Annotated in this window: 39 protein-coding genes; 26 read left to right on the top strand and 13 right to left on the bottom strand. The window is 71.6% G+C overall.

Annotation, left to right across the window (positions count from 1 at the left end; genetic code table 11):
• Positions 1–98: 98 nt before the first annotated feature.
• Complete coding sequence (locus tag ACTIF1_RS23955) at positions 99–302, top strand: cold-shock protein (RefSeq protein WP_168050971.1); 204 nt, start codon at positions 99–101, stop codon at positions 300–302.
• Positions 303–416: 114 nt separating this feature from the next.
• On the opposite strand, the gene ACTIF1_RS23950 is transcribed toward ACTIF1_RS23955, so the two are convergent.
• Positions 417–938, bottom strand: coding sequence for a hypothetical protein (locus tag ACTIF1_RS23950; RefSeq protein ID WP_439598973.1), 522 nt, complete (start codon positions 936–938; stop codon positions 417–419).
• 98 nt (positions 939–1,036) lie between these two features.
• On the opposite strand from ACTIF1_RS23950, the gene ACTIF1_RS23945 reads away from it, so the two are divergent.
• Together ACTIF1_RS23945 and ACTIF1_RS23940 are read left to right on the top strand one after the other, a co-directional pair.
• Entirely contained in the window at positions 1,037–1,990 is a 954-nt protein-coding gene (locus tag ACTIF1_RS23945) for a threonine dehydratase (RefSeq protein ID WP_439598972.1), read from the top strand.
• The gene (locus ACTIF1_RS23940) at positions 1,987–3,162 is read left to right on the top strand and encodes an amidohydrolase family protein (RefSeq protein WP_439598971.1); all 1,176 of its coding nucleotides are present in this window, start codon (positions 1,987–1,989) and stop codon (positions 3,160–3,162) included. Before ACTIF1_RS23945 ends, ACTIF1_RS23940 begins: the two co-directional genes overlap by 4 nt.
• A 7-nt stretch (positions 3,163–3,169) precedes the next feature.
• Here ACTIF1_RS23940 and ACTIF1_RS23935 read toward each other — a convergent pair whose 3' ends face one another.
• The 5 genes from ACTIF1_RS23935 to ACTIF1_RS23915 form a co-directional block, all read right to left on the bottom strand.
• Entirely contained in the window at positions 3,170–3,607 is a 438-nt protein-coding gene (locus tag ACTIF1_RS23935) for a tellurite resistance TerB family protein (RefSeq protein WP_439598970.1), read from the bottom strand.
• A gap of 63 nt (positions 3,608–3,670) precedes the next feature.
• Positions 3,671–5,725 carry a prolyl oligopeptidase family serine peptidase gene (locus ACTIF1_RS23930; protein WP_439598969.1) on the bottom strand — a complete coding sequence of 685 codons (2,055 nt, stop codon included), beginning with the start codon at positions 5,723–5,725 and terminating at the stop codon, positions 3,671–3,673.
• The gene (locus tag ACTIF1_RS23925; RefSeq protein WP_439598968.1) at positions 5,725–8,520 is read right to left on the bottom strand and encodes an ATP-dependent DNA helicase; all 2,796 of its coding nucleotides are present in this window, start codon (positions 8,518–8,520) and stop codon (positions 5,725–5,727) included. Before ACTIF1_RS23925 ends, ACTIF1_RS23930 begins: the two co-directional genes overlap by 1 nt.
• 269 nt (positions 8,521–8,789) lie before the next feature.
• Positions 8,790–9,800, bottom strand: a complete 1,011-nt coding sequence (locus tag ACTIF1_RS23920) for an aspartate-semialdehyde dehydrogenase (protein WP_439598967.1) — start codon at positions 9,798–9,800, stop codon at positions 8,790–8,792.
• Between the two features lie 60 nt (positions 9,801–9,860).
• A complete protein-coding gene (locus tag ACTIF1_RS23915) occupies positions 9,861–10,601 on the bottom strand; it encodes a carbonic anhydrase (protein ID WP_439598966.1) in 741 nt (246 codons plus the stop codon).
• Between the two features lie 186 nt (positions 10,602–10,787).
• Between ACTIF1_RS23915 and ACTIF1_RS23910 the strand changes: the two genes are divergently transcribed.
• A complete protein-coding gene (locus ACTIF1_RS23910; protein WP_439598965.1) occupies positions 10,788–12,446 on the top strand; it encodes a lysine--tRNA ligase in 1,659 nt (552 codons plus the stop codon).
• Entirely contained in the window at positions 12,443–14,380 is a 1,938-nt protein-coding gene (locus ACTIF1_RS23905) for a phosphatidylglycerol lysyltransferase domain-containing protein (RefSeq protein WP_439598964.1), read from the top strand. Before ACTIF1_RS23910 ends, ACTIF1_RS23905 begins: the two co-directional genes overlap by 4 nt.
• 15 nt (positions 14,381–14,395) lie before the next feature.
• Here ACTIF1_RS23905 and ACTIF1_RS23900 read toward each other — a convergent pair whose 3' ends face one another.
• Positions 14,396–15,043, bottom strand: a complete 648-nt coding sequence (locus tag ACTIF1_RS23900) for a S24 family peptidase (RefSeq protein WP_439598963.1) — start codon at positions 15,041–15,043, stop codon at positions 14,396–14,398.
• 180 nt (positions 15,044–15,223) lie between these two features.
• Between ACTIF1_RS23900 and ACTIF1_RS23895 the strand changes: the two genes are divergently transcribed.
• The 12 genes from ACTIF1_RS23895 (at position 15,224) to terL (ending at position 26,768) form a co-directional block, all read left to right on the top strand.
• Entirely contained in the window at positions 15,224–15,649 is a 426-nt protein-coding gene (locus ACTIF1_RS23895; RefSeq protein ID WP_439598962.1) for a hypothetical protein, read from the top strand.
• Positions 15,646–16,077, top strand: a complete 432-nt coding sequence (locus ACTIF1_RS23890; protein ID WP_439598961.1) for a hypothetical protein — start codon at positions 15,646–15,648, stop codon at positions 16,075–16,077. The genes ACTIF1_RS23895 and ACTIF1_RS23890 overlap by 4 nt, the downstream gene beginning before the upstream one ends.
• Positions 16,078–16,251: 174 nt before the next feature.
• A complete protein-coding gene (locus ACTIF1_RS23885) occupies positions 16,252–16,497 on the top strand; it encodes a hypothetical protein (RefSeq protein ID WP_439598960.1) in 246 nt (81 codons plus the stop codon).
• Between the two features lie 7 nt (positions 16,498–16,504).
• Complete coding sequence (locus ACTIF1_RS23880) at positions 16,505–17,923, top strand: portal protein (RefSeq protein WP_439598959.1); 1,419 nt, start codon at positions 16,505–16,507, stop codon at positions 17,921–17,923.
• Positions 17,924–17,931: 8 nt separating this feature from the next.
• Positions 17,932–18,660, top strand: a complete 729-nt coding sequence (locus ACTIF1_RS23875; protein WP_439598958.1) for a capsid assembly protein — start codon at positions 17,932–17,934, stop codon at positions 18,658–18,660.
• Positions 18,661–18,866: 206 nt separating this feature from the next.
• On the top strand, positions 18,867–19,706 hold the full coding sequence (locus ACTIF1_RS23870) for a phage capsid protein (RefSeq protein WP_439598957.1): 840 nt from the start codon (positions 18,867–18,869) through the stop codon (positions 19,704–19,706).
• Positions 19,707–19,813: 107 nt separating this feature from the next.
• Complete coding sequence (locus ACTIF1_RS23865) at positions 19,814–20,383, top strand: hypothetical protein (RefSeq protein ID WP_439598956.1); 570 nt, start codon at positions 19,814–19,816, stop codon at positions 20,381–20,383.
• A 4-nt stretch (positions 20,384–20,387) separates the two neighbouring features.
• Positions 20,388–22,268 carry a hypothetical protein gene (locus ACTIF1_RS23860; protein WP_439598955.1) on the top strand — a complete coding sequence of 627 codons (1,881 nt, stop codon included), beginning with the start codon at positions 20,388–20,390 and terminating at the stop codon, positions 22,266–22,268.
• Positions 22,268–22,708 carry a hypothetical protein gene (locus ACTIF1_RS23855; protein WP_439598954.1) on the top strand — a complete coding sequence of 147 codons (441 nt, stop codon included), beginning with the start codon at positions 22,268–22,270 and terminating at the stop codon, positions 22,706–22,708. The genes ACTIF1_RS23860 and ACTIF1_RS23855 overlap by 1 nt, the downstream gene beginning before the upstream one ends.
• Before the next feature lie 27 nt (positions 22,709–22,735).
• Positions 22,736–25,021, top strand: coding sequence for a glycosyl hydrolase family 28-related protein (locus ACTIF1_RS23850; RefSeq protein WP_439598953.1), 2,286 nt, complete (start codon positions 22,736–22,738; stop codon positions 25,019–25,021).
• Positions 25,018–25,335 carry a hypothetical protein gene (locus ACTIF1_RS23845; protein ID WP_439598952.1) on the top strand — a complete coding sequence of 106 codons (318 nt, stop codon included), beginning with the start codon at positions 25,018–25,020 and terminating at the stop codon, positions 25,333–25,335. Before ACTIF1_RS23850 ends, ACTIF1_RS23845 begins: the two co-directional genes overlap by 4 nt.
• A complete protein-coding gene (gene terL / locus ACTIF1_RS23840) occupies positions 25,332–26,768 on the top strand; it encodes a phage terminase large subunit (RefSeq protein ID WP_439598951.1) in 1,437 nt (478 codons plus the stop codon). Before ACTIF1_RS23845 ends, terL begins: the two co-directional genes overlap by 4 nt.
• Position 26,769: 1 nt before the next feature.
• Here the strand turns inward: terL and ACTIF1_RS23835 are convergent, their stop codons facing one another.
• Positions 26,770–26,991, bottom strand: a complete 222-nt coding sequence (locus ACTIF1_RS23835) for a hypothetical protein (RefSeq protein WP_439598950.1) — start codon at positions 26,989–26,991, stop codon at positions 26,770–26,772.
• Positions 26,992–27,088: 97 nt separating this feature from the next.
• Between ACTIF1_RS23835 and ACTIF1_RS23830 the strand changes: the two genes are divergently transcribed.
• From ACTIF1_RS23830 to ACTIF1_RS23820, 3 genes are read left to right on the top strand one after another with little or no spacing between them, the layout of a single operon-like run.
• Positions 27,089–27,463, top strand: coding sequence for a hypothetical protein (locus tag ACTIF1_RS23830; protein WP_439598949.1), 375 nt, complete (start codon positions 27,089–27,091; stop codon positions 27,461–27,463).
• On the top strand, positions 27,460–27,903 hold the full coding sequence (locus tag ACTIF1_RS23825; RefSeq protein WP_439598948.1) for a cell wall hydrolase: 444 nt from the start codon (positions 27,460–27,462) through the stop codon (positions 27,901–27,903). Before ACTIF1_RS23830 ends, ACTIF1_RS23825 begins: the two co-directional genes overlap by 4 nt.
• A gap of 31 nt (positions 27,904–27,934) precedes the next feature.
• Entirely contained in the window at positions 27,935–28,291 is a 357-nt protein-coding gene (locus ACTIF1_RS23820) for a DUF952 domain-containing protein (protein ID WP_439598947.1), read from the top strand.
• A gap of 33 nt (positions 28,292–28,324) precedes the next feature.
• Here ACTIF1_RS23820 and ACTIF1_RS23815 read toward each other — a convergent pair whose 3' ends face one another.
• Positions 28,325–28,972, bottom strand: coding sequence for a DUF4189 domain-containing protein (locus tag ACTIF1_RS23815; RefSeq protein WP_439598946.1), 648 nt, complete (start codon positions 28,970–28,972; stop codon positions 28,325–28,327).
• 147 nt (positions 28,973–29,119) lie between these two features.
• Between ACTIF1_RS23815 and ACTIF1_RS23810 the strand changes: the two genes are divergently transcribed.
• Entirely contained in the window at positions 29,120–30,157 is a 1,038-nt protein-coding gene (locus tag ACTIF1_RS23810) for a phosphotriesterase family protein (protein WP_439598945.1), read from the top strand.
• Positions 30,158–30,414: 257 nt separating this feature from the next.
• Here the strand turns inward: ACTIF1_RS23810 and ACTIF1_RS23805 are convergent, their stop codons facing one another.
• A complete protein-coding gene (locus tag ACTIF1_RS23805) occupies positions 30,415–31,962 on the bottom strand; it encodes a UxaA family hydrolase (protein WP_439598944.1) in 1,548 nt (515 codons plus the stop codon).
• 64 nt (positions 31,963–32,026) lie between these two features.
• Positions 32,027–32,773 (bottom strand): SDR family NAD(P)-dependent oxidoreductase, encoded by a 747-nt coding sequence (locus ACTIF1_RS23800; protein ID WP_439598943.1) that lies wholly within the window; start codon positions 32,771–32,773, stop codon positions 32,027–32,029.
• Positions 32,774–32,882: 109 nt separating this feature from the next.
• Between ACTIF1_RS23800 and ACTIF1_RS23795 the strand changes: the two genes are divergently transcribed.
• Genes ACTIF1_RS23795 through ACTIF1_RS23785 form a run of 3 tightly spaced genes read left to right on the top strand, consistent with a single transcriptional unit; the run spans position 32,883 to position 38,136 of the window.
• Complete coding sequence (locus tag ACTIF1_RS23795; protein WP_439598942.1) at positions 32,883–34,496, top strand: thiamine pyrophosphate-binding protein; 1,614 nt, start codon at positions 32,883–32,885, stop codon at positions 34,494–34,496.
• On the top strand, positions 34,493–36,088 hold the full coding sequence (locus ACTIF1_RS23790; RefSeq protein ID WP_439598941.1) for a hydantoinase B/oxoprolinase family protein: 1,596 nt from the start codon (positions 34,493–34,495) through the stop codon (positions 36,086–36,088). The genes ACTIF1_RS23795 and ACTIF1_RS23790 overlap by 4 nt, the downstream gene beginning before the upstream one ends.
• A complete protein-coding gene (locus ACTIF1_RS23785) occupies positions 36,088–38,136 on the top strand; it encodes a hydantoinase/oxoprolinase family protein (protein WP_439598940.1) in 2,049 nt (682 codons plus the stop codon). Before ACTIF1_RS23790 ends, ACTIF1_RS23785 begins: the two co-directional genes overlap by 1 nt.
• On the opposite strand, the gene ACTIF1_RS23780 is transcribed toward ACTIF1_RS23785, so the two are convergent.
• The gene (locus ACTIF1_RS23780; protein WP_439598939.1) at positions 38,133–39,041 is read right to left on the bottom strand and encodes an aminotransferase class IV; all 909 of its coding nucleotides are present in this window, start codon (positions 39,039–39,041) and stop codon (positions 38,133–38,135) included. The two genes, ACTIF1_RS23785 and ACTIF1_RS23780, sit on opposite strands and share 4 nt — an antisense overlap.
• A gap of 74 nt (positions 39,042–39,115) precedes the next feature.
• On the opposite strand from ACTIF1_RS23780, the gene ACTIF1_RS23775 reads away from it, so the two are divergent.
• Entirely contained in the window at positions 39,116–40,210 is a 1,095-nt protein-coding gene (locus tag ACTIF1_RS23775) for an alpha/beta fold hydrolase (RefSeq protein ID WP_439598938.1), read from the top strand.
• Here the strand turns inward: ACTIF1_RS23775 and ACTIF1_RS23770 are convergent, their stop codons facing one another.
• Positions 40,211–40,942, bottom strand: a complete 732-nt coding sequence (locus ACTIF1_RS23770; RefSeq protein WP_439598937.1) for a GntR family transcriptional regulator — start codon at positions 40,940–40,942, stop codon at positions 40,211–40,213. It abuts the gene before it with no gap.
• A 208-nt stretch (positions 40,943–41,150) separates the two neighbouring features.
• Here ACTIF1_RS23770 and ACTIF1_RS23765 point away from each other — a divergent pair.
• Positions 41,151–41,976, top strand: an 826-nt coding sequence (locus ACTIF1_RS23765; RefSeq protein WP_439598936.1) for an outer membrane protein, incomplete at its 3' end; no start/stop codon positions are given.

Genomic DNA, 41,976 nt, shown 5'->3' with positions numbered 1-41,976 from the left:
GGCCGCTTCCCCGCAGCCGAGTGCGCCAACTACCTCGCCAACTCAGGATATCCACGCCTGATGTGAAAACGCTCTAGTCTGGAAGGAGCCCGGTTCGCATGGCGACTGGTACCGTGAAGTGGTTCAACGCGACGAAGGGCTTCGGCTTCATCGTCCCGCAGGATGGCGGCAAGGATGTGTTCGTGCACATCACCGCGGTCCAGAAGGCGGGCCTCCAGGGTCTCAACGAAGGCCAGAAGGTCTCCTACGAAGTGGCGATGGAGCGCGGCAAGGCGGCCGCCATCAACCTCCGTCCCCTGTGAAACGGGCGGCCTGAGCCGCCCGCTGCGCCAATATCAGCTGATGCAACTATGGCGGGGATACCCCGCCATTTTTTCGACCCGGTCTTTTCGACGGGGCGTCAGCGCCCGCTCGCTTCAATCCGCGTCGACGGTGATGCGGATGGCGCCGAGTTCACGCAGCGCCGCCTCCGCCGCCTGTCGCGCTGCCTCATCCGGCGCGCGCAGGCCGATCAGCGGGCCGTTGCTCGGCGGCAGGCGGCTCGGCTCGCTCGGCTCATCCGTCACCGCAGCCGAGACCGCCTCGCCGGCCACGCCGGCACCGGCGCCGGCCGCCGCTGCGGCGACCACGGCCGGCAGCAGTGCGCCGCCGCTGGCGATCACCAGGCCCGCCGCGCCCATGGCGCTCGCCGCCATGCCCATGCCGACGCCAAGCTGGCGGCGGTTGCGCAGGTCGGCGCCTTCCGGATCCTCGTCCGGCTGGTCGAGCGGCGCGTCGCGATCCGTCGTCGGGCTGCTGCGCTGCGCGCCTTCGCTTTTCAGCCGGGCGATCGCCGCATCGCGCGTCGCCTCATCGGCGAACTCGCCCCACACCACCGGCGGGGCCTTGGCCTCGTCGCTCTCGCCGGTCCACTGGCTGCTATCCACCGTGATGGCCATCGCGGCATCCTCCGTTATGCTTCGTCCAGGCGACTGAACGCGGGCATCCGGCCGATGTTCCGGGACGGCTCCGCTTCGGTTGCAAAAGGAGGATGCGCTTGTTCGACCTGCCTGCGCTGGAGGCGGCCGCGAGGCTGGTCCACTCGGTCTTCCCGCCGACGCCGCAATACGCCTGGCCGCTGCTGGCCGCCCGCACGGGTGCCGAGCTCTGGGTGAAGCACGAGAACCACACGCCCACCGGCGCCTTCAAGGTGCGCGGCGGCGTGGTCTTCATGGAGCGGCTGAAGCGGGAAAGACCTGACGTGCCGGGCCTCATCTCGGCGACGCGCGGCAATCATGGGCAGTCGCTGGCCTATGCCGGCCAGCGGATCGGCGTGCCGGTCACCATCGTAGTGCCCGAGGGCAATTCGCGGGAGAAGAACGCGGCGATGCGGGCGCAGGGGGCGCGGCTGGTGGAGCATGGCGCGGATTTCGACGCGGCGCGTGAACACGCCATGGTGCTGGCGGCGGCGGAGGGGCTGGAATTCGCGCCCTCCTTCGCGCCGGACCTGGTCCGCGGGGTTGCCACCTACGCGCTGGAACTGTTCCGGGCGGCCCCGCCGCTGGATGCGCTCTATGTGCCGATCGGGCTGGGATCGGGCATCTGCGGCTGCATCATGGCGCGTGACCTGCTGGGGCTTTCCACGGAGATCATCGGCGTGCAGAGCACCGGTGCCGATTCCTACGCCCGCAGCTTCGCCGCCGGCCGGGTGGTGACGACGGAGCGCGCCGAGACGCGGGCAGATGGCATGGCGACGCGCGTGCCGGACCCGGCGGCGCTGGCCATCATCGCCAAGGGGGCCGCGCGCATCGTGACGGTGACGGATGCCGAAGTGGCCGCCGCCATCCGCGCCTATTGGCAGGATACGCACAACCTGGCGGAGGGTGCCGGTGCGGCGCCGCTGGCGGCCCTGCTGCAGGAGCGCGACCGCATGGCCGGCAAGCGCGTCGCCACCATTTTGTGCGGTGGCAATATCGACCTCGACCTCTTTCGCGACTGGGTGCTGGCATGAGCCTGCTGCTGCGCAACTGCCGCCCCCTGGGCGGTGCGGCCACGGACCTGCTGATCGAGGGCGCGCGGATCGCGGCCATCGGGCCGGACCTGGCCGCGCCCCCCGGCGCCACGCTGCTGGACGGGCAGGGCATGCTCGCGCTTCCGGCCTTCGTCGAGGGGCATACCCATCTCGACAAGTCGCGCTGGGGCATGGGCTGGTGGGTGAACGAGGTCGGGCCCCGGCTGATCGACCGCATCGACACGGAGCGCGCGACCCGCCGCGGCGGCTTCGACCCGGCGACGCAATCCGCCCGCCTGGCCCGGGAATTCCTGGCCCGCGGCACCACCCGCATCCGCAGTTTCGCGGATGTGGATACCGAGATCGGCACGGCGCACAGCGATGCGCTGGTCGCGCTGCGCGAGGATCTGCGCGGCACCATGGACATCCAGGTGGTGGCCTTTCCGCAGTCGGGCCTGCTGGTGCGGCCGGGCACGCTCGAATTGCTGGACCAGGCGCTGCGCAATGGCGCGGATATCGTGGGCGGGCTCGATCCCTCCGGCATCGACCGCGACCCGAAGGGGCATCTGGACGCGGTCTTCGGGCTTTCGGAAAAACACGGCAAGCCGCTGGATATCCACCTGCACGAGCCGGGGGAGCTCGGCGCCTTCGCGCTGGAGCTGACCATCGAGCGCACGCTGGCGCTGGGGATGCAGGGCAAGGTCGTGCTGAGCCATGCCTTCTGCCTCGGCGAGGTTTCGCGCGCGCCGGCGCTCTACGCGGCGCTGGCGGAGGCGGGGATCGCGGTCGCGACCACCGCGCCACCCTCCCGCGCCGTGCCCTCCGTGCGCGCCATGCGGGCGGCGGGCGGAAAAATCTTCGCGGGCAATGACGGCATCCGCGACACCTGGACCCCCTACAACATGCCGGACATGCTGCAGCGGGCCATGCTGGTGGGGCTGAAGAACGAGTTCCGCCGCGACGACGAGATCGCCTGGGCGCTGGCCACCGTCACCGACTGGGCGGCCGAGGGCTGCGGCTTCGGCGATTACGGCCTGGCGGTCGGCGCGCGCGCCGACCTGGTGCTGGTGGAGGCGGAGACGGTGGCGGAAGCCGTGGTCGCCACCCCGCCCCGGCGGCTCGTGCTGAGCCACGGGCGGGTGGTGGCGCGGGACGGGGCGCTCGTCCCGTAACCCCTGATCAGATGACCTGGAAGCGCGCCTTGGCGGCGCGCTCGATGGCGCCGGCGATCAGGCGGTCCATATCGAGGCCGATGCGCAGGTCCTGCAGGAAGCGCAGCTCCTCCTGCGTCGCATCGCCATCCGCCGCGCAGACCTCGCAGGCCAGCAGATAGGCGGTCTCCCGCAGCCGCATCGGCAGGGTGTCGCGCAGCATGGTCATGGCGCGGTCCAGCCCATCGGTGCGGCCGAGCAGGCTGGCCACCGTATCCGTCACCGTCTCGATATCCGAGGAGTGGAAATCGGCGAAGACGGGCAGTTCCTGCACCATGCGGGACATCATGGCGAGTTCGGAATCGGACATCGGCCCATCGGCGATGGACATCAGCACCATGGCGCAGACCAGGGCTTCCTGGGCGGTGAAGGTCGCGACATGGGTCTCGGCGGCGCGCTGGGGCATGGATCGGGTCTCCGGAGTCAGCGTTTGGTCGCGCGCAAGGCGGGGCGGGTCAAGGGAAGGTTGCTACACATCCCAGCCGATGGCCCGCCGCAGGAAGGCAGCGCCGAGCGAGGCGAAGGCGGCGACCTCCCCATTGTCCTTGCCATAGCCATGGCCGCCGGCCTCCGGCTCCAGCAGCCAGGCATCATAGCCCAGCGCCTGCAGCTTGGCCGCCATCTTGCGGGCGTGTCCCGGATGCACCCGGTCATCCCGCCGCGTAGTGGCCAGCAGGATGGGCGGGTAGGGGCGGCCGGGCTCGGCGGCGTGATAGGCGGAGAAGTGGCGGATGAAGGCCCAGTCCTCCGGCTTCTCGGGGTCGCCGTATTCCGCCATCCAGCTCGCGCCGGCCAGCAGCCTGGTGTAGCGGCGCATGTCGATCAGCGGGATGGTGCAGAACAGGGCGCCGAAGCGCTCCGGGTAGCGGGTCAGCATATTGGCGATCAGCAGCCCGCCATTGGAGCCACCCTCCGCCGCGATGCGGCCGGGCACCGTCACGCCGCGGGCCACCAGGTCGGCGGCGATCGCCGCGAAATCGTCGTGGCTCTTCACCTTGTTGGCCAGCCGCCCGGCCTCGTGCCAGGCCACGCCGAATTCCCCGCCGCCGCGGATCTGGCCGAGCACCGTGGTGCCACCCTTCTGCAGCCAGAGCAGGCCGGAGGTGGCGGCGTAGTTGGGCAGGCGGGAGATCTGGAAGCCGCCATAGGCCGAGAGATGCACGGGCGCGCGGCCGGAATTCTCGTCCTTCGGCCCCACCTGGACATAGGGGATTCGCTCCCCGTCCGAGGACACCGCCTCATGCCGCGTCACCACCAGGCCGGTGGCGTCGAAGCTGGGGGAGGAGGCCTTTAGCAGGGCCGGCGCCGCGGGGGTGGTGCGGGTCAGCAGCAGCTGCGGCGGCGTCACCGGGTCCTGCGCCATGACCAGCAGGGTGCCGTCGGATTCGGTGGCCTCCGCATCCAGCGCCCAGAGGTCCACCACGCCGATGCGCGGCAGGCCCGGCACCTCCCGCCGCTGCCAGCCGGCGGCGCCGGGGGTCAGCAGGGCGAAGTGGGGTTCGAGATTGTCGAGCACATGCAGCACCAGCGTGCCGTCGCACCAGGAGAAGCCCTGGAGGGCGCGGCGCGGGGCGGGCGTGAACAGCACCTCCGGCACCGCGCGCCCGGCCAGGGCGGCGTCGAAGGACAGGCCGAGCAGCGTATCGGGCGGGTAGGTGGTGCCGGCGATGGTCCAGGGGGTGCGGGGCTTGGCGGCGAGCCAGCCGCGCTGCCAGCTGTATTCGGCATCGGTCGGCAGCGGGATCTCGCGCTGCGGGCCGCTGCGGTCGCCGAGGTGGATCCGGGCGTCGTAGAAGCTCAGCTGTTCGTAGAAGACCACGACCTCCCGCCCGCCTTCGCGGTCCACCCCGGCGCCGAGGGCCATGCTGGTGGCCGGCACCTCCAGGATCGGCGGCGTCGTCGCGGGGTCCGTGCCGCGGCGCCACACCCGCACCGTGCTGGCATAGCCGGAGTTGGTGGCGCCGAGCAGGGCGGAGGAGAGCAGCAGGGTGTCGCGGTCGAGCCAGGCGGCGGCGGACTTGGCTTCCGCCAGGTGGAAGCCCTCGGCCGGGAAGGCGCGGGTGGCGAGGTCGAATTCGCGCAGCACCACCGCATCCCCGCCGCCACGCGACAGGCGCAGGATGGCGCGGTCGTGGCTGCCGGGCAGGGTGGTGGCGCCCTTCCAGATCCAGTCGGCGCCCTCCGCCGTGGCGAGAGCGTCGAGGTCCAGCAGCACGTCCCATTCCGGGGCTTCGGTCCGGAAACTGTCCAGGGTGGTGCGGCGCCAGATGCCGCGCGGGTTCGCCGCATCGGTCCAGTAGTTGTAGAGGAAGGCGCCGCGGCGGGTGACATGGGGCAGGCGGCCGGGGCGGTCGAGGGCGGCCTTCAGCGCCTCCCGGTCCGCCGTCACGCGGTCATCGGCGAAGCGGGCGCGGGTGCGGGCGTTCTGGTCGGCGACCCAGGCCAGCGCCGCCTCGCCCTCCACCTCCTCCAGCCACAGGTAGGGGTCGTCATCGGGCGCATCGAGGGTCGGGCGCAGGTCCATCAGTCTTCCCCCAAAAATTCGCGGATTTCCGCCACCGCATCGCGCAGCCCCAGCCGCCGCGGCACCACGCCGGGCGGCAGGCCGGCCAACAACCGGGAGGGGCAGGACTTGTCCAGCAGGACAAACACGCCCTTGTCGTCGCCGCGCCGGATCAGCCGGCCGAAGGCCTGGCGCAGGCGGTGGCGGGCGATGGCGTCGTCATAGGATTTCGGCTGGCCTTCCGAGAGATGGGTGCGGCGTTCCCGGTGCAGGATGGAGGGCCTTGGCCAGGGCACCCGGTCGAAGACCAGCAGCCGCAGCGACCGGCCCGGCACGTCCACGCCATCCCGCATCGCATCGGTGCCGAGCAGGCAGGCATGTTCCTCGGCGCGGAACACATCGACCAGGGTCGCATTGTCCATGGCATCGACATGCTGGGCGTAGAGCGGGATGCCGCGCTCGGCCAAGGGCTGGGCGATGCGGGACTGCACGTCTCGCAGCCGCCGCACCGCCGTGAACAGGCCGAGCGCGCCGCCGCCGGAGGCCGTGAACAGGGCGCGATAGGCGGAAGCGACCTGGGCCGGATCGCCCTTGCTGACATCCTCCACCACCAAAGCGCGGGTGCGGGTGGCATAGTCGAAGGGGGAGGCGACGGCGGCGCGGATCGCGCGGTTGGGCAGATGGGCGGCGCCGGTGCGGGCCTCCGCGGCGCGCCAGGCGGATTCGCGGTCGTCCTCGCCCTCCGAGGGGCCGGCATGGTCGCGCAGCGTGGCGGAGGTGATGAGCACGCCATGCGCGGGGGCGGCGACGGCCATGGCGAAGGGCTGCGTCGGGTCGAGGTGGTGGCGATGCATGCCGCAATCCACCTCGCGGCCCTCGCGGCGATCCAGCGCGAACCAGTCCACATAATCGGGGCGCAGGCCGGGGGCGCGGGGCGGGCTGGCCAGGGTGCCGAGCATGGCGCCCCAGGCGGTCAGCGGCATCAGGGCGCGGCGTTCCAACCCGCGGCAGGCGGCCTCGATGCGGATGCGGTCGCCGAGCTCCAGCTCCTCCGCCTCATCCTCCAGCCGTGCCGCCAGCCGGTCGTGCAGCGCCTGGAGGGGGGTCTTGAGGCGGGTCAGGCTTTCCGCCAGCGCGGCGCCGGCCTCGGCCACGGCCTCCGGCAGCGGATGCAGGTCGCATTCGACGCCGTAGCCGGCTTCCTCGTCCTTGGCGCGGGCCAGCACCTGGCGGCGGACGGATTGCAGGAAGGCTTCGGCGGTGCCGCGCGGCTCGTCATTCTCGGAGAGGCGGCTGGGCCAGCCGGGGGCGGGCAGGGCGCGGGCGGCCTGCAGGGCTTCCTCCAGCGGCAGCAGCAGGTCGGGGCGGTCGCCGATCAGATCCTCCAGCCGGCGGGCCAGGCCGCGGGCACGGGACCGGCCCCCCTCCGCGCCCAGCAGCCAGCGGCGCAACTCCGCGGCCTCGGCACCGGTGAGGTCGGCGGAGAAGGCGGCGTCCGCCGCGTCGAACAGGTGGTGGCCCTCGTCGAAGACCAGGCGCTGCGGGCGGCCATCCTCGCCGCCGCCCAGCGCCGCCTGCACCATCACCAGCGCATGGTTCGCCACCACCAGCGTCGCCGACTTGGCGCGGCGGATGGAGTGTTCGACGAAGCACTGCTTGTAGTGGCCGCAGGCGGAGTGGATGCATTCGCCGCGCCGGTCCGCCAAGGGCCAGACATGATGCGGGCCGAAGAGCTCCGTCAGCCAGCCCGGGAAGTCGCCGCCCTGCAGGTCGCCATCCCGCGTCGCCAGCGCCCAGCGGGCCACCAGCGACAGCGGCAACAGCACCCCGGCCATGGAGGCGGCGCCCACCGCCTCCTCCATGTTCAACAGGCAGAGATAATTCTCGCGGCCCTTGCGGACGACGATGCGGCGGCGGCGCTCGGCGGGTTCGGGGTAGAGGCGCGCGGCCTCCTGGTCGATCTGGCGCTGCAGGTTGCGGGTGAAGGTGGAGATCCAGACCGGCGCGCCGTTGCGCTCCGCCCAGAGGCTGGCCGGCGCCACATAGCCCAGCGTCTTGCCGGTGCCGGTGCCGGCCTCCGCCAGCACCAGGTTGGGGGCGCCGCGCACCTCCCGGGCCTGGAAGGCGCCGGCGGCGGCGGAGGCGTAGTCGGCCTGCTGCGGGCGCTGCTCCGCGCCTTCCCCCAGAATCTCGGCCAGGCGGCGGCGGGCATCGGCGGGGGAGACGGGGTGATGCGCGGGGGGCGGGGGCGGGGCCACCTCCTCCCAGTCCGGCAGGCGGCGCCAGACCTTCAGCGGGTCCAGCGAGGGCCGCGCCTGCTGGCCGAGGGCGGCGAGGACCGAATCCGCCCAGGGCCAGTGCACTTCGGCGCCCAGCTTGGCGGCCAGCGCAGCGGCATCCCGGTTCAGCGGCGCGTTCCGGCCGGCGGCCAGGTGGCGGAGCATGGCCGTGGCGAGTTCGGGCAGCAGGGCGGCCAGGCTTTCCTCATCCTCCGGCGGGTCGCGGTCCAGCGCCATGGCGAGGCCGCGCGGCGTGGGGGCGGCGGGCCTCGCGGGCATGCAGAAGGCGAAGAGTTCGAGCAGGTCGCAGGCCGGAAAACTGCCAAGGCCAAGGCGGCGCGCGGTGGCCGGGGCGTGCACCAGCATGGGCGGCGGCATGTCGCGCAGCCGGCGGCCGATCTCGATGGCCGGGCCGGAAAACAGCTCGCCATCCGGGGTGAGGAGGGTGCCGCGGCCAAAACCCGCGATCAGCGCCGGGCTGTCCGGCAGCAGCAGGCGCGGCTGCCGGAGCTCGGCTGGGGGTCGCGGCGTGGTCATGCCGCCAATGTGGCCGCAGGCGAGAGGTGAACAAAGAGGGAAAGGCGCGGCGGCATGCAGATTTCCCTGGCGGCGCCACTAGAAGCCCTCTCCCCCTGACTGGGGGAGAGGGTGGGGTGAGGGGGGGCTTTGCCACCCGAGCCTCCGCGCCCGTCGAGATGCCGCCTGGTGGCGCTGGCCGCCCAATTCTCCGCGGCCCCCCTCACCCCGACCCTCTCCCCCCGTTGGGTGGAGAGGGAGTCACGGGATGCAGGGGGCGGAGGCGCGGTTCAGGCCGGCACGCGCAGCGCCGGAACCCGCTCCGCGATCTGCACCGCGTTCAGCGCCGCGCCCTTCAGCAGCTGGTCGCCGCACAGGAAGAAGTCCAACCCGCGGTCGCCAAACACCGGGTTGGCGCGGATGCGGCCGGCCTCGACATCGTCCTGGCCGGTGGCGGTCAGCGGCATCGGGTAGAGCAGGGCGGCCGGGTCATCCAGCACCTTCACGCCGGCGGCCTGGCGCAGAACCGCGCGGGCGGCCTCGGCGGTGACGGGGCGCTCGGTCTCGATCGTCACGCTCTCGCCATGCACGCGCATGGTCGGGATGCGGACGGCGGTGCAGGAGATGAGAAGATCGGGCAGGCCCATGATCTTCCGGGACTCCCAGGCGACCTTCATCTCCTCCCGCGTATAGGCGTTCGGCTGGAAGCTATCGATGTGCGGGATGACGTTGAAGGCGAGGGGATGGGCGAAGACCTCGTTCTGGGCCTTGGCGCCGTCCACCAGCACGCGCCGCGTCTCCCGCTCCAGCTCCACCATGCCCTCCGCCCCGGCGCCGGAGGCGGCCTGGTAGGTGGAGACGATGACGCGCTTGATGCCGAAGGCGGCGTGCAGCGGGGCGAGCGCCACCACCAGGATGGCGGTGGTGCAGTTCGGATTGGCGATCAGCTTCGCATCGCCGATCGCCGCCGCATTCACCTCCGGCACCACCAGCGGGACATTCTCCTCGAGCCGGAAGGCGGAGGAATTGTCCACCACGGTGACGCCGGCGGCCACCAGCCCCGGGGCGTGCTTCTTCGCGAAATCGCCGGAGACGGCGAGCAAGGCGAGGTCCAGGTCGCGCGCGGCCTCCTGGCTGAATTCCTCGATCACCGTGTCGCCGAAGGGCGTGGGCATAATCGTGCCGGCACTGCGACCCGAGGCGAAGAGGCGGAGTTTCGTCACCGGGAAGCGACGCCGCCCGAGGACCTCCACCAGCTCCCGCCCCACCGCTCCGGTGGCGCCGATCACACCCACACGCATCGCACGCGTCTCCTGCCTTCAAGGGACTGGTCGCATAGCGCAAAGCCGGGCGGCGGCCAATCAGGCGATGGGCGAGACCTGCTGCGTGTCCAGGTCATAATAGCCGCCCACCACCTTCAGCCGCCCGGCGGCGGCGGCGGCGGCGAGGACCGGGCTCTCCACCAGCAGGCGGTTCACGTTCATCGCCACATTGGCGCGCACCGTGCCTTCCACCGCATCGCCGCCGCTGCGCAGCGCGGCCAGCGCGGCGGGCAGCATGGGCAGCAGCATGTCGCGCAGATGCGCGGGCAGGGCCAGCGGCTGCTGCGCCAGGGCGAGCGCCGCGCCGGCGGCGCCGCAATGCTCATGTCCCAGCACCATCACCAGCGGCACGCCGAGATTGGCCACCGCATATTCCAGGCTGCCGATGGCCCCCGTATCCGCCAGGTTGCCGGCATTGCGGGCCACGAAGATGTCGCCGAGCCCGGCCTGGAACAGCACCTCCGGCGCCGCGCGGCTGTCGGCGCAGCCGAGGACCGCGGCGAAGGGGGCCTGGCCGGTGGCGAGGATCGCGCGGCGCTCCAGATTGCCGGGGCCGGGCTGCGCCGCCTGGGCCAGGAAGCGCCGGTTGCCCTGCATCAGCCGCTCCAGCGCCTGGTCCGGGTTCAGGGTGGTGGGGGGCAGGCCGCTGGCGGCACGGGCCGGGGCGATGCCGCCGGCGACCGCGGCCAGGCCGGCCATGGCCGCGATCAGGCCGCGGCGGCTGTGCCCGGGCGCGGTGCGGCGCGGGAAGGTGACGGTGCAGCAGGTGCAGGCCGGCATTGCGGTTCCTTTGGGCGCGGACCGTTCCCGAGGGACGGTTCGATTCAGGAATGAGGCTATGCGCCTCCGGGACGATTCAACCTAGGCGGAAATCGCTGCCGCCCGGTGAACGCCGGGCCGGCTTGCGGATGGCCTCGCCTGGACCGCGCCCCGCACCTATAAGGCGGCACCGCCTCCAGATTGAGGATGACCCGACGCATGTCCGCCGATTTCACCACCGCCAAGGCCTGGCCCTTCGAGGAGGCACGCAAGGTCGCCGACCGGGTCAAGGCGGGCGGCAAAGCGGCGGCGCTGTTCGAGACCGGCTACGGCCCCTCCGGCCTGCCGCATATCGGCACATTCGGAGAGGTGGCGCGCACCACCTGGGTGCGGCGGGCCTTCGAGAAGCTGACGGGGCTGCCGACGCGTCTGGTCGCCTTCAGCGACGACATGGACGGGCTGCGCAAGGTGCCGGATAATGTTCCCAACCGGGAGATGCTGGCCGGCTACCTCGGCCGGCCGGTGACCGCGGTGCCGGACCCCTTCGGCACGCATGAAAGCTTCGGGCACCACAACAATGCCCGGCTGCGCGCCTTCCTCGACCGTTTCGGATTCGATTACGAATTCGCCTCATCCTCCGACTACTACAGGTCGGGACGATTCGATGCGGCGCTGCTGCGGATGGCGGAAAGGCATGAGGAGGTGCGGGCGGTGATCCTGCCGACGCTCGGCCCGGACCGCCGCGCCACCTACTCCCCCTTCCTGCCGATCCATCCGAAGACCGGCGTGGTGATGCAGGTGCCGATGGAGGAGGTGCGGCCGGCGGAGGACCTGCTGGTCTGGATCGACCCCGAGACCGGGGAACGCCACGGCACGCGGATCACCGGCGGCCATTGCAAGGCGCAGTGGAAGGCCGACTGGGCGCTGCGCTGGTATGCGCTGGGCGTGGATTACGAGATGTCGGGCAAGGACCTGATCGACAGCGTCCGGCTTTCCGGCCGCATCTGCCAGGTGCTGGGCGGCCAGCCGCCGATCGGCTTCACCTATGAGCTGTTCCTGGACGAGGCCGGCGGCAAGATCAGCAAGTCCAAGGGCAATGGGCTGACCATCGACGAGTGGCTGCACTATGCGCCGCCCGAATCCCTGGCCCAGTTCATGTACAACCAGCCCGGCCGCGCCAAGCGCCTGCATTTCGACGTGATTCCCCGCGCCGTCGACGAATACGTGCAGAACCTGGACCGGCTGCGCGCGGCGCCGGGGCCGGACAATCCGGCCTGGCATATCCATGGCGGGCCGACGAATGACCCGGGCACGCCGGTGTCCTTCACCATGCTGATGAACCTGGCCAGCGTCATCAATGCCGATGCGCCCGAGATGCTCTGGGGCTTTCTCCGCCGCTACGCGCCGGACGCCAGCGGCGAGACGCATCCGCTGCTGGCCCGCCTGGTGGAACATGCGGTGGCCTATTACCGGGACCGCGTCGCGCCCAACAAGCAGCACCGCGCGGCGACCGAGGCCGAGCGCCCGGCCTTCGAGGCGCTGGCCGCTGCGCTGCGCGCGCAGCAGGCGGAGCTCGACCTGCTGCCGCCGGACGAGCAGGCCCGCGCCATCCAGGACCTGGTCTATGACGCCGGCCGGCGGGACCCCTTCATCGAGATGACCAAGGATGGCCGCCCGGGCGTCTCCCGCGCCTGGTTCAACGCCCTGTACCAGGTGCTGCTCGGCCAGCCGGAAGGGCCGCGCTTCGGCGGCTTCGTGGCCCTCTATGGCATTGCCGGCACGATCGGGCTGATCGAGACGGCGCTCGCCCGGCCCGCCGCTGCAAGCGACATATCCGGCGCCGCCAGCGGCGACGCCGCCGCGTGAAGACGCTCGGCGGGCTGCTGCGCCGGCATGGCGTGGCGGGCTTCGGGATCCTGCTGCTGATCGCCGCCATCTGGGTGGTGCAGAAGGAATTCCGCAGCCTTTCGGTGGCGGATATCCGCGCCTCACTGGCCGCCATCCCGCCCGCCACGCTGTGGCTCGCCGTGGGCTGGACGGTGCTCGCCTATGCGGTGCTGACCATCTACGACCGGCTGGGCAGCGTCTATGCCGGCTATCCGGTCAGCTATGCGCGTACCTCGCTCGCCTCCTTCTGCGCCTATACGCTGGCGCACAACCTGGGCTTCGCCGCGGTCTCCGGCGCCGCGGTGCGCTACCGCTTCTATGCCGCCTGGGGGCTGCCGCCGCTGGCCATCGCCAAGGTGGTGGCCTTCACCAGCCTGACCTTCGGCCTGGGCGGCTTCGCGCTCGGCGGCCTGGTGCTGCTGGTGGAGCCGGATGTGGTGCCGGGACTTGGCGAGCATGTGCCGCATTGGGCGATGCGCATCATCGGCGTGGCGATGTGGGCGACGGTGCTGGCCTATGTCACGCTGTCCCGCATCCGCAGCCATATCACCATCTTCAAGCACCGCATCGACCTGCCGGGCTTCCGGATGGCGGTGGCGCAGACCACGCTGGCCAGCGTCGATGTCGCGGTCACCGCGATGATCTTCTACGTGCTGCTGCCGCCGGCGGAGGGGCTGACCTTCCTGCGCTTCCTGGGCATCTATGTGGCCGCCTATACCGCGGGCATCGCGGCCAGCCTGCCGGGCGGCATCGGCGTCTTCGACGGCGCCATCCTGATCGGGCTGCAGCCCTGGCTGACGCCGGCGCAGGTGGTCGGCGCGCTGCTGCTGTTCCGGCTGTATTACTACATCGTGCCGCTGTTCCTGGCCGGCATCCTCTTCGCCGGCTTCGAGATCGCGCAGCGCCGCGACGCGCTGAAGCGCTTTGCCGTGGAACAGGGCGTGGCCGATGCGCTGGAGGTGCCGGTGATCGCGGGCCTCGCGGGGCTCGGCGGCGCGCTGCTGCTGTTCGTCGGCGCGCTGCCGGCACGCGGCACGGCGGTGGCCGAATGGGCGGGGTATGAGGCGGCGGTCGCCAGCCACTTCGCGGCCTCCATCATCGGCTCGCTGCTGCTGGTGATCGGCTACGGGCTGCTGCGGCGACTGACGCTGGCCTGGGGTGCGGGCATCCTGCTGCTGCTGACCGGGGCGCTGATCTGCTGGCTGCGCGCCGATGGGTGGTGGCTCTGGGGTGCCTTCCTGCTGGTGGCGGGGCTGCTGGCGGCGATGCGCGGCGCCTTCTACCGCACCGCGCGGCTGATGACGGAACCCCTCGCCGGCGCCACGCTGCTGCCGCTGGTGGTGGTGGCGCTCTGCGCGCTGATGCTGGCGCTGGTCAGCTATGGCGGCAAGGTGGCCGGCGACAGCTGGTGGGGCGTGGTGATCTCGCCCCTCGCGCCGGACAGCCTGCGGTTTTCCGTGGGCCTGGCGGGGGTTCTGCTGCTGGTGGCCGCGGTGCGGCTGCTGCGGCCGGCGCGCATCCAGCCGGAGCCCTGGGATGCGGCGGTGCGGGCGCGGCTGCGGGCGCTGGGGGCCGAGGCGCCGGAGCTGGCCGATGGCGCGGTCTTCGGCGAGGCCGGGCGCGCCGGCTTCGCCTTCGTCCGGCGCGACGGCATCTGGCTGGCGCTGGGTGACCCGGCGGGGGATGAGCGCGACCGTGTCTCCGCCATCTGGCGCTTCCGCGACATGTGCGAGCGGGCGGGGGTGGACGCCGCCTTCTGGCGCGTCGGGCCCGGGCTGCTGCGGGTCTATGGCGATATCGGCCTGACCGCCTTCCCGGTGGGCGCGCCCCTGCCGGGCGACGGGCCACGCTTCCTGGCCTGCCGGGCGGAGAAGGACCTGGAGACGCTGGCGCCGCTGCTGCCGGGGCGCTGAGGGGCGGCGAAGCCCCTACTGCGTCGCCCAGATGATCCGGTGCATCCAGGCGAGCTCGGCCAGGTCAAAACTGTAGTTCGGATGCGCCGGGTTCAGGCTGGCGAGCTCCACGCGGCGGGCCGACTGGCGCAGCAGCTCCTTGGCCATCACCTCTCCCTGCCTTGTGCGGACCACCACGCGATCCCCGCGGCGCACCGGCGCGCCGGGGGAGACGATGACCACGTCGCCGTCCCGGAACACCGGCTCCATGCTCTCGCCGCTGATCTCCAGCGCATAGGCATTGGGGTCCGGCACGTCCGGCACCGAGATCTCGTCCCAGCCGCCGCCGACGGGATAGCCGCCATCGTCGAAGAAGCCCTCGCCACCCGCCTGGGCCAGGCCGATCAGCGGGATGCGCCGGGCGATCGGCCCGCGGCCGCCGCGGGACAGCGCCGGCGCGCCGGTGACCAGGGAGGCGAAGGCCTCGAAGCCCGTGCCGGTGGCGCCGAGCACCTTGGCGACGCTTTCGGTGGAGGGCCAGCGCGCGCGGCCATCTACGCCCGTGCGCTTGGACGGGTTGAAGGCGGTGGCATCGAGCCCCGCCCGGCGGGCCAGCCCGGAGGCCGACAATCCATGTTCCGCGGCGAGCGCATCGATCGCCCGCCAGATGTCCTCGTGCCGCATGGCCAAGGGATTCCCTCACAGGGGACGCGACGCGGGGAGGCGCGGCGTCCTGGGTGGGGTCATCCTAGGTTTCGAGTCGCGGCGCAATAGGAACGATATCCTTGCAACCCCGGGTGGAAGTGGTTAAGAGGACGGTGTTCCTGTTTTGTTCAGGAACCAAAGCCACGAGGACCCAAGGTCATGTCCATCGCCCCCTGCCGCGCCCCCGTCCTGGCCAGCCTGGATCGCGCGCAACCCTTCGCCTCGGCCGAGGATGCCTGGTTCTGGACCATGGCGGCGCTGACCGCCCGGCGCGATGGCGCGCGCCTCGGCGCCGCGCGCGGCCTGGTGGTGCGCCCCTGCGAGCCGGACGATGTGGTGAAGTGCCTCGACCGGCTGTACCGGCAGCGTCGCATCGACCTGGCGCATGCCCGCATCCTGCGCATCTGGGGCGAGCGGCATGAATCCCCCAGCCCCCAGATTCCGCAGGAGGCCGGCGACCTGCGGCTGTGGCGGGAGGCGATGGACCGGCTGGATTTCCCGCTGCGCGCCAAGGGCATCGTGAGCGGCCCACCGCGTGGGCTGCAGGAGGCGGAGGTGGTGCCGTTCCGGGGGCGCCTGCAGTGAGGCAGCGGCTGGCACATCGGCGGGTGGCGGAAGGCACCGGGCAGGGCGTGTGGATCGCCTTCGGCGGCGTCGCCGACCAGCCCTGGCTGCGCCTGCTGCGGCCCGGTTTCCGCCACTGCTTCGCAGCCCTCGGCGATGAGGCCGGCTGGACGGTGCTGGAGCCGCTCTCGGGCCGCCTGCTGGTGGCGCGCCTGCCGGTGGCCGGCAGCTTCGACCTGCCAAGCTTCTACCGCCGCGCCGGGCTGCGCGTGCTGGGCCCCTTCACGCCGGGCGAGCCGGCGCCGCGCCACCTGCCGCCGCTCGCACCCTTCAGCTGTGTTGCGCTCTGCCGCGCCCTGCTGGGCCCGGGCGCGCCGGCGGCCTGGACGCCCTTCCAGCTGTATCGCGGTCTCGGTGGCATCGTCCCAGAAAAGAATCGCCGGACATAGGAATAAAATCTTGACGCGACCGTGAGGTCGGTCTATCACACCCCTGCCACGGGGCGAGCTGCGCCCCAGGGCATCCTCCTCTCCCGGTCCCCCAACTCCGACCCGTCCGGCCCTGCCGGGCGGGTCTTTTTTTGGGCGCGGCCGGGCGAGCAACCCCAGCCGAAGGAAGCGCGCATGGGTGGCCTGTTGAAGGCGCCGAAGCCGGCCGTGTCCGCACCGGACACCAACGCCGCGGTGGAGACCGCCGCCGCGAAATCCGCGGCCACCGAAGCGACCGCGGAGGAGACCGCGCGCGAGGCCCGCCAGCGCGCGCTGAACCGTGCCCGCCGCGGCCTGGCCGGCACCATCGCTACCTCCGCCCGCGGGGTGCTGGACCCGGCGCCGGCCTTCGCCGCGCGCAAGAACCTGCTGGGCGAGTGAGGCGATGATGACCCCGGAACAGATCCTCGCCCGCCATGAACGCGCCGCGGCGCGGCGCCGGCCGCTCGAGGGCCGCTGGCAGGATTGCTACGACCACGCCCTGCCGGCGCCCCATGCGGCGCCGCTGTTCGATGCGACGGCGGCGGATGCGGCCGAGCAGCTCGCCGCCTCCCTGCTCGCGGAGCTGGCGCCGCCCTGGTCGCGCTGGTTCGGCCTGGCACCGGCCCGCGAGCAGGCCGAGGGGCCGGCGGCGCAGGATGTGGCGCGGCTGCTGGAGGCGGCGGCGGAGACGCTGCAGTTGCATCTCGATCGCTCCAACTTCGCACTCGAACTGCACCAGGCTTTTCTCGAACTGGTGGTCACCGGCACCGCCGTGCTGCTGGTGGAGGAGGCGCCGCCCGGCGAGGTTTCCGCGCTGCGCTTCACCGCGGTGCCGCTGCGCGAGACGGTGCTGGAGGAAGGACCCTCGGGCCGGCTCGACACCGTCTTCCGCGCCATCCGCCTGACGCCGGCCGAAATCCGCGCGCGCTGGCCGGCCGCGCAGATCCCGCTGCCGCGCCAAGGTGGCAACGAGGCGCCGCCGCAGCTGCGCGTGGTGGAGGCGGTCTGGCCCGATGCCCGCGCCGGCCACCGCTTCGCCGTGGTGCTGGATGGCGGGGAGGGGGCGCCCGAGCTGCTGGCGGAGGGTCGCTTCGCGGAAAATCCCTTCATCGCCTTCCGCTGGCTGAAGGTGCCCGGCGAGACCTATGGACGCGGCCCGGTCGCCAAGGCCCTGCCGGATATCCGCACCGCCAACAAGGTGGTGGAGCTGATCCTGAAGAACGCCTCCATCGCCGCCACCGGCATCTGGCAGGCGGAGGATGACGGCGTGCTGAACCCGGCGACCATCCGCCTGGTGCCCGGCGCCATCATCCCCAAGGCGCAGGGCTCCGCCGGCCTCACCCCGCTGGCCGCGCCCGGCAATTTCGACGTCTCGCAGCTGATCCTCCAGGACCTGCGGGCGCGGATCCGCGGCGCGCTGCTCGCCGACCGGATCGAGGCCTCGGACAAGGCCGGCATGACGGCGACCGAGGTGACGGAGCGAAGCGCCATCTCCATCCGCCTGCTGGGCGCCATCTACGGCCGGCTGCAGGCGGAGCTGCTGGGCCCGCTGGTGGCGCGCTGCCTCTCTGTCCTGCGCCGCCGTGGCGAGGTGCCGGCGCTGCTGGCCGATGGGCAGGAGGCGCGGCTGGTCTACAGCTCGCCGCTCGCCCGCGTGCAGGCGCGCGCGGATGCCAGCGACACGCTGCTGTTCCTGCAGGCCGCCGCCGGGCTGGGCGCGGAGGCGCGCGCGGTGCTCGACGAGCCTGCCGCCGCCCGCTGGCTGGCCCGCACCCTCGGCGCGCCGGCCGAGATCATCCGCCCCATCAACCCGATCCAGGAGTGACCACCGGCATGTCCGACAACCTTCTCGACGCCGCCAGCGAAACCGCCAGCACCAGCACCCGCCCCGCCGAGGTGCCCGAGAAATTCTGGGACGAGGCGAAGGGCGCGCTGCGCGTCGATGCGCTGTTGAAATCCTACATCGAGCTGGAGCGCCGCCTGTCCCAGCGCTTCGCGCCGCCGGCGGATGACGCGCCGGAGGAGGACCGGCTGCGCTGGCGCCGCGCGCTGGGCATTCCGGACAGCCCGGACGAGTACCAGGTGACGCCGCCGAACGAGCTGCTGACGCCCGATGCCGCGGTGAACCAGCGCCTGCACGAGGCCGGCTTCAACGCGCGCCAGGTGCAGCTGGTCTATGACCTGGCGGCGGAGCGCCTGCTGCCCCTGATCGCCGAGGCCGCTGCGGAATTCGAGGCGGGCCGCCAGGTGGAGAAGCTGCGCGCGCATTTCGGCGGCGAGGAGCGCTTCCGGCGCATCGCCACGCAGCTTTCCGCCTGGGGCCGCGCGCATCTGCCGGAGGCGGTCTTCACGGCGCTCTCCTCCACCGCCGATGGGGTGGTGGCGCTGCACCGGATGATGGAGGGCAAGGAGCCTTCCCTGTCCCGCGACGCGCAGGCCGAGGCCGGGCCGGATGAGGCGGAGCTGCGCAAGATGATGCGCGACCCGCGCTACTGGCGCACGCGGGAGCCCGATTTCGTCAAGCGCGTGACGGAAGGCTTTCGCCGGCTGGTGGCCGAGTAGCCCGAGTTCCGGCCCGGCGCGGCGCAAGCCCCGGGTCGGTCCGGCGGGGCGGATGGTGCGGGCTCGCCCCCATCCGCCCCGCCCCCCCTTTCCCGCAGGGAACCTGCCTCCGGCGGGCTGCGGGCTGCTGCCTGGACGCCGGCCCGCAAGGGGCAACCGGCGCGCCTGGCAATTCGCAAAACCCCTGTTCCCGACGAGGAAAACGCATGTCCGCTTCCACCCAGATCGACGCCGTCTTCACCCGCCAGTTCCAGGCCGAGGTGCATGAGGCCTATCAGCGCCAGGGCAGCAAGCTGCGCCCCACCGTGCGCTCCAAGTCCGGCGTGACCGGCGCCAGCACCTTCTTCCCGAAGGTCGGCAAGGGCATCGCCGCGGCGAAGACGCGCCATGGCTCCGTGCCCGTGATGAACCTGGAACACGCGCAGGTCGAATGCGTGCTGCAGGACTACTATGCCGGCGACTGGATCGACCGGCTGGACGAGCTGAAGACCAATGTGGATGAGCGCAGCGTCGTCGCCAATGCCGGCGCCTATGCGCTGGGCCGCAAGACCGATGAGCTGATCATTGCGGCCCTCGATGCCGCGACGCGGGAGGCGGTGGGCACCGCCGCCGGCACCACGGACAGCGACGGGCTGACCAAGGCCAAGGTGCTGCTGGCCTTCGAGATGATGGGCGCGGCGGAAGTGCCGGATGATGGCGGGCGCTATGCCGTGGTCGGCTGGAAGCAGTGGTCGCAGCTGCTGGGGATCGAGGAATTCGCCTCCTCCGAATATGTCGGCGAGGATGCGCTGCCCTGGAAGGGCAGCCAGGCCAAGCGCTGGCTGGGCGCGCTGTGGATGCCGCATTCGGGCCTGACGCTCTCGGGCGGGCTGCGGCATTGCTACTTCTACCACCGCACCGCCATCGGCCATGCCTCCGCCGCCGAGGTCGAGACCGACATCACCTGGCACGGCGACCGCGCGGCGCATTTCGTGGCGAATATGATGAGCCAGGGGGCGGCCCTGGTCGACGACTTCGGCGTCGTGCGCATGCGCGCTGCCGAATAGTCGCAAGGCCCTCTCCCCCCGACGGGGGGAGAGGGCCGGCGCAGTGCGCCGTCGGGGTGAGGGGGACCTCACCACGAAACCCACCATCCCGGATCGGAAGAACCACCATGGCCCTGACCGCTGTCGCGCTCTGCTCGCGCGCCCTGCTGCGCCTCGGCGCGCAGCCCGTCGCCTCGCTCGATGAGGGCACCGCGGAAGCGGAGGTCGCGGCCAATCTCTATGCGCCGACGCGCGATGCGCTGCTGTCGGCGCATCCCTGGTCCTTCGCCACGGGCCAGGCCAGCCTGCCGCGGCTCTCCGCCGCGCCGCCGGCCGATATGGCGCATGCCTTCCAGCTGCCCACGGGCTTTCTGCGCGCGCTGTCCGCCGGCCAGGGTGGGCGCGGCGGCGGCATGCCCTACCGCCTGCATGAGGACAGGCTGCACGCGGATGCCGCCAGCGTCACGCTGACCTACATCTTCCGCCCCGACGAAAGCGCCTTCCCGCCCTTCTTCGCCCAGGCGCTGGTCGCACGCCTTGCGGCAGAGTTCTGCCTGCCGCTGACGGACAGCGCGTCGCGGGCCGAAATGCTGTTCCGGCTGGCGGAGGGTGAGATGCGCAGCGCGCGGCTGATCGACAGCCAGCAGGACACGCCGCGCGCCATCGAGCATTTCCCGCTGGTCGATGTGAGGGGATGAGCGGATGAGCATCGCGACGCGCCGCATCAAATCCTCCTTCACCGCCGGCGAGCTGGCGCCCGAGCTCTATGGCCGCGCCGATCTGCGCGCCTTCGAGAATGGCGCGCGGCAGCTGCGCAATGTCGTCATCCAGCCCACAGGCGGCGTCGCGCGCCGCCCCGGCCTGGTGCATGTCGCGACCCTGCCGGGCCCCGCGCGGCTGATGCCCTTCGAGTTCAACACGGAACAGACCTATCTGCTGGCGCTCAGCGAGGGTCGGTTGCAGGTCTTCCTCGGCGATGCCGAGGTCGCGAACCTGCCGGCGCCGTGGTCGACTGCGATGCTGCCGCAGCTCGCCTTCACGCAAAGCGCGGATACGCTGCTGCTGTTCCATCCTGACATGCCGCCGCAGCGGCTGACGCGCAGCAGCCACACGGCCTGGAGCCTCACGCCCTTCGTCTTCGCCCGCGTCCCCTTCCACAATTTCACGCGGGACGTGGCGATGGCGGCGTCGGGCACCACGGGCACGGTTTCGCTGACCTGCTCCGCGCCGGTCTTCAGCAGCGGCCACATCACCAGCCGCTTCCGGCTGAAGGGCCGGCGCGTGGTGATCCTCTCGGTCGAGGGGCCGCAGAATGCGACGGCGGCGGTGGAGGATCCGCTGGAGGATACGCTGGCGACGCAGGACTGGGAGGAGACCGCCTTCAGCGGCGTGCGCGGCTGGCCGGTCTGCGCCTGCTTCCACCAGGACCGGCTGGTGCTGGGCGGGTCGCGCGATGCGCCGAACCGGCTGTGGCTGTCGCGCACCGGCGATCTCGGCGACTTCGACGGCGGCACGGGCCTCGATGACGAGGCGATCGAGTTCGCGCTGGTCTCCGACCAGGTGAATGCGATCCGCGCCGTCTTCTCCGGCCGCCACCTGCAGGTCTTCACCTCCGGCGCCGAATGGATGGTGACCGGCGATCCGCTGACGCCGTCTTCCATCCAGCTGCACCGGCAGACCCGCGTGGGTACCACGGTGGATCGCCAGGTGCCGCCGGTGGATGTGGATGGCGCGACGCTGTTCGTCGCGCGCTCCGGCCGCGGCGTGCATGAATTCGCCTATACCGATGTCGCCGACACCTACCAGGCGAACGACCTGGCGCTGGTGGCGCGGCACCTGGTTCAGGGGCCGGTCTCCATGGCCTATGACCAGACGGCGCGGCTGCTGCATGTGGTGATGGCGGATGGCTCGATCGCCACGCTGACGCTGTATCGCGCCGAGCAGGTCACCGCCTGGACGCGGCTGGAGACGGAGGGCGCCTTCCGTGCGGTGGCGGAGACCGAAGGGCGCGTCTTCGCCGTGGTGGAGCGCTTCGGCAGCTTCCGGCTGGAGCGTTTCGACGAGACCATGGGCCTCGATGCCGCGCTGTCCGGCAGCGCCGCCACGCCGCAGGATCGCTGGCTCGGCCTCGCGCATCTGCAGGCGCGGGAGGTGGGCGTCCTGGCCGATGGCGCGCCGCGTGCCGCGGCTGCCGTCATCGATGGCGCCATCACGCTCGACCCGCCGGCCACCACCGTGCAGGCCGGACTGCCCTTCCGGCATGTGATCGAGCCGCTGCCGGCGGCGCTCGGCAGTGCGCAGGGTTCCGCCGCCGCGCCGCTGCGCCTGGTCTCCGCCACCTTCCGCCTGCTGGCCACGCCGGCGCTGGAGGTGGATCTCGGCCGCGGCGTGCAGCCGGTGCCCTTCCGGCGGCTGGACACGCCGCTGCTGGATGCGCCGCCCGCGCCCTTCACCGGCGATGTCGCGCTGCGCGCGCTCGGCTGGCGGCGGGATGCGATGGCGCCGCTCTGGCGGATCGAGGGCGAGACGCCGCTGCCGCTGACGCTGCTTTCCGTCACCACCGATATGAGGATCTCCAACTGATGGCGCAACTCGCCCCCATCGCGGCCGCCCTCAGCGCGGGCGCCTCCATCTACGGCAGCGTGCAGCAGGGCCAGGCGCAATCCGCCAATGCCAAGGCGCAGGCCCGCGCGGCGCAGGAACAGGAGAAGGCGCGCGCCGAGCAGGCGGCGCTGCAGCAGGCCGCCGAGGCGCGTGCGCGGGAGGCACGGCTGGCGGGCACGCTGGCTTCCACCCGGGCGCGGCTGGCGGCCGGCGGCCTCTCGCCCGACGAAGGCTCCGCGGCCAATCTCACCGCGGGGATCGAGCGTGATGCCGCCGCGGCACAGTCCGACAGCGACCAGCTTTTCGCCGCGCGCCTTTCGGCCGGCCGGCGCAGCCTGCTGAACAGCGACGGATCGCTGACCAGCTACCTGCGCGCCGGCAGCACCTTCGGCAGCTCGCTGCGCAACCTGCTGGATTGAAGCCCGCATCCCACAGCATCGGAGCCCATGATGGCCGAGCATATCCGCATCGGCGACGTCGCGCCGCGCGTCCAGTATCTGGGCGACGGCAGCCGCGTCGCCTTCACCTATCCCTTCCCGATCTTCAACGCCTCCGAGATGGAGCTGCGCCTGGATGGCGTGCCCGTCGCGGGTGGCTTCTCCGTCTCCGGCGCCGGCACCAGCGAGGGCGGCAGCGTCCTTCTCGCAACCCCGCCGGCTGCCGGCAGCACCGTGACGCTGCGCCGGCGCATCCGCGTGGAGCGCAGCACGGATTTCCAGGACAATGGCGTGCTGCGCGCCCGCACCCTGAACGATGAGCTGGACCGCATCGTCGCCGCGCTGCAGGAGCAGCGGGAGGAGCTTTCGGCCGCGCTGCGCCAGGACCCGGCCGAGGTCGGCGGCAATTTCACCCTGCCGCTGCGCGGCGCGCGCGCCAACCGCATGCTGGGCTTCGACGGTGCCGGCGACCTGGTGGTGCTGCCGCGCGATTCGGGCCTGATCAGCGCGCCCTTCCCGGGTGCCGTGCCGCATACGGTCGAGGACAAGCTGGGCGAGCAGCTGAGCGCGCGCGACTTCGGCGCGAGTGGCAATGGCGTGACGGATGACGGTCCCGCGCTGCAGGCGGCGATGAATGCCGCCGGCGCCGCCGGCCGCGTGCTGCTGATCGGCGAGGGCAGCTACCGCACCACGCAGCCGCTGACGCTGCCCGGCGCGGCGGCCGGGCTGACCATGCGCGGTGTCATCATCTATGACGGGCCGGGCGGACAGCCCGCGCTGACCCTCGGCGATGGCGGCACGGCGCGCAATGCCAGCAAGCGGCACAGCGGCCTGACGGTGCTGCGCGCGACGCAAGGCACCTGGGAGAACGACAACGAGATCGGCATGCTGGTGCGCAACCACGATGCCTCGATCATCGAGGTGCGGCGCGTCGAGGGCTTTTCCATCGGCATCCGCACGCTGGGCGATGGGCGCGGCTTCGAGGATTGCACGCTGGTGCTCGGCCGCATCGTCAACAACCGCATCGGGCTCGATATCCACACGGCGACGGCGGGGGCCTGGAACACCTCCATCCGCTACCATGGCGGCCACTTCGCCGTGGGCTCCACCGTGCATGTCGACAAGGACCGCTTCGGCATCCGGCTTTCCGCGGCACCTGGCGCCTATGTCGCGCACAACCGGCATGTCTTCGATGGCCAGAACTTCGAGCTGAATGCGGAAGGCCGGCCGATCTCGGGCATTCCCTTCCTCTGCGAGGTGAACAGCCGCGCCATCATCGCGCGCGGCCTGCGCATGGAAGGCTGCAGCGGCTTCGTCGCCCGCCACACCGGCGCGGCGCAGGACCACGTCTATGAGGTGGCCTGGGCCAGCCAGGGCTATGCGGTGGAGATCGAGCACATGCCCGGCGCCACGCGGCTCGGCGGCGTGGTGCAGGCGCTGCACCAGGCGGCGCCGCACCGCGAGGCGACGCGGGAAGTGGCGAGCGTGCCCTCGCTGCGCGCCGCCGCCATCCGCTGGAATGCCACGGAGACGGGATTCGAGAAGCTGGCCTGCCTGTCCTCCAACGTGGCGGGCAGCCCGGCCACGCTGCATGATTTCGTCTTCCCGGCGCTCGATTCCTTCACGCTGACCAATCGCGGCGTGATGATGACGGGTGGGCGGGCGCTGGGCTTCATCGTGGATGCGCGGATCTGCCGCGACTTCGCGCTGAGCGTGGATGCCGATGCGCCGCGGATGATGGTGATGTGCTTCGACGGCGCCAACAATCTGCTGACCGACAGCCTCGGCCAGCTGGTGCTCGCCTCCGGCCAGTCCATGGTCTGGAACCCGACGGCGCGCTGGTGGCAGGGCGCGGCCGATATGACCGACGAGGGTCTCTCGCGGCTGCAGGCGGTGCGGCTTTCGCCGGCTGTGGCGACCGCGGTGATCGGCGTGGCGCGCATCGGCGTGGATTACGAGCTGCGTGCCCTGCGCCTGAACTGCGATCCGCGCCATGCGCCGGCCGTGATGTACGGCCTGCCGGACCTGCGGCTCGGCGTGCGGGAGTTGATGGCGGAGCAGGCCTGGGACCCGCCCTCGATCGCGGCGAATGCCAGCGCGCAGACCAATGTTTCCGTCATCGGCGCCAGGCCGGGCGACTTCGTGCAGGCCGCCTATTCGCTGTCGACCTCCGGCATCGTCTTCCTGGCGCAGATCGGCGCGCAGGATGTGGTGACCGTCACGGCGTGGAATCGCAGCGGCGCGGCGGTGGATCTCAATGCGGGCACGGTCCGCGTGCGGGTGGTGAAGGCATGAAACGACCCAGCCGGGGCAAGCCATCTTCCAAGCCACCCGCCTCGCCCCTGCCGCGGGAGACGCTGGAGGCGGCGATGCAGCGCGTGGCGGTCGACTACGCCGAGTTCGTCGCCTCCTGGCCGCGCGGGGAGGCGCCGCCGGATCCGAAGGCCTTCGCGGCGCACCAGGCCGCGGCGCGTTCGGCACTGGCGCATATGGCGGAGCTGGCGGCGATGACCGCCGGCGAGGCCGCGAAGCCCGGCGAGGCGGCGCCGGATGAGGACCAGCTGCTGGCGGCGATGCGGGCACAGATGGCGAAGGAAGGTGAGGGATGAGCGAAAGGCCCGCCGACCTGCTGGAATTCGCCTGGATCTGGAACCGCATCGCCGGCCTCGGCACGCCGGCGGTGCATCGCCGCATGCTGCGCTGGCTGAGCGACCGCGGCGAGGCGGGAGACCTGCGGCTGCTGCTGATGGCCTTCCGGGGCTGCGGGAAATCCACGCTGGTCGGGCTCTACTGCGCCTGGCAGCTGTACCGGGCGCCGGAGACGCGCATCCTGGTGGTCGCGGCCGATCATGCGCTGGCCACGCGCATGGTCGCCACCGTGCGCCGTATCCTCGGACGGCATCCGCTGTGCGGCGCGCTGCTGCCCGATCATGGCGAAGGGTCCTGGGCTTCGGATCGCTTCACCGTGGCGCGGGATGCGGTGCTGCGGGATGCCTCGATGCTGGCGGCCGGCATCGGCGGCAATATCACCGGCGCGCGCGCCGACCTCATCGTCTGCGACGATGTGGAGGTGGCAGGCAATTGCGGCTCCGCCGGCCAGCGCGCGGAATTGCGCGAGAGGCTGACGGAGACGGAATTCGTGCTGGTGCCCGGCGGCCGCATGCTGTTTGTCGGCACGCCGCATTGCGCCGACAGCCTCTATGCGGAAGGTGAGGACGCCTTCCTCGCCGGCTATCGCCGGCTGGTGCTGCCGCTGCTGGATGAGGCGGGGCGCAGCGTCTGGCCCGATCGCTTCACGGAAGCCGGCATCGCCAATCTGCGCCGCCGCGTCGGCCCGCTCGCCTTCCGGCGGCAGATGCTGCTGGAGGCGGTGACGGAGGAGGCGGCGCGGCTCGATCCCGCGCTGATCCTGCGCTACGCGGAGGATACGGACTACCGCGAGGCGAATGGCCGCGGCGTGCTGACGCTGATGGGCCGGCAGATGGTCTCGGGCGGCGGCTGGTGGGACCCGGCCTTCGGGCGGCCCGGCGTGGGCGATGCCAGCGTGCTGGCCTGCACCTATGCGGATGCCGAAGGGCGGCACTACCTGCACCGCCTGGCCTATCTGCTGCACGACCCGGATGCGGCGGACGACGCGGCGACGCAGCAATGCCGCGCGGTGGCGGAGATCGCGCGCGACCTGCTGCTGCCGGTGCTGCGCGTGGAGACCAATGGCATCGGCAAGTTCCTGCCCGGCCTGCTGAAACGGGAGATCGGCCGCATCGGCTTCCATTGCAGCGTGCTGGAAGCCACCAGCCGGCGCGCCAAGGCGGAGCGCATCCTGGCCGCCTTGGACCCGGTCCTGGCTGCGCGCCGCCTGCTGGCGCATGAGGATGTCTTCCGCACCCGCTTTGCGCGGGAGATGGCAGATTGGCGGCCGGACCTGCCGGGCCAGCATGACGATGCGCTGGATGCGGTGGCCGGCTGCCTGCTGGCCGAGCCGGTGCGACTGCCGGGCGCGCCGCCGCTGCGGCCGACCAGCCTGCCCTGGCGCGGGGTCTAGCTCAGGCCCTCTTGCGCGGCACGATCTCCTCCGCATGCCGGTCCCAGCCGGCCGCCGTCGCCTCGAAGCGCCCATCCGCGCGCTGCCGCGCCAGGCCCATGCCTTCCAGCCGCCGCAGGCAGGGGCCGTCCTTCAACCCGTCCGGGCGGCCCGGCCGGCCCACCAGGGTCAGCCGATGCAGCGCGGAGCGGCAGCAGGTCTCGAGATAGGGCTGGTTCCACATCGTTCGCGCAGCGGTCGCTTTGTCCTGTTGAACCGCTTCTGGCGCGGTGCCCCCAGCTTGGGCCCGCGGGCCTTCCCCTTCAAGGAGTCTCCCCCCGATGATCCCCGAAATCCCGCCCCAGCTGCTGTCCGCGCTGGCCGACGCGCCGCTGGCCGCGCTGATGCTGTGGATGATGCATCTGCTGCGGCGCGACCTGCAGTCCCGGCCCGAATCGCCGCCGCCGCCCAGCACGGCCCCCGGCCCCTCGCGCGACGAATTGGTGGATTTCAAGCTGGAAGTCGCGCGCACCTATGTGCCGCTGTCGCTGATCCGCGACCTCGATTCGCGCCTGTCCCTGCAATTGCTGCGGATCGAGGAGAAGCTGGACGAGGTGAGCCGTACCGCGACCACGGCCACCGCCATCGCCGGCCAGAATGTCCCGGCCCGCAAGATGGGCTTCGGCGCCCGCGCCGATGCGGAGGACGGCCGATGAGCGCCGCGCTGCATCTGGCCCCGCCGCGCGCCGCCGGCGTGCTGGAGCTGACCCTCTGGGGCGAGGCCGGGCATCGCCCCGTGCGCGCGATCGAGGGCGTGGCCGCGGTGGTGATGAACCGTCGCCGCCTGGCGCTGGCCCCCGGCGGGCCGCGGCATCTGGGGCAGGGGGTGGCGGAGATCTGCCGCGCGCCCTTCCAATTCGCCTGCTGGCACCCGCAAAGCCCGCGCCGCGCGGCGATGCAGGCGCCGGAGCTGGCGCAGGACCCCGCCTTCGCCATCTGCCGCCGCATCGCCGCCCGCGCCCTGGCCGGCGCACTGCCGGATGCGACGCGGGGCGCCACGCATTACCACGCTTCCGATGCGCTGCCGCGCTGGGCGATCGGCCAGGTGCCGACCGCGGAGGCGGGCGGGCTTGTCTTCTATCGCCTGCTCGGCTGAAACCGCCCGGCAGCAGGGCCGGGGGCGCCGCATGGAAGACCGCATCTACACCATGGTCCGGGAAGCCGATTGGCGCGCCGCGGAAGCCGCCGGCGCCTATGCCGGCAGTGCCGATGATGCGCGCGACGGCTTCCTGCACTTCTCCACCGCCGCGCAGCTGCGCGCCAGCGCGGCCAAGCATCGCGCCGGCGTCGCGGATCTGTGGCTGCTGGAGGTGGATGCCAGGCGCCTCGGTTCGGCGCTGCGCTGGGAACCCGCGGCGGGCGGCAGCCGGCCGGGCCTCTTCCCGCATCTCTATGCGAAGCTGCCGCTTTCGGCGGTGCTCTCCGCCACGCGGCTGCCGCTGGGCGCGGATGGCCGGCACGGCTTTCCGTCGCAGATTCCCTGACGCGGCCTCAGCCGCAGATTCCCTGACGCGGCTTCAGCCGCAGCGGCTGACCGCCATCAGGCAGGTGGTGCCCGGTTCCTGCCGCGCCGCGCAATCCTGCATGGCATGGCCCTGCGCCGCCACCAGCGTGGCGCCATCGCCCACCCCATAGCCGAGCACCGTGTAGGTATCCGCCGCGCGCGTCATCACCAGGCCCAGCCCGCGCAGATTGTGCGCCACGGCGATGCAGCGTTGCCGCGTTTCCAGCAGCAGCCGACAGGCGCGCTGGTCGTTGCCGCGACGGCAGTCGCGGTCCGCCATGCGATGCGCGGCCTGCCTTTCCCCGCGACGCGACACGCCGAGGCCGCTGGAGGGCGAGGTTGCGGCATAGGCCACCAGGCTGGCCTCTCCGCCCGGCGTTGCCGCGCGCGGCCCGCGCGGCGCGGCGCCCCGGCCGCTGGCCTCCGCCGTGCCCGCCTGGTGCTGGCGCGACAGGAAATCCTCCCCCGCCCGGCATCGGACCAAGCAGACCTGCAGGTCCCGCGGCGTGCCGCTGCGCGGCTGCGGCGCGCATTGCCGCTGGCAGGACGCGCTTTCGGGCGGGCCGCCCTGCGCCAGGGCGGCGCCCGAAAGGCCCGGCAGGAACAGGACGAGCAGGGCCAGGGCCTGGCAGCCGCGAGGGAAGGACAGGTGTGCGATCATCGCGGTTTGGACTCCGTATCGCCAGTGCAACGCAGGGCGGGCCGGAAAGGCGTGACGACCGCGGAATAAATTCGTCCGCCGCGGCGGCTTGCGCGGCGGCAGGCGGCGCCGCAGTTTGGCGGCCAGCGTTTCGGGGGACGACGACGAATGGCGGGCCATGTGCAGACGGTGCTGGGCGCGGTGCCGCCCGAAAGCCTGGGCCCGACCCTGATGCATGAGCATGTGCTCTGCGACATCACGCCGCCCGCCCTACGCCAGGCCAGCGCGCACCGCCCCGAGCTGCTGCAGCCCATCACCCTCGTCAGCCGCTACGACATCGACTACGGCCGCCACCCGCATGCCGGCAAGACGGTGATGCTGGACCGCGAGCTGGCGGTGGCGGAGCTTGGCATGTTCCGCGCCGAGGGCGGCGCGACCATGGTCGAGATGACCATCGGCGGCCTGGCGCCGGACCCCGAGGGGCTGGTCGAAGTCTCCCGCCGCAGCGGCGTTCAGCTCGTCATGGGCTGCGGCCAGTATGTGGAGGATTTCCAGGATCCGGCGAACCACGCCCGCAGCGTGGAGGATTTTGCCGATGAGATGATCACCGCCATGCGCCACGGTGCCTGGGGGACGGAGGTGCGCGCCGGCATCATCGGCGAGATCGGCTGCTCCGCCCCCTGGACCGCGCTGGAGCGCCGCGTCATGGCCGGCGCCGTCCTCGCGCAGCAGGAAACCGGCGCCGCGCTGACCATCCATCCCGGCGTGCATCCCGACCAGCCGGCCGAGATCATCGCCTTCCTGCGCGCCCACGGCGGCCATATCCCGCGCACCATCATCGACCACGTCGACCGCACCATCTTCGACGACGACCGCCTCTTCGCCCTGGCCGACACCGGCTGCATCCTGGAGTTCGACCTCTTCGGCTACGAACACGCCTACTGGTCCTTCGCACCCATCAACATGCCGAACGACGGCACGCGCATCGACACCATCCGCAAACTGCTGGACCGCGGCCACACCGAGCAGATCGTCATCAGCCAGGACATCTGCCGCCTGACCCGCCTGCGGCACTACGGCGGCCACGGCTACGGCCACATCTTCCGCAACATCATCCCCTTCATGCGCGAACGCGGCTTCTCCCAAGCCGAACTCGACGCGATGCTGGTGGAAACGCCCCGGCGGCTGCTGACATTGCCGGGGTGAGGGTGGCGCTGGTTGTTTGCAAGGAGGGCGCCGCCCTCCCTGCACCCTCCCGCCAGGAGGCAGTGGCCTCCTGGACCTCAGGACCTTGAACGGAAAGGGAGAGGGGCCGGCGGTTCCGCAGGTTCAGCGGTCTCTTGGGCCCCTCTCCCTTTCCGTTCATGAATCGAAGGGTTCCAAGGGTCCACTGACCCTTGGCAGGGGCGTGACGCATGCGTCACGGGGGGACAGCGTCCCCCTGCGAACCACCCAGCGCAACCTCAGCCGGTAATGCCAATCTGCCACGGGGCGAATTCGTGTTTGCCGAGGCCCAGGAGTTCGCTCTTGGTCGGTTCGCCGGAGGCGGTGCGCAGCAGCAGGTCCAGGATGCGTTCGCCCATTTCGGCGAGGCTTGCGGTGCCGTCGAGGATTTCGCCGCAGTTGATGTCCATGTCTTCTTCCAGGCGGCGGAACATGGGTGTGTTGGTGGCGAGTTTCACGGAGGGGACGGGTTTCGCGCCGTACATGGAGCCGCGGCCGGTGGTGAAGGCGATCATGTTCGCGCCGCCGGCGACCTGGCCGGTGGCGGAGACGGGGTCGAAGCCGGGCGTGTCCATGAAGACGAAGCCCTTGGTGGTGATGGGCTCCGCGTAGCGGAACACGTCCATCAGCGGGCCGGTGCCGCCTTTCATGGAGGAGCCGAGGGATTTCTCCAGGATGTTGGCGAGGCCGCCGGCCTGGTTGCCGGGGCTGACCACGCCGTTGATCTGCGTGTCGCGGCCCGGCGTGTAGACATCCTTCCACCAGCGGATGCGCTCGATGAGCTTTTGGCCGACTTCCTCGCTGACGGCGCGGCGGGTGAGGGTGTGTTCGACGCCGTAGATCTCAGGGGTTTCGGAGAGGATGGCAGTGCCGCCATGGCGCACCAGCAGGTCCATCGCGGCGCCGAGTGCGGGATTGGCGGTGATGGAGGAGAATCCATCGGACCCGCCGCATTGCAGTCCGACCGAGAGATGCGCGGCGGAGACGGTGGTGCGGGTGGCCTTGTTGGCTTCGGCCATCATCTCCCGCACCGCGGCCACGCCGGCGTCGATGCTTTTGCGGGTGCCGCCCACTTCCTGCATCACCAGGGACCGCAGCATGGGGCCGGGCGTCAGACCCTGTTCGGCCAGCAGGCCGGCGATCTGGTTGCGCTCGCAGCCCAGGCCGATGACGACCACGCCGGCGACATTGGGGTGGCGCATATAGCCGCCCAGCGTCCGGCGCAGCAGCTGCATCGGCTCGCCGGACAGCTCCATGCCGCAGCCGGTGGAATGGGTGAAGGCGGCGACGCCGTCCACATTCGGCCATTCCGCCATGCGCTCCGGCGTGAACCAGTCCGCCACGGCGTGGGAGACGGTGGCGGAACAGTTCACGGAGGAGACGACGGCGATGAAGTTGCGCGTGCCGACGCGGCCATCGGCGCGGACGTAACCCTCGAAGGTCTTGCGCTGGTCCTCGGGGATCATCTCCACCGGGCGGTAGTCCCGCCCGATCGCGTAGTCGCGGTCGAATTCCCGGAAATCGATGTTGTGGGCATGCACCATGGTGCCGGCGGGGATGTCCTCCGCCGCGAAGCCGATGGTGACCTGGTATTTCAGTACCGGGTCGCCCTTGCGGAGTTGCGTGGTGGCGATCTTGTAGCCGGCAGGCACCTTGTTGCGCGCCAGCATATTCTCGCCCGGGATGGAGGTGCCCGGCTCGATGTCGATGCGCGCCACCACCACATTGTCGTCCGGGTGCAGGCGGATGACGGGGCCGTTCAGGCGCTTGGCTTTCAGGTCGATCATGGGGGCGTCTCCGTTTTCCCCAATCCACCATGTTCCGCCGCGCCTGTCAGCCTCCGCCGCGGGGTCAGCCCAGCATCTGGCCGCCATCGACGATGAGGGTCTGGCCCGTCACCCAGCGCGCCGCCGGGCTGGCCAGGAACAGCACCACCTCCGCCACTTCCTCCGGCGTGCCGAGCCGGCCGAAGGGGATGGAGTCGAGGACGCGGTTGTAGAGCGCGGGGTCACTGGATTTGCGCTGTTCCCAGGACCCGCCTGGAAATTCGATGGAACCAGGTGCCACCGCATTCACCCGCACCCCATCCGGCCCGAAGGCCGCCGCCTGGCTGGATGTGTAGTTCACCAGCAGCGCCTTCACGGCCGCATAGGCCGGCGTGCGCAGCGAGGGACGGAAGCCGGAGATGGAGGAGACATTGACGATGCAGCCGCGGCTTTCCTTCAGATGCGCTGCGGCGGCGCGGCTGGCGCGCACGGTGGCCATCACGTCCACGTTCAGCCCGCGCGCCCAATCCTCCTCCGTGTCCTTCGCGCCGAAGCCGCTGGCATTGTTCACCAGCACATCGATGCCGCCCAACGCCTGCGCCGCCTGCGCCACCCAGCCGGTGACCTGATCCGCCACGCCGAGATCGGCAGCGGTCGCATGCCCGGTCACGCCCAGCGCCGCGATTTCCGCCCGCGTCGCCTCCAGCGCCTTGGCGTCCCGCGCACAGATCGATACCGCAGCGCCGGCTGCGGCAAAGCCCAGCGCGATGGATCGTCCGATGCCGCGCGACCCGCCCGCCACCAGCACCCGCTTGCCCGCAAAATCCGCCATGACCCCGTCCCCCAACTGCATCCGGCCCCCAGCAGAGGCCATCCCTGCATGGCTTGGCAAGCCGCCCGGTCCGGTGCAGATGATGCGGTATGGTGGGAGTATCCAAGTCATGCCGGAAGCCCAGGCGGTGAACCAGACCGTGGCGGAGGCGCTGCTCGCGGCGCTGGCCCAGCGCGGCACGAAGCGGATCTGGGGCGTGCCGGGCGGCGGCTCCTCGCTGGATGTGATCGCGGCGGCGCCGCGCTTCGGCATCGACTTCATCCTGGCGCGCCAGGAAGCCAATGCGGCGATGATGGCCCTGGCGGATGCGGAGCTGACGGGCGCGCCGGGCGTGGTGATGACCACCAAGGGGCCGGGTGTGTCCAACGCCGCCAATGGCCTGGCCTGCGCCATGCTGGAACGCGCGCCGCTGCTGCTGCTTTCCGATGGCTTCACCGCCGCGCAGCTCGCCTATGTCACGCACCAGGTTTTCGATCAGCAGGCGGCGACGGCCGCGATCGCCAAGGGCTATGCGCGGGCGGAGGGCGAGGCGCCGGCCGAGGAGATCGGCGCGCTGTTGGACCTGGCGCTGGCCGCGCCACGCGGCGCCGTGCATCTGGACCTGACCGGCGCGGCCGCGCGCCGCAGTGCGCCGCCGGCAGCCAGGCGCGCGATGGCGGCCGAGGCCGCGCCCGGCTTCGGCGATGCCGCGGCGCTGCTGGCCAAGGCGCGTCGCCCGGTGATCCTGGCGGGGCTGGAGGCCGCCGAGGAGACCACCGCGGCGGCGCTGCGCCGGCTGGCGGAGGCGCTGGGCTGCCCCGTGCTGGTCACCTACAAGGCCAAGGGCGTGATGCCGGATGCGCATCCGCTTTATGCCGGCCTGTTCACGGGCGGCACGCTGGAATCGCCCTGCGTCGGCCGCGCGGATCTCATCCTCCAGGTCGGCCTCGATCCGGTGGAGCTGATCCTGCAGCCCTGGCGCTATGCCGCGCCCATCCTCGATCTCGCGCTGCGCCCGCATCCCGTGCGCTATGCGCAGCCGGCCGCGGCGCTGCATGGCGATCTCGCGGCGAGTCTGGCCAGCCTGGCGCCGCGCCCCTCGGAATGGACGGCGGCGGAGATCGCGGCGCTGCGGGGGGAGGCGCTGGCGGCGCTGGAATGGCGCGGGCAGGGCGGGGTCTCTCCGCCGGATATCGTGCGCCTGGCGCAGCAGGAAGCGCGTGCGGCCGGGCGCGCGCCGCGCGTCGCGGTGGATGCGGGGGCGCATATGTTCTCCGCCACCGCCTTCTGGCAATGCGCGGCGCCACGCGACCTGCTGATCTCGAACGGCCTCGCCTCCATGGGCTTCGCCCTGCCGGCGGGCATCGCCGCCGCGCTGCATGATCCCGCGCGCGGCGCCATCGCCTTCACGGGGGATGGCGGGCTGATGATGTGCCTCGGCGAACTGGCGACTGCCGCGCAGACCGGTGCGAGGCTGGTGACCATCGTCTTCAACGACAGCGCGCTCTCGCTGATCGACATCAAGCAGCAGCAGCGCCAGCTGGCCCCCGCCGGCGTCGCCTTCGCGCCGGCGGATTTCGCCAGGGTGGCGGAGGGCTTCGGCCTGCGCGGCTTCCGCGCCGATACGCCCGAAAGCTACCGCGACGCGCTGCGCGCCGCCCTGGCGCTGGACGGGCCGAGCCTGATCGACGTGCAGGTGAACCCCGCGGGCTATCCCGCGCAGCTGCAGGCGATGCGCGGATGACCCAGCCGCTTTCCGCCCTGCGCCTCGGCACCGCCTGGGCGCGCATCGCCGGCCTGATGGACGAGGCGGCCGAGACCTTCGTCCGCACCAGTTTTTCCTCCGTCGTGCGGGACAACTGGGACATGGCCGTGGGGCTGATGGACAGCGCCGGCCGGCAATTCGCGCAATCCTCCCGCTCCGTCCCCAGCTTCGTCGGCACCATGCCGGTGACTCTGGCGGCGATGCTGCGCCGGATTCCGGCGGAGCGGCTGGTGGATGGCGATGTGCTGATCTCCAATGACGGCTATCTCGGCACCGGCCATCTGAACGACATCACCATGCTGAAGCCGATCTTTGCGAAGGGCCGCATCACCGCCTGGATCGGTAGCACCTTCCACGCCACCGATATCGGTGGCGCGCCGAGCGTGGAGGCGCGCGACTCCTGGGAGGAGGGCCTCACCATTCCCGTCGCGCGCATCCTGCGCGGCGGTGAGGAGAATGAGGATGTCTTCGCCTTCCTGGAGGCCAATCTCCGCCTGCCGGAGGAGGTGCTGGGCGACCTGCGCGCGCAATTCGCCATGTACGACCAGGCCGCGCCGCGCCTGCTGCGCATCCTGGCGGAGGAAGGCATCGCCGATGCCGATGCGCTCTCCGCCGAAATCTTCGCCCGCTCCGAACGCGCGATGCGGGAGGCGATCGCGGCCGTGCCGGATGGCGAGGTGTTCGACGAGGTCACGGCCGATGGCTTCGAACACCCCGTCACTATCCGGCTGCGGCTGGCGGTGAAGGGGGATCAGCTGACGCTGGATTTCACCGGTACGGATGCGCAGATCGCGCGCCCGGTGAACTCGCCGCTGAATTTTTCACGCGCCTATTCCAACTACGCCGTGAAATGCGCCTTCGATCCCACCACGCCGAACAATGACGGCTGCTTCCGCCCGATCACGCTGATCGCGCCGGAAGGCAGCATCGTGAATCCACGCCGGCCCGCGCCGGTCTGGGGACGGCACCTCACGGGCCATTACCTGCCGATGCTGGTGCTCTCGGCGCTGGGAAAACTGATTCCGGATCGCGTCGTCGCGGAATCCGGCAGCCCGCTGTGGAACGTCTACTTCACGGGTGAGCATGCGGATGGCCGCCGCTACGTCCGCATGTTCTTCATGAATGGCGGGCATGGCGCCGCGGCCTCGCATGACGGCGCGGCCTGCCTCTCCTTCCCCTCCAATGTCGCGACGCAGCCGGTGGAGCAGTTCGAGAATGCGGCGCCGCTGCTGATCACGGAGAAATCGCTGATCCCGGGCAGCGGCGGCGATGGCACGATGCGCGGTGGCCTCGGCCAGCGCCTCGGTTTTCGCGTCATCGGCGACAGGCCCGTCACCGCCACCTACCGCCACGAACGTGTGCAGCACCCGCCGCGCGGCTTGCTGGGCGGTGCGGCCGGGCGTGGCGGGCGGGACCTGCTGAACGGCACGCAGGTCGCCGCCAAGGCGCGGCTGGTCCTGCAGCCCGGTGACACGCTGGTCTTCGAAACGCCCGGCGGCGGCGGCTTCGGCGCGCCAGAGGCGCGCAGCGCCGCAGCGCGCGATGCGGATGCCGCGGAGGGATATGTGTGATGCAGCCCTGGCAGATCGGCGTCGATATCGGCGGCACCTTCACGGATTTCGTGCTGCTGGATGCGCGCGACGGCCGCCTGTTCAACGGCAAGGTGCTGACCACGCCGCATGCGCCGGAACAGGCGGTGCTGTCGGGGATTCGCGACCTTCTGGCGCAACACGGCGTGGCGCCCGCCGAAGTGCGGCATGTGATCCACGGCACCACGCTGGTCGCCAATGCGCTGATCGAGCGCCGCGGCGTGCCGACCGGCTTCCTCACCACCGAAGGGTTCCGGGACGTGCCGGAGATCGGCACGGAGCTGCGCCACGACACCTACGACCTGTTCATGCGCCGCCCCGATCCGCTGGTGCCGCGGCGGCTTCGCCTCGGCGTGCCGGAACGGCTGCGCGCGGATGGGCAGGTGCTGACTCCGTTGGACGAGGAGGCCGCCCGCACGCAAATCCGCGCGCTGCGCGATGGCGGCGCGCAGGCGCTGGCCATCTGCCTGCTGCACGCCTTCCTCAACCCCGTGCATGAACGCCGCCTGGCGGAAATCGCGCGGCAGGAGGCACCGGGGCTGACGCTGTGCCTCTCCTCTGACCTCGTGCCCGAGATCGGCGAATACGAGCGCGGCACCACCACCATCTGCAATGCCTATGTGCAGCCGGTCTTCGAAGGCTATCTCGCGCGCCTCGGCGACGGCCTGCGCGGCGCGGGGCTGACCGGGCCGCTGTTTCTGATGCTCTCCGATGGCGGCACGGTGCGGGAGGATGTGGCGGCGCGGCATCCGATCCGCCTGGTGCAGTCCGGCCCCGCTGGCGGCGTGCAGGCGGCCCGCGTCATCGGCGAAAGCGCAGCTGCTTCGGACATCCTCTGCTTCGACATGGGCGGCACCACGGCGAAGGCCGCGCTGATCGATGGCGGGCAGCCGCAGCGCAGCCTGGATTTCGAAGTCTCCCGCGTCGACGGCTTCCGCAAGGGCAGCGGCTTTCCGCTGAAGGTGCCGGTGATCGAGATGATCGAGATCGGCGCCGGCGGCGGCTCCATCGCGCGCGTCGATCGGCTGGGCCTGATCCGCGTGGGTCCGGACAGCGCCAGCAGCGATCCCGGCCCGGCCTGCTATGGAATCGGCGGCACGCTGCCCACCGTCACCGATGCGGATCTGCTGCTCGGCTACCTCGCGCCGGACAGCTTTCTGGGCGGCGACATGACGCTGGACGTGTCCGCGGCCGAGCGCGCGATGGCCAGGAATATCGGCGAGCCGCTGGGCCTGTCCGCGCTGGAAGCGGCCTGGGCGGTGCATGAGACGGTGAACCAGTCCATGGCCCAGGCCGCCGCCGTGCATGCGCTGGAAAAGGCGCGGCGGATCGAAGGCTATACCATGGTGCCGATCGGTGGCGCCGGCCCCGTGCATGCCTGCGCCATCGCCATGAAGCTCGGCCTGAAGCGGCTGGTCTCGCCGCCCGGCGCCGGCGTCGCCTCGGCCTTCGGATTTCTCGCCGCGCCGATCTCCTTCGCGCTGTTGCGCGCCATGGTGGCGCCGCTGGCGACGCTGGACCTCGATGCGCTGTATCGCATGCTGGCGGAGCTGGAGGCGGAGGGCCGCGCGATGGTGGCGGAGGCCGGCGTCACGCAGGTGACGATCCGCCGCATCGCCGCCATGCGCTATGCCGGCCAGGGCTACCAGGTGGAGGCGGAGGTCACGTCGCTCGACCGCGACGCGCTGCGCGCGGCCTTCGAGGCCGAGTATCGAAGGCTCTATGGCCGCGTCGAAGCCGGCCTGCCGGTGGAGACGGTCGGCTGGCGCGTCATCGTCGCCGGTCCCACGCCGAAGCTGGACCTGGCGCGGCCGGGCGAGGGCGGCAAGACCTCGCTGAAGGGCAGGCGCCGGGCCTGGTTCGGCACCGGCTTCGTGGAGGCCGCGGTGCATGACCGCACGGCGCTGCGCCCGGGCGACACCTTGGCCGGCCCGGCGCTGGTGGAGGAACGCGAGAGCACGCTGGTGCTGCCGCCCGGCGCGCGCGCCAGGGTGGATACGGCCCTGAACCTGGTGGTCGAATTCGGCTAGACCCGCGCGCGCCATTCCGGATGGGCGGCGGTGGTGCCCCGCACCACAGCCTCATAGGCGGCCTGCAGACGCTGCGTCATGGCGCCAGGCTTGCCATCCCCCACCGGCAGCCGGTCCACGCTGGTGACGGCGACAAGTTCCTGCCCGGTGCCGCAGAGAAAGACCTCGTCGGCCACATAAAGCTCCGTGCGATCCACGTCGCGCTGCTCCACGGGAATGCCGGCCTCGGCTGCCAGGGTCAGCACCGTCTCCCGCGTCACGCTTTCCAGGATGTCGCTGGACCGCCCCGGCGTCACCAGCACGCCATCGCGCGCCAGGAAGATGCAGGCCGCCGCGGCTTCCGAGAGCTTGCCGCGCGCCGTCAGCAGCAGTGCACTGTCGTAGCCATCCGCGCGCGCCTGCAGATTCGCCAGCCGGCTCGCATGGTAATTGGCCGAGGCCTTGATGCGCGGCGGCATCGCATTGTCGGAAATCCGCGTCCAGGAGGAGACGGTGGCCGCCAGACCCGTGGCGAATTTCGGCGAGCGTTCGCGCGGCAGCGCCGCCACCACCCAGCCCACCGGCCCCGTGCTGGCCAGCGTGCCCAGCGATTCCAGCTGCGCCTGCAGGCGGATATAGGCGTCCTCATCCGGCGCGTTCAGCCGCACCACCTCCAGCACCGCGGCGCGCAGCACCTCCGTGCTCGGCGGCGCCTCGAAGCGCATCACCTTCATGCCCTGCTGCATCCGCGCCAGGTGCTCATCCAGCCGGAAGACGCTGAAGCTGCCATCGACCGGATTGCGATAGGCGCGCAGCCCCTCGAAGACCGCCACGCCATAGGCCACCGCGACGGACAGCGGATGCAGCCGTGCCTCCGCGAAGGGCATGGCCGTGCCATTGTGGATGATGGTGTGGGCGGTCCACATGCGGCTTGTTCCCTCGCGATCTCCGGGCGAGTGTGCGCGGCCCGCCTGGCCACGACAAGACGACGAGGAAACCGATGACGCCGCTCGACGCGACCCTGCTGCCGGAAGGGCTGCGCGCCCGCATCCTCCCCGATGTGAACGGCCTGTCGGTGCATCTGCTGGAGGCCGGCGCGGCGGGCCAGCCGGCGCTGCTGCTGCTGCATGGCTTTCCGGAACTCGCCTTCTCCTGGCGCAAGGTGATGCCCGGCCTGGCCGCGGCGGGCTATCATGTCCTTGCCCCCGATCTGCGCGGCTATGGCCGCACTACGGGCTGGCGCGCGGATTATGACGCGCCGCTGGCGCCCTTCCTGCTGACCAATATCGTGCGCGACCAGCTCGCGCTGCTGGAGGCGCTGGGCATCGCCGCCGTGCATGCGGTGGTGGGCCACGACTATGGCTCGCCCGTCGCCGCAAGCTGCGCGCTGATCCGCCCCGATGTCTTCCGCCGCGTGGCGCTGATGAGCGCGCCCTTCGCCGGCGTGCCGCCGCGCCCCTCAGCCGGTGCCGCGGAGGTGCATGCGGCACTCGCCGCGCTGGAACCGCCGCGCAAGCACTACCAATGGTATTATGCCGAGCGCCACGCGGCGGCGGAGATGGACCATCCGCCGCAGGGCCTGCACGCCTTCCTGCGCGCCTACTACCACCACAAGAGCGCCGACTGGCCCGGCAACCGGCCCTTCGAACTGTCCGGCTGGACGGCGGAGGAACTGGCGAAGCTGCCCGACTACTACGTGATGCCGCTGCGGGCGACGATGCCGGAAGCGGTCGCGCCTTATGCGCCGCCGGGCGAGGCGCCCTGGCTGACCGATGCGGAACTGGCCGTCTATGCGGGCGAATATGCCCGCACCGGATTCGCCGGCGGGCTGCAATCCTATCGCTGCGGCACCACCGGCGCGAATGCGGCGGAGCTGGCGCTGTTCCGTGGCCTGCGCATCACCGTGCCGGCCTGCTTCATCGCCGGTGCCAGCGACTGGGGCATCCACCAGTTTCCGGGCGCGCTGGCGCGCATGCAGCGGGAAGGCTGCGCCGATTTCCGCGGCCTGCACCTGATCCCCGGCGCGGGGCATTGGGTGCAGCAGGAACAGCCGGCGGCGGTGGTGGCACTGCTGCGGGACTTCCTGGCCGCCTGATCAGCCCTGGGGCAGCGTCTCCAGCCCCGGCGCCGTGCCGCGGGCGAAGTCGACCATATGGGCGATCAGGCGGTCCGAGGCCTCGGCGGCCGCCGCCTCCTCTCCGGCCGCGACGCTGCCGGCGACGGCGGCGTGCAGGGCGATGGTGGTGGCCAGCTCATCCTCCGCCCGGTGGTGGAAGAACCAGAAGCGGCGGCAGACGGCATGCAGGCTGGCCACAGCGGCGGCGGCCACCGGGTTGCGCGCCGCATCCGCCAGCGCCTGGTTCAGCTGGCCGTCCTGGCGCAGGAAGGCGCGCAGATCGCCGGCGCGCCCGGCCTCGGCCATGTCGGCGGCCAGCCGCGCCAGGGCGGCGCGTTCGGCGGGGCGGGCGCGGCGGGCGGCGGCGCGGGCGATCAGCCGGTCCAGCTCCCGCCGGGTCTCCAGCACATGCAGCTGGTGGTGCAGATCGACGCCGGTCACGACCACGCCCCGGCGCGGCAGCACCTGCACCAGGTGTTCCCGCGCCAGGCGCTGCAGCGCCTCCCGCACCGGGGTGGTGCCGATGCCGAGCATCCGGCCGAGGATGGCCTCGGAGACCACGCTGCCGGGGGCGAGGTCGAGGGTGACGATCATCTCCTCGAGTCGCGCATAGGCCGCCTCGGTCAGGGTGGGCGCGGCCCAGCCGGGGGAAGGGGCCGGGGAGGGGCCCGGGGAGGGGGCCGTGGAGGGGTCATCGGCGGGTCGGGTCATGCGCGCGGAGCCTAACACGGGGTGGCGGTGGCCGCGCCGGCCTTCGAACTGTTGCTTTGCTGCCACAGCCTGCGGCCTGTTGCCGGGCCGGCATCATCCAGCCCTCGCTCGCGCAGCGGTTGCGCGGTAGATGAACCCTGGAATGGGCGTCCGGATCGTGCCGGCCTGCCACCTCTCCGGGATGACCGGGGATCAAGGAGCGATGATGATGCGAGTTCGGAACGCCCTCCTGGCCGCGACCTTCCTGGCCCTGCCGCTGGCAGCCCAGGCGCAGCCGATCACTGGCCTGTATGTCGGCGCCGGCGCCGGCGTGAACCTGCTGCAGGAATCCGATGTCAGCACGAGCGGCCCCGTGGTCGCCGGCACGACCAATGCGCAGCGCAGCGGCCAGATCGAGTTCAACTACGGCTATGTGGGCGTGATCAGCCTGGGCTACGGCTTCGGCAACGGCGTCCGCGTGGAGCTCGAGGGCTCCTACCGCGAGAACGAGGTGGACGGCATCTCCGGCTTCTCCGGCCTGACCCGCCCGGTCCGCACGGATGGCAAGGCCCGCTCCTACGGCGTGATGGCCAATGCCCTGTATGACTTCGACCTCGGCCCGGGCAGCTTCATCACCCCGTATGTCGGCGCTGGCGCCGGCTATATCTGGCACGAGTACGACAGCGTCCGCGCCGTCGGCGCCAATGGCATCAACTCGGTGACCGATGGCGAGCAGGGCCGCTTCGCCTACCAGGCGATCGTCGGCGCCGCCTTCCCGATCTCCGCGGTGCCCGGCCTGGCCGTGACCACCGAATACCGCTTCATGGGCACGCTCTCCCCCGAGCTCGACACCCGCAGCAACGCCCGCCCGGGCGCGGCCGGCAATGCCGAGGTGGACAACTTCAACCACAGCCTGCTGATCGGCCTGCGCTACGCCTTCGGCGTGACGCCGCCGCCGCCGGTCGTGGCGCCGGCCGCCCCGCCGGCCGCCGCCCCGGCCGGCGCCCGCACCAACCGGGTGGTAGTCGTCATCGTCCGCGCCCGCCGGACGGACC

This window comes from Falsiroseomonas sp. (genome assembly GCF_051860665.1).
Lineage (GTDB): Bacteria > Pseudomonadota > Alphaproteobacteria > Acetobacterales > Acetobacteraceae > Falsiroseomonas.
The sequence above is the reverse complement of the archived record's forward strand: the minus strand, read 5'-3'. Positions and strand labels throughout refer to the sequence as shown.

Coding starts and splice junctions, on each gene's coding strand:
- ACTIF1_RS23800 (WP_439598943.1), bottom strand. CDS start 32,773: ATGGCGGATTTTGCGGGCAAGCGGGTGCTGGTGGCGGGCGGGTCGCGC.
- ACTIF1_RS23870 (WP_439598957.1), top strand. CDS start 18,867: ATGTCCGCTTCCACCCAGATCGACGCCGTCTTCACCCGCCAGTTCCAG.
- ACTIF1_RS23815 (WP_439598946.1), bottom strand. CDS start 28,972: ATGATCGCACACCTGTCCTTCCCTCGCGGCTGCCAGGCCCTGGCCCTG.
- ACTIF1_RS23935 (WP_439598970.1), bottom strand. CDS start 3,607: ATGCCCCAGCGCGCCGCCGAGACCCATGTCGCGACCTTCACCGCCCAG.
- ACTIF1_RS23895 (WP_439598962.1), top strand. CDS start 15,224: ATGTCCATCGCCCCCTGCCGCGCCCCCGTCCTGGCCAGCCTGGATCGC.
- ACTIF1_RS23875 (WP_439598958.1), top strand. CDS start 17,932: ATGTCCGACAACCTTCTCGACGCCGCCAGCGAAACCGCCAGCACCAGC.
- ACTIF1_RS23805 (WP_439598944.1), bottom strand. CDS start 31,962: ATGATCGACCTGAAAGCCAAGCGCCTGAACGGCCCCGTCATCCGCCTG.
- ACTIF1_RS23775 (WP_439598938.1), top strand. CDS start 39,116: ATGACGCCGCTCGACGCGACCCTGCTGCCGGAAGGGCTGCGCGCCCGC.
- ACTIF1_RS23865 (WP_439598956.1), top strand. CDS start 19,814: ATGGCCCTGACCGCTGTCGCGCTCTGCTCGCGCGCCCTGCTGCGCCTC.
- ACTIF1_RS23885 (WP_439598960.1), top strand. CDS start 16,252: ATGGGTGGCCTGTTGAAGGCGCCGAAGCCGGCCGTGTCCGCACCGGAC.
- ACTIF1_RS23845 (WP_439598952.1), top strand. CDS start 25,018: ATGAAACGACCCAGCCGGGGCAAGCCATCTTCCAAGCCACCCGCCTCG.
- ACTIF1_RS23810 (WP_439598945.1), top strand. CDS start 29,120: ATGGCGGGCCATGTGCAGACGGTGCTGGGCGCGGTGCCGCCCGAAAGC.
- ACTIF1_RS23955 (WP_168050971.1), top strand. CDS start 99: ATGGCGACTGGTACCGTGAAGTGGTTCAACGCGACGAAGGGCTTCGGC.
- ACTIF1_RS23925 (WP_439598968.1), bottom strand. CDS start 8,520: ATGACCACGCCGCGACCCCCAGCCGAGCTCCGGCAGCCGCGCCTGCTG.
- ACTIF1_RS23825 (WP_439598948.1), top strand. CDS start 27,460: ATGAGCGCCGCGCTGCATCTGGCCCCGCCGCGCGCCGCCGGCGTGCTG.
- ACTIF1_RS23880 (WP_439598959.1), top strand. CDS start 16,505: ATGACCCCGGAACAGATCCTCGCCCGCCATGAACGCGCCGCGGCGCGG.
- terL (WP_439598951.1), top strand. CDS start 25,332: ATGAGCGAAAGGCCCGCCGACCTGCTGGAATTCGCCTGGATCTGGAAC.
- ACTIF1_RS23830 (WP_439598949.1), top strand. CDS start 27,089: ATGATCCCCGAAATCCCGCCCCAGCTGCTGTCCGCGCTGGCCGACGCG.
- ACTIF1_RS23850 (WP_439598953.1), top strand. CDS start 22,736: ATGATGGCCGAGCATATCCGCATCGGCGACGTCGCGCCGCGCGTCCAG.
- ACTIF1_RS23915 (WP_439598966.1), bottom strand. CDS start 10,601: ATGCCGGCCTGCACCTGCTGCACCGTCACCTTCCCGCGCCGCACCGCG.
- ACTIF1_RS23785 (WP_439598940.1), top strand. CDS start 36,088: ATGCAGCCCTGGCAGATCGGCGTCGATATCGGCGGCACCTTCACGGAT.
- ACTIF1_RS23790 (WP_439598941.1), top strand. CDS start 34,493: ATGACCCAGCCGCTTTCCGCCCTGCGCCTCGGCACCGCCTGGGCGCGC.
- ACTIF1_RS23910 (WP_439598965.1), top strand. CDS start 10,788: ATGACCCGACGCATGTCCGCCGATTTCACCACCGCCAAGGCCTGGCCC.
- ACTIF1_RS23820 (WP_439598947.1), top strand. CDS start 27,935: ATGGAAGACCGCATCTACACCATGGTCCGGGAAGCCGATTGGCGCGCC.
- ACTIF1_RS23770 (WP_439598937.1), bottom strand. CDS start 40,942: ATGACCCGACCCGCCGATGACCCCTCCACGGCCCCCTCCCCGGGCCCC.
- ACTIF1_RS23900 (WP_439598963.1), bottom strand. CDS start 15,043: ATGCGGCACGAGGACATCTGGCGGGCGATCGATGCGCTCGCCGCGGAA.
- ACTIF1_RS23950 (WP_439598973.1), bottom strand. CDS start 938: ATGGCCATCACGGTGGATAGCAGCCAGTGGACCGGCGAGAGCGACGAG.
- ACTIF1_RS23855 (WP_439598954.1), top strand. CDS start 22,268: ATGGCGCAACTCGCCCCCATCGCGGCCGCCCTCAGCGCGGGCGCCTCC.
- ACTIF1_RS23795 (WP_439598942.1), top strand. CDS start 32,883: ATGCCGGAAGCCCAGGCGGTGAACCAGACCGTGGCGGAGGCGCTGCTC.
- ACTIF1_RS23930 (WP_439598969.1), bottom strand. CDS start 5,725: ATGGACCTGCGCCCGACCCTCGATGCGCCCGATGACGACCCCTACCTG.
- ACTIF1_RS23860 (WP_439598955.1), top strand. CDS start 20,388: ATGAGCATCGCGACGCGCCGCATCAAATCCTCCTTCACCGCCGGCGAG.
- ACTIF1_RS23940 (WP_439598971.1), top strand. CDS start 1,987: ATGAGCCTGCTGCTGCGCAACTGCCGCCCCCTGGGCGGTGCGGCCACG.
- ACTIF1_RS23835 (WP_439598950.1), bottom strand. CDS start 26,991: ATGTGGAACCAGCCCTATCTCGAGACCTGCTGCCGCTCCGCGCTGCAT.
- ACTIF1_RS23780 (WP_439598939.1), bottom strand. CDS start 39,041: ATGTGGACCGCCCACACCATCATCCACAATGGCACGGCCATGCCCTTC.
- ACTIF1_RS23920 (WP_439598967.1), bottom strand. CDS start 9,800: ATGCGTGTGGGTGTGATCGGCGCCACCGGAGCGGTGGGGCGGGAGCTG.